The sequence below is a fragment of the Rhodovastum atsumiense genome, from assembly GCF_937425535.1.
Taxonomy (GTDB): Bacteria; Pseudomonadota; Alphaproteobacteria; order Acetobacterales; family Acetobacteraceae; genus Rhodovastum; species Rhodovastum atsumiense.
In genome coordinates this window covers 3,046,347-3,101,741 of record NZ_OW485601.1, presented here as the reverse complement: position 1 = coordinate 3,101,741, position 55,395 = coordinate 3,046,347, and the positions used below count along the sequence as shown (strand labels likewise).

Sequence of the window (55,395 nt, the reverse complement as noted above, 5' to 3'; positions counted from 1 at the left end):
CCTCGGGCGGGCCGATCTCCACCGCGGTGATCGCCCGCAACCGGCTCGCCAGGTCCGGCAGCCCCACCTCCCACCGCGCCGGCGGCGCGCGCCCGGCCAGCAACACCGGCAGCCGCGCCTCGGCAGCGGCGTTCAGCAGATGCAGCAGCGGCCGTTCCGGCGCGGTGTCGGCATCGTCCACCGCCACCGGCCGCCGCGGCGGGCCCTCGGCCGCAGCCCTGGACAGCAGCGAACCGGCCACCAGCGCCCCGTGATGGCGCGCCGCCCAGACGGTCAGCAGATGCGTCTTGCCACAGCCCTCCGGCCCCCACAGCGCCAGCCGCCCCTGCGGCCAGGCACCGATACTGCGCAACCATTCAAGGGCGGCGAGATTGGACCCCGCCGGCAGGAAGTCGGCCGCGCCATGATGCGGCGGATGCGGGAACGGCAAGGCCAACTGGCGCGGCATGCGGTTCATCGGGGCCTTGCCCCGTAAGCGTCAGGAAAGGCAAGGGCTCCGCCCTTGACCCGGCGTCGTGCGAAGGCGCGCTGCGCGCGACGGCCACAAGGCCCTTGGATCCCATTCGCGCTGCGCGGCACAGAATGGGTTCCAAGGGGGCAGCCATTGGTCGGGCCATCGCGTGACGGCACGCTGCGCACGACAAGGCTTGTCATGGCTCGTGTCCCGGGCGGGCGGGCGGCTCCAGGTACAGCGGACTGTTCAGGTAACGACGCAGCCAGAACCGTGCCAGCACCCCAATGGTCGCCGCGACCGGCACCGCGAGCAGCACGCCCAGGAAGCCGAAGGCAGCCCCGCCCGCGAACAGCGCGAAGATCACCCAGACCGCGTGCAGCTCCACCCTGTCCCCCAGGAAGCGAGGGTAGATGATGTAGCCTTCCAGCAACTGCCCGGCGATGAACACGCAAGTGACCACCGCCACCCCGGTCCAGGTCGGGAACTGGGCACAGGCCAGCCCGATCGAGGTCACCGCGCCGGTGATCGTGCCGACATAGGGAATGAACGACAGCATCCCCGCCGACAACCCGACGGTCAGCCCCAGCTCCAGCCCGGCCGCCGACAGCCCGGCCGCATAGAACACCGCCAGGATGATGCAGCAGAGCGCCTGGCCCCGCAGCCAGGCCGAGAGGATGCGGTCGACCTCGCGGGCCTGCGCCCGGATCACCCCGGCGTAGCGCCGCGGCAGCCAGCCATCGACCTGCGCCACCAGCCGCGGCCAGTCGCGCAACAGGTAGAAGGCCACCACCGGCGTCACCAGCATCAGCGACAACACGTTGAACAGGGCGAAGCTGCCCCCGATCAGGCGGCTCAGCGCACTCGCCACCACCGAGAGCATGGTCCCGGCCTGCCCGGCCACCAGGTCGCGCAGCTTCTCGTCGACATATTCCGGCCCCAGCCGTTCCTGCAGACGGGCCATCACGTCGGTCGCGAATTCCCGGATCGACCCGACATAGGCCGGCAGGCGGCCAATCAGCAGGCCGATCTGCGACAGGATCAACGGATAGAGCAGCAGGGCGAACAGCAACCCGAGGGCCACCAGGGCGGTGATCAGCAACAGCGCCGCGCCCCCGCGCGGCATGCCGCCGCGGGTCAGGCGGCTGGCCGGCGGATCGAGGAAATAGGCGATCCCGGCGGCCGCCACGAAAGGCAGCAGCACCGAGGCAAAGAGCTGCAGCATCAGCCACGCCGCCACCAGCAGGCCGATCAGCAGCCCCAGACGTTGCAGCCGGGTAGTGCCCGGGCCGCGCGGGGAGGGTGGCGGCGGCGGTCCAGGAACGGGTGGCTCGGCCAGGATCGGCGGGGAGGCCACCGGCAACGTCATTGCCCCCGCACACCCTTCCAGAGATAAGCGCCCCCCGAGGCCAGCGTACTCGCCGCCACCGCCCAGATCAGCGTCGTGCTCAGCCATGGCCAGGACCGGTCGAACGCCGACAGCAACAACACCACCGCGACCAGTGCCAGTTGCAGGAAGGTGTTCAGCTTGGAAATCAGCAAGGGCCGGATGGTCACGCTCTGGCCCATCACCCCCAGCACCAGCACGCCGCCCACGATCACCACGTCGCGGAACACCACCAGGATCGCCAGCCAGTCCGGCAGCACCCGCACCGCGGCCAGGGTCACGTACATCGACACCAGCAGCGCCTTGTCGGCGACCGGATCGAGCACCGTGCCCACCAGCGTCGGGCCGCTGCGGCGGGCGAGCCACCCGTCCAGCCCGTCCGAGATGCCGGCCGCCACGAACAGCCAGAACGCCATGGCGAAATCCTGCCGCAGCACCAGCCATACGGCCACCGGCACCGCGCAGAGCCGCGCGAAAGTAATGACATTCGGAACGGTCAGCATGTCGTTGCTGACCGGACGCTCAAATCCCGGCCCATCAGGCATGCGCCTGTCCCGTCCCTCTTGCCGGCCGTCGCGCATTGCACGCGGACGGTCGCTATGGTTGTTTGCGCCCGCGCTCCGCGGCGCCCCTTCTCCCGCCATGGTCGCTCGGATCATGGTCACATCATACCCGAGGTCCGGCATGGCTAGCATGACCTATCGCGGAGCCGGCGTGGACATCGACGCCGGTGACGCGCTGGTGGAACGCATCAAACCCCTCGCCCGCGCCACCGCGCGCGCCGGTGTCATGGGCGGGCTTGGCGGCTTCGGCGCCCTGTTCGACCCGAAGGCGGCCGGGTTGCGCGACCCCGTGCTGGTCGCCTCGACCGATGGCGTCGGCACCAAGCTGCGCATCGCCATCGACACCGGCCACCATGACACCGTCGGCATCGACCTTGTCGCCATGTGCGTCAACGATCTCGTCGTGCAAGGGGCCGAGCCGCTGTTCTTCCTGGATTATTTCGCCACCGGCAAGCTGGAGGTGGCGCAGGCCGCGCGCGTCATCGGCGGCATCGCCGAAGGCTGCCGCATCGCCGGCTGCGCCCTGATCGGCGGCGAAACCGCCGAGATGCCGGGCATGTACGCCGCCGACGACTACGACCTCGCCGGCTTCTCCGTGGGCGCGGCCGAGCGCGACGCGCTGCTGCCGCGCGACGTCGCCCCGGGCGATGCCGTGCTCGGCCTGGCCAGCAGCGGCGTGCATTCCAACGGCTTTTCCCTGGTGCGCCGCATCGTCACCGCTGCCGGCGCCGACTGGGCCGCCCCCGCGCCCTTCGCCGCGTCCGGCACGCTCGGCGACGCGCTGCTCGCGCCCACCCGCATCTACGTGAAGTCGCTGCTGGCGCTGCACCGCGCCGGGCTGCTCAAGGCGGCCGCCCACATCACCGGCGGCGGCCTGCCCGGCAACCTGCCGCGCGTCCTGCCCGAAGGCACGCGCGCGGCGCTGGATGGCGCCGCCTGGACCCTGCCGCCGGTCTTCGGCTGGCTCGCCCGCAACGGCGGGGTGGCAGCCGAGGAAATGCTGCGGGTGTTCAATTGCGGCATCGGCATGGCCGTGGTCACGGCCGATCCGGACGCCGCCCGCGCCCTGCTGGAAGCCGAGGGCGAGACCGTCTTCACGATCGGCCGCATCGAGGCCGCCGATCCCGGCGCCGAGCCCGAGGTGCGCATCGACCTGCCAACGGACTGGCTGGCGTGACCACGACGGCGAAGCGCCGCGTCGGCATCCTGATCTCCGGCCGCGGCTCCAACATGACGGCGCTGCTGCGCGCCGCCGCCGATCCCGCCTTTCCCGCCACCATCGCCCTGGTGCTGTCGAACAACCCCGATGCCCCCGGCCTTGCCACCGCGCGCGCGGCCGGCGTCGCGGCGGCGGCGATCGACCATCGCCCCTTCGGCCGCGACCGCGCCGCCCATGAAGCCGCGCTGGCGGCGGCGCTGGACGAGGCCGGCGTCGAGGTGGTCTGCCTCGCCGGCTACATGCGCCTGCTGACCCCGTTCCTGGTCGGCCGCTACGCCGGGCGCATGCTCAACATCCATCCGAGCCTGCTGCCCGGCTTCCCCGGCCTGCACACCCATGCCCGGGCACTGGCCGCCGGCGCCAAGCTGCATGGCTGCACCGTGCATCTGGTCACCGAGGTCATGGACGAAGGGCCGATCCTGGCCCAGGCGGCCGTGCCGGTGCTGCCCGGCGACGACGAGGACAGCCTCGCCGCCCGGGTCCTGGTGCAGGAACACGTGGTCTATCCGCTGGCCCTGCGCAGCTTCCTCGAAGGCCAGGCGCCCCACCCGCCGGCGGAGGCCGCGCTGGTCAATCCCCTGCCAGCAACCTTGTCAGCGGCGGCGGCGTCTTCCTAAGGTACGGGGCATGGTGGATAGCCCCAGCCAGCCCCAGGAAACAGCCCCGAGGACGCCCATGGCCCAGACATCGACGTCGTCGCCTCCGGTCACGGAGGAGGCTTTCCTCGCCGATCGCCAGCAGTTCTTCCAATCCTTCACAAGCTTCACCACCGGAACGATCATCACCGTGGCGGTGATCCTGCTGCTGCTGGCGTTCTTCCTGGTCTGGCTCTGACGCCTGGAAGCGGCGGGGCTTCGCCCCGCACCCGACCAGGAGGCTTCGCCTCCTGGACCTCCACCAAGGGCTTCGCCCTTGGAACCCATTCCTTTGCCGCGCAGCGAGAATGGGGTGCAGGGGCCTTGTGGCCCCTGCCGGGTCGAGGGCGGAGCCCTCGCCTTCCCTTAGCCGACGATCTCGATCCCGGAGAAGAAGAACGCGACCTCGATCGCCGCGTTCTCCGCGCTATCGGACCCATGCACGGAATTCGCCTCGATGCTCTCGGCGAATTCCTTGCGGATGGTGCCGGGGGCGGCGTTGGCCGGGTTGGTGGCGCCCATGATCTCGCGGTTGCGCGCGACCGCGTTCTCGCCTTCCAGCGCCTGCACCACGACCGGGCCGGACACCATGAAGGTCACCAGATCGCGGTAGAAGGGGCGGTCCTTGTGCACGGCGTAGAACGCCTCGGCCTGGGCCACCGAGAGTTGCAGGCGCTTCTGCGCCACGATGCGCAGGCCCGCTTCCTCGAACTTGGCGTTGATGCGGCCGGTCAGGTTGCGCCGCGTGGCATCCGGCTTGATGATGGAGAGCGTACGTTCGATCGCCATGGCGGCGTCTCCGACGGTTATGTTTGGACTGGGGCGGGGCTTTAGAGCACCCCCTGCCGCCCCGCAACTCCGCCTGCCCGCAACGCCGCTTCCAAGCATCGGCGCCCGCCGTTAGGGTCCCGCCCCATGAGCCTGCTGACCCTCAGCGACATCGTCATCCGCATCGCCGGCCGCACCTTGCTGGACCGCGCCGATCTCACCGTCGACCCGGGCCGCCGCATCGGGCTGGTCGGCCGCAACGGCGCCGGCAAGTCCACGCTGCTGAAGGCAATCGCGGGCGACCTCGCCATCGACGGTGGCGAGATCCGCATGGCTGCCCGCGCCCGCCTGGGCCAGGTGAAGCAGGAAGCCCCGGAGGGCGATTCGCCGCTGCTCGACATCGTGCTGCAGGGCGACCGCGAGCGCCTTGCCCTGCTTGCCGAGGCCGAAACCGCCGAGCCGCACCGCCTCGCCGAGATCCACGAGCGCCTGCGCGCCATCGGCGCCGACAGCGCCCCCGCCCGCGCCGCCGCGATCCTGGCCGGACTGGGCTTCGATGCCGCCGCCCAGGCCCGTCCGATCGCCGAGTTCTCCGGCGGCTGGCGGATGCGCGTGGCGCTGGCCACCGCGCTGTTCGCCCAACCGGACCTGCTGCTGCTGGACGAGCCGACCAACCATCTGGACCTGGAAGCCACGCTCTGGCTGGAAACCTGGCTGGCGAAGTTCCCGGGGGCGGCGATCATCGTCTCGCATGACCGTGGCCTGCTCGACCGCTGCGTGCATGCCATCGCCCATCTGGACCGGGGCAAAATCACCCTGACGCCCGGCGGCTTCGAGGAATTCGTCCGCATCCGCACCGAGCGGGCGGCGCAGCAGGCCGCCATGGCCGTCAAGGTCGCCGCCCAGCGCGCCCATATGCAGGCTTATGTCGATCGCTTCCGCTTCAAAGCCAGCAAGGCGCGGCAGGCCCAGGCGCGGCTGAAGGCGATCGCCAAATTGCCAGCGATCGAGGCGGTGGTCGAGGACACCCCCACCCGCTTCGAGTTCCCGCAGCCGCAGCAGATCGCGCCGCCGATCCTGGCGCTCGACCGTGCCGCCGCCGGCTATGACGGGCGGCCGGTGCTGCGCCACCTGTCGCTGCGGGTGGACATGGACGACCGCATCGCCTTGCTGGGTGCCAACGGCAACGGCAAGTCCACCCTGGCCAAGCTGATCGCCGGCCGGCTCGATCCGCTGACGGGCGAGGTTCGCCGCGGACCGAAGCTGAAGGTGGGGTATTTCGCCCAGCACCAGACCGAGGAGCTGGTGCCCGGCCAGACCCCGGTCGATCACATGGCGCGCGCCCTGCCCCGCGCCACCGAGACGCAGGTGCGGTCACAGCTCGCCCGCTTCGGCCTGGACGCAGACCGGGCCGGGACCGCCATTTCCTCGCTTTCGGGCGGCGAGAAGGCGCGGCTGCTGCTGGCGCTGGCCACCCGCGACGCGCCGCAACTGCTGATCCTCGACGAACCGACCAACCATCTCGACATCGACGCCCGCGAGGCGCTGGTGCGGGCGCTGGCCGATTTCGAGGGCGCGGTGCTGCTGATCACCCACGACCCGCACCTGGTTGAGCTGGTGGCCGACCGGCTCTGGCTGGTGGCCGACGGCACGGTCGCGCCGTTCGAGGGCGATCTCGACGATTACCGTGCCCTGCTGGCCGAGCGCGCCCGCCCGGCCAACAAGACGGAAGCCGCGCCGAGTCGGCGCGAGGACCGCCGCGAGCGCGCCGAGGCCCGCGCCGCCACCGCGCCGCTGCGCCGCCGTGCCAAGGACGCCGAGGCGCGCATGGCGAAGCTCGCCGCCGAACGGGCGAAGATCGAGGCGAAGCTGGCCGATCCGGCGCTGTATGTGCCCGGCCGCGCCGTCGAGGTCACCGCCGCGCAGACCCGGCTGGCCGCCATCGGCCGCGAGACCGAGGCGGCCGAGCTGGAATGGCTGGAAGCCGCGGAGGCGCTGGAGGCGGCCGGCAGCTAGGGGGCAGCAAGTGATGGACGAGGCGCCCCGGCCGCCTTGTGTCCCGCCGGATCAGGCGCCGAAGCCGCCGTCGATCGTGTGCATCGCCCCGGTCACGAAGCTTGCCTCCGGCCCCGCCAGCCAGGCCACCATCCCCGCCACATCCTCCGGCCGCCCGTGACGCTTGATGGCCATGACGGCGTGCTGGATGTCCTTCATCGGCCCGTCCGCCGGGTTCAGATCCGTGTCGATGGGCCCGGGCTGCACCACGTTCACCGTGATCCCGCGCGGCCCGAAGTCCCGCGCCAGCCCCCGCGCCATCCCCTGCAGCGCCGACTTGCTCATCGCGTAGGCCGACAGGCCCGGGAAGGGAATCCGGTCCCCGTTGACGGAACCGATCACGATGATGCGCCCGCCCTCCGGCATCCGCCGTGCCGCCTCCACCGCGGCGTGGTAGGGCGCGTTCACGTTGATGCGGATCAGCCGGTCCACCGCGTCCGGGTCCTGCTCCAGCGGATCACCGAAGGCGCCAACCCCCGCATTCACCACCAGCACGTCCAACGGCCCGCTCTCCCGCACCCGCGCGATCACCGCATCCCGGTCGGCGCTGTCCGTCACCACCGCCGTGGCGCCCGTCTCCGCCGCCAGCCGCTCCGCCACCTCCCTTGAACTGGCATAAGTGAAGGTCACCGCCGCGCCCTCCGCGGCGAAGCGCCGCACGATCGCCGCCCCGATCCCGCGGCTCCCGCCCAGCACGAGAACGGACTTGCCCTGAAAACCAGCCATTAGGCCCTCCTTGAGGTTTAACCTAGTGACCGCTACATAAATCGCGTGAGCGCCTCGTCAAGGCATTCTGTATCGATGACTACAAATTCACCGCGCCCCCGCGGCCGCCCCCGCCGCTTCGACCCGGAACAGGCCGTCGCCACCGCCCAGCGCCTCTTTCACGCCCGCGGCTACGACGCCGTCAGCGTCGCCGACCTCACGGAAGCGCTCGGCATCAACCCGCCCAGCTTCTACGCCGCCTTCGGCAGCAAGGCCGGCCTCTACGCCCGCACCCTCCGCCGCTACACCGGCACCAACGGCGTCCCCCTGGCCGAGATCCTCCGCCCCGGCCGCCCCGTTGCCGAAGCTCTCGCCGCCGTGCTGGAGGAGGCCGTCCGCCGCTACGCCGCCGACCCTGCCGCCGCCGGCTGCCTCGCCATCGAGGGCACGCGCTGCAACGACCCCGAGGCGCGGGAGGCCGCCCGCGCCCTTACCGCCGCCGCCGAGGACACCATCCGCCGCTTCGTCGCAGCCACCCATCCGAAAGCGGCCGGGCGCCTGGCCGACTATGTCGTGACCGTGATGGCCGGCCTCTCCGCCATGGCCCGCGAGGGCCACGGCCTGGATCGCCTGCTCGCCACAGCCCACCTTGCCAGCCAGGCCCTCGTGCAAGCGCTCCGCGCCTGAGCGCCTCACTGAGCGACGCTTCGGCCGTCGTGCACGAGATGATTATCGGCGCGCATGACCAGCCAGCTCCGTAAGGCTTTTAACGCCCGACAGGGCAACGGGCCGTGCCGCGTGCCTCACGCCCCCTGCCGATCGAGCACCATCCGCGTGAACGCGATGAAGGCGCTCGCCTGCGGCCGCACCAGTTGTCGGTGCGGCGTGACGGCATAGATGTTTCGCGGGCGCGGCAGGAATTCCGGCAGCACCGGCACGAGCCCCCCCGTCCGCAGGTCGGCATGGACGTGAAAGCGATAGAAATTGCCGATCCCCGCGCCGCGCAACGCGGCATGGCGCAGCACGTCGCCATTGTCGCACAGCAACTGGCTCTTCAGCCCGACGACATGCTCCTCCTCTCCCCGCCGCAAGGTCCAGGTCTCGGCCGCTTCCGAGAACCGCGCCGAGAGGCAGACATGGCCGGCGAGTTCCCCCGGCGCCCGCGGCACCCCGCGCCGGCCGAGATACTCGGGTGAAGCGCACAGGATGCGCGGCGCCGCGGCGAGCAACTGGTGGTGCAGCTTGGTGTCCGGCGCCTCCTCGATGCGGATGGCGACATCGACGCGATCGCGCACGAGATCCGGCGCCGCGCTGGTGACCAGCAGGTCCACCGTGATCCCCGGGTGCTCCTGCAGGAAGCCATGCAGGTTGGGCCCGAACACCGTCATGGCGAAGGACGGCGGCGCGGTCACCCGCAGATGCCCCGTCAGCTCGCGCTCGCGCAGAATGACGCCGGCGAGCGTGTCGATCTCCCCGAGGATGGCAAGGCATCGTTCGTAGAAGCGCTCGCCGGCCTCGGTGAGCCGCAGGCGCCGGGTGGAGCGGTGCAGCAGCGCCAGCTTCAGCCCGTCTTCCAGGGTCTGGACGTGCTTCGTCACCGAGGACGGTGCCAGCCGCAACTGCCGCGCGGCGGAGGAAAAGCTCTGGGTCTCCACGACGGCCACGAAGCTGCGCAGCGAGAGCACGCTGGCGTCGTTGAGCAGGTCGCTCTGCCGCGGCGCAGCCATGGCGCCCCCCGATTTACCCTCGTTTGGGAAAAAATATCTTCGTCTGTTCGCGGATTATCAAGGGCCAACCACCTTGCGATCCTGCCCCCTGACGCTGGCGGCGCAGCGGGAGGAAAACATCGAAATGAAGCGGGTGACGCTCACCTTCGACAACGGCCCGACGCCGGGCGTGACGGAAGCCGTTCTGTCGATCCTGGAACGGAACGGCCTGCGCGGCACCTTCTTCATGATCGGCGAGAAAGTGAGCGCGCCCGGCGGCGTCGCGCTGATGCACGAGGTGCATCGGGCCGGCCACTGGGTGGCCAACCATACCCTGACACACAGCGTGGCCCTGGGCGACCGGCCGGATGCCGGGTACGCCGTGCGGGAGATCGACGAAGCCCAATGGCGGATCGCCGCCTGCGCCACCCCCGCGAAGCTGTTCCGCCCGTACGGCAATGACGGACTGCTCGGCCCGCATCTGCTGAGCCGCGCCGCCACCGCGCATCTGCTGCGCGGGCGCTACACCACCATCCTCTGGAACAGCGTCCCGGGCGACTGGCGGGACCCGGATGGCTGGGTCGAACGCTGCGTCTCGCAGGTACGGGCGCAGGACTGGGCGGTGGTCGTCCTGCACGACATCGAAACCGGCTGCCTCGCGGGGCTGCCGGACTTGCTGCGGCGACTGGCCGACGAAGGTGTCACCTTCACGCAGGACTTCCCCGACAGCGTGGTGCTGACACGCGACGGCCACCCCGTCAGCCTCGACCCCGCCTTCATCGCCGATGCCCCCACCTCTCACGACATCACCCGGTAGGACCCGATGGCACGCATTCCCTACGCATCACGCGACGCTGCCCCCGCAGCCGATCAGGCCTTGTTCGATCGCCTGGAAGCGCTGCGCGGCAAGCCGGTCGAGAACATCTTCCTCGCGATCGCCAATGCGCCCGCCTTGTGCGAGGGCGTGCTGGCCATGGCCATGTCGCTGCGCCACAGCACCATTCTGGACCGGCAATTGCGGGAACTCGCCGTGCTCACCGTCGGCCTGGAAACCAGCGCGGAGTACGAGGTCGCGCATCACTGGAACAGCGCGGTCAAGGCCGGCGTCACGCGGGAGAAGCTGGAGCGACTGCACGACTTCGAAGACGCGCCCGTGTTCAGCGACCAGGAGCGCGTGGTGATGCGGGTCGCGCGCGCGGTCACGCGCGACGGGCGGCTCGATGATGACCTGTGGCAGCAACTCTGCGCCGTGCTTGACGAGCCGCAGCGCCTCGAACTCGTGCTGACCATCGCCTGGTACAACTGCGTGGTCCGCATCCTGCTGCCGCTCGAGATCGACATCGAGGACTGGTTCCGGCGGCTCTGATCCGCCCCCCCTACCATCGGACAGCTTCGGAGACACGGATGCAATTCGCCACACTCGGCATCGGCGACCGGCAGGCCATCGCCGTCCCCGGCAGCGACGGAAGGGTGCGCGGCCGTTTCATCGATGATCCGGCCTGCCCCGGCAGCCTGGAGAGCCTCGTCGCCGGCGGCGCGGAGGCGCTCGCCGCGGCGGGGCGCGCCCTGGCCGCCGCGCCGGAGATCAATGAGGCAGAGGCGGTCTTCCTGCCGCCGCTGCGCGCGCCGGGCAAGATCATCTGCGTCGGGCTGAACTATGCCGCGCATTCGGCGGAAAGCGGCTTCACGCCGCCGTCCTATCCGACGATCTTCGCACGCTTCGCCTCCAGCCTGGTCGGCCATGGCGCGCCGATCATCCGGCCGCGCCAGTCCGACCAACTCGACTTCGAAGGCGAGTTTGTCGCGGTGATCGGCCGCGCCGGACGGGACATCCCCCGGCACAGCGCGCTCGACCATGTCGTGGGCTATTCGCTGTTCAACGACGCGTCGATCCGGGACTACCAGTTCCGCACGCCGCAATGGACCGTCGGCAAGACCTTCGACGCCACCGGCGCCTTCGGCCCCTGGCTCGTCACCGCCGACACGCTGCCGCCGGGTTGCGCCGGGCTGCGCCTGCAGACCCGGCTGAACGGCGAGACGGTGCAGGATGCCTCGACCGACGATCTCATCTTCGATGTCGCCACCCTGGTCTCGCTGCTGAGCGAGGTCTGCACGCTGGAGTGCGGCGACATCATCGTCACCGGCACGCCCGCGGGCGTCGGCTTCGCCCGCAAGCCGCCGCTGTGGATGCAACCGGGCGATGTCTGCGAGGTGGCGATGGAGGGCCTCGGCACGCTGCGCAACGGCGTCACCGCCGCAACGGGCTGATCCCGCCGCCCCGCGGATCGGCGGGGCGGCGCGCGAGACTGCAACAAACATGGGGGAAAACGTTCACGATGCAGCGGCAGAACATTCTCACGCCCGGGGCGGCGGCAGCGGCCACAGGCGCGATCGCCGGCCCGGATGACCCGCATGCGGCGCTGTACCGGAAGGTCACATGGCGCCTGCTGCCGATCCTTTTTGCCTGCTACGTCATCGCCTATCTGGACCGGGTCAATATCGGCTACGCGCAGTTGCACATGCGCGGCGACCTCGGCTTCACCGACCAGGTCTACGGCCTCGCCGCCGGACTGTTCTTCGTCACCTACTTCCTGTGCGAGATCCCGAGCAACATCTACCTGCAGCGCGTCGGCGCGCGGAAGACGCTGGTCCGCATCCTGCTGCTGTGGGGGGCGGCCTCCTGCGCAACGATGTTCGTGGTCGGACCGCTCTCGTTCTACGCGGTGCGGCTGGTGCTCGGCGTGTTCGAGGCCGGGCTCGCGCCCGGCGTGATGTTCTATCTCACGCTCTGGTACCCCAACCGGCGACGGGCCCAGGTCACGGCGGTGTTCCTCAGCGGCAGCGCCGTGGCCGGCGTCATCGGCGCGCCGGTCTCCGGGCTCATCCTGGACGGTTTCCAGGGCGTGCTCGGCTTCAAGGGCTGGCAATGGATGTTCCTGCTGGAAGGATTGCCGGCGATCCTGTTGAGCCTGTGCGTGCTGTTGGTCCTGTCCGATCGTCCGCACGAGGCCAACTGGCTGAGCGCGGAGGAAAAGGCAGCCCTGTCGGCGGACATCGCCCGCGACGCCAGCCGCGCCGGAGGCGGGCATGGCTTCGGCGCGGCGCTGCGCGATCCGCGGATCTATTTCTGGTCAGCCGCCTGGTTCACCCTCGTCTGCGGCCTCTATGCCATCACCTTCTGGATGCCGGTGATGCTGCAGGCCGCGGGCGTGCGCAGCGCCACCGAGGTGGGGCTGTGGTCGATCATCCCCTACGGCATCGGCTCGGTCGGCATGGTCCTGATCTCCCGCCAGTCCGACCGCTGCGACGAGCGGCGCTGGCACTACGCGGTCAATGTCGTGCTCGGCGCCTCCTGCCTGCTGATGGCGTCGCTGGCGGGGACACAACTGGCACTGGTGCTGGCCCTGCTCGCGGTGGCCACCGCGACCCTGTTCGCCGCGATGCCGATCTTCTACGCGATCCCCATGGCCTACCTGCCGGAGCGCGCGGCCGCCGGGGGGCTGGCGCTGATCAACTGCCTCGGCCTCACCGGCGGGTTCTTCAGCCCCATGCTGCTGGGCTGGGTGCGCACGCAGACCGGCAGCCTGACCGCGGGGCTGTGGGTGATGGCCGGGATGATGCTGGCCGGCGTGGCCATCCTGCTGCTGACCACCCGGAAAATGGTCCCCTCCCCCGTACCGGTGCGGGCGTGAACGGGGGCATGAACCAAGGCGGCGGGCGATGCTTCGTGCATCGCTTCGCACCGGCCACGCGGCCCGCCTTGCCGCTGCTGCTGCTGCTGCACGGCACCGGCGGCGACGAGACCGAGTTGCTCGCGCTCGCCGCATCGGTGCTCCCCGGCGCCGCCATCCTGGCCCCGCGTGGCCAGGTCGAGGAAAACGGGGCACTTCGCTTCTTCCGCCGCTTCGCCGACGGCACGCTGGACGAAGTCGATGTGGCGCGGCGGGCGGACCATCTCGCCGGCTTCCTTGCCGCCGCCCGGACACGCCACCGCTTGCCGCCTCCGATCGTCCTTGGCTTCTCGAACGGGGCGAACACGGCGGCGGCGATGCTGCTGCGCCATCCCGGCATCTTCGCCGGTGCCGTGCTGCTGCGGGCGGTCCCGCCGCTGCGGCAGGCCGCGGCGGTGGCGCAGGCGGGCGTTCCCGTGCTGCTGGTCGCCGGTGCCGACGATCCCATCGCGCCGCCCGCGCAGGGACAGGCGCTCGCGGAGCTGCTGCGATCCGCTGAAGCCGTGGTCAGGATGCATGTCCTCGATTGCGGACATGCCCTCACCGCAGCGGATGGAACGGTCGCCCGGGAATGGTTGGAGCAACTTTTGCGCTAAAATTGCTCCAGTACGTCCGCCTGCCCTGAGCCCGACCAGACGCCCACGGCAAAGGCCAGGGCGCTGCCCTGGACCCGGCAGGGACCACAAGGCCCCTGCACCCCATTCGCGCTGCGCGGCACAGAAAAAATAGCGGGGTCCGAGGGCGAAGCCCTTGGCAGGTCAAACCCCGGTCGGGTCAGTGCGCTCCCGGGCGCCAGACTTCCGGCAGGAAGGCGTAGCCGGTCCCGGCCCGCACCACATGGCCGAAGGTCGGGAAGTCCAGGTGCATGCCGGCGATGCGCAGCCGGTCGGTCGCCACCATGTCCAGCACCTGCGCCCGCGTCGCCCGCCCCTGCTCGGGATCGATGTCGTACGCCAGGCCGGCCTCCGGCCGGGCGAACTGGATCGCCGGCAGGTGGATCACGTCACCCCAGACCAGCAGCGTGTCGCCATTGGAACTGAGCACCCAGCCGCAATGGCCGGGCGTGTGTCCCGGCAGGTGATGGGCGGTGATGCCGGGCAGCGCTTCCTGGCCGTGGCGGACCGTGCGCAGCTTCTTCTGCAGGTAGGGGGCCAGCGCCCGCCGCGCCGTGGCGAAGGATTGCCGCCGCACCTCCGGCGCCTGCGCGGCATTCGCCTCGTCCAGCCAGAACGCCGGCTCGGCCTCGTGCAGCACCAGCTCGGCATTGGGGAAGTAAGGGTTGCCGGCCTCGTCGATCAGCCCGCCGACGTGATCGAAATGGGCGTGCGTGATCAGCACCGTGTCGATCCCCGCCGGATGCACGTCCAGGGCCTTCAGCCGCGACCGCGCCAGCCCGAGCCCCGTCCCCGAGGCGTTGCCGCTGCCTGCGTCGATCAGCACCCGCCGCCCGGCGAATTCCAGCAGGAAGCAACTGACGGTGATGCGCGGCGGCACCGGCCGGAACGCCTCGCGCAACATCTCCTCCGCGACCGATCTCTCCAGGCCGGTCACCAGCTCGGTCGATGCCTGCAGCACGCCTTCATTCAAGGCGGTCACCGTGATCCCGCCGATGGCGAGATGGTGAACACCGGCATTCCCGTGCAACACAGTCGCCTCCTTCCTCGTTCCGCGTAACGTTCTCGCCTCTCACGCCGATCCGGACAAGCCCGCCTTGCCGGGCGCCCGTCCGAGCAACGCGCCGGAGAGGCGCGGCGGCAACAGCCCGGCCAGCCGTGCCGCCAGCCCCATCCACCAGGGAAACACCACCCGCCGCCGCCCCGCGGCGATGCCGCGCAGGATGATCCCCGCCGCCGGCTCCGCATCCATCAGGCCGGGCATCGGGAAACGGTTGCGCGCCGTCATCGCCGTGCGCACGAAACCCGGGCAGATGCTGGTCATCACCACGCCCTCGCGCCGCACCCCCGCCGCCGTCGCCACCGTCCAGGCATCCACCGCCGCCTTGCTCGCGCAATAGGCCGGGGCGCCGGGGGAGGCGATGAACCCGGCAATCGAGGCCACCACGGCGATGCGCCCGCGCACCCCCTGCCCATCCGGTGCCTGCGTCCGCATCACCGCGAGCGCGGGCAGCACCGTGTTCAGCACCCCGTCGAGATTGGCCGCGAAGATCGCCCTTGTCTGCGCCGGCGTCTCCGCCCGCCCGTCGCCGGTGCCGGCCGAGATCCCGGCATTGGCGACCACCAGATCCAGCCGCCCCGCCGCCGCGACCCAGGACGCCATCGCCGCGGCGTCGCGCACATCCAGCACCTGCTCCCGCACCGCCGCCCCGCGGGCGGCGCAGTCCCGCGCGGTCGCCCGCAGCCGGTCGCCGTCGCGCCCGGAGAGGTGCAGCACCACGCCCGGCGCCGCGAGGGCCAGCGCCAGCGCCCGCCCCAGACCCGAGGACGCACCGGTGATCAGCACGCAGCCATATGCAACCATGGTTCCGGGACCTGCCCCGCCCTGCTACAAGGGCGCGCTCTTGCCAGAAGGATCGGGCTTCTGGAAGGTCGCACTCCGGAAGGATGCCAGCATGACCGCGCCGCCCGCCTCTCCCCTCGCGTCGATGACCGGCTTCGCCCGCACCGAGGGGATCATCGAGGGAACCGCCTGGGCCTGGGAACTGCGCAGCGTGAACGGGCGCGGCCTGGAGCTGCGCTTCCGCCTGCCGCCCGGCTTCGACACGCTGGAACCCGCGCTGCGCGAGGCGGCGGCGAAGCTGCTGCGCCGCGGCAACGTCACCGCCGGCCTGACCATCCGCCGCGACGAGGCGCCGCGGCTGATGCCCGACCCCGCCGCGCTGGACCAGGCGCTGGCGCTGGTGACGGAATTGCAGCGCCGCATCCCCGGCGCCCCGCCGCCGCGACCGGAAGCACTGCTGGCGCTGCCGGGCGTGCTGCGCCCCGCCGCCGTGGTCGCCGAGGACGAACAGGTGACCCGCGCCCGCGAGGAAGCGGTCCGCCAGGGCTTCCTCGCCGCCCTCGACGGCCTCGTCGCTGCCCGCCGCGCCGAGGGCGCCCGGCTGGCGGCGACCCTGACCGGCCTGCTCGACGAGATCGCCGCCCTGTGCCGCCGCGCCACCGAGGAAGCCGCCGACCAGCCCGCGCTGCAGCGCACCCGCATGCTGGAATCGGTGCAGGCCCTGCTCGCCGAGGTGCCGACGCTGCCGGAAGAACGCATCGCCCAGGAAGTCGCCCTGCTCGCCGCCCGCTCCGACGTGCGCGAGGAACTGGACCGGCTGGATGCCCACCTGTACGCCGCCGCCACCCTGCTCGCCGAGGGCACCGCGATCGGCCGGCGCTTCGACTTCCTGGTGCAGGAATTCAACCGCGAGGCCAACACGCTGTGCAGCAAATCCGCCTCGGTGGCGCTGACCGCCACCGGGCTGAAGCTGAAGGCGACCATCGAGCAACTGCGCGAGCAGGTGCAGAACGTCGAATGAGCACGCTGCTGAGCACGCTGCCCCGCCGCGGCGTCTGCCTGGTCATCGCCGCCCCCTCCGGCGCCGGCAAGAGCTCGATCACCCGCGCCCTGCTGCAGGCCGAGCCCGACCTGATGCTGTCGGTCAGCGCCACCACCCGCGCCCCCCGCCCCGGCGAGGAGGAAGGGGTGCATTACTATTTCCGCTCCCCGGCCGAATTCGAGGCGATGGCCCGCAACGACGAACTGCTGGAATGGGCGACGGTGTTCGGCCGCAGCTACGGCACCCCGCGCGCCCCGGTCGAAGCGGCGCTGGCGGCAGGCCGCGACGTGGTGTTCGACATCGACTGGCAGGGCCACCGGCAACTGCGTGACGCCCTGCCGCGCGACGTCGTCGGGCTGTTCGTGCTGCCCCCTTCGCTCGCGGTGCTGGAAGAACGGCTGCGCGGCCGCGGCACCGACGACCCCGCCGAGATCGCCCGGCGCATGCGCGCCGCCCGCGCGGAAATCGCGCACGCGCCGGAATTCGACCACGTCCTGGTCAACGCCGACTTCGCCACCGCGGTCGCCGGGGCGCGGGCGGTGCTGCAGGCGGCGCGCCTGGCCACCGGGCGCCAGACCGGCCTGCCGGCTTTCATCACCGCCCTGGACGGATGACCGCCACCGACCCCGCCGCCCTGCGCCGCGACTATGCAGACCGCATGCTGCGCATCGCCGGGGTCACCGACAGCGCCGTCGCCGCGGCCTTCGCCACCGTCCCGCGTGAGGCCTTCCTGGGGCCGGATCCCTGGACCATCCTCGACCAGGAACTCGGCGCGGTCACGCTCGCCGAAAACGACCCGGCCCGCATCTACGAGGACGTGCTGGTGGTGCTGGACCGGCAGCGCGGGCTCAACAACGGCAGCCCCTCGCTGCATGCGCGGATGCTGCACCATCTGGCGGTGCGCCCCGGTGACCGGGTGCTGCACCTGGGCGCGGGCAGCGGCTACTACACGGCTCTGCTGGCCGAGCTCACCGGCCCGCAGGGAACGGTCACCGCCATCGAATATGACCGCCACCTCGCCGCCACCGCCACCGCCAACCTGGCACCGTGGCGCAACGTCACCGTCCGGCAGGGCGACGCCGCCCTCTGGCCGCGGGACACCACCGACCGGATCTACGTCAATTTCGCCGTGGCCGATCCCGCCGCCGCCTGGACCGGGCATCTGGCCCCCGGCGGCATGCTGGTCTTCCCGCTCGCGCCGGCCCAGGCCGGCGGCAAGGGGGGCGACCCGTCCGCCCGCGGCGCCGTGCTGGCCATTGGCCACGACGGTGCCGGCTTTCCCGTCCGGCATCTCTGCCCCTGCGCCTTCGTCACCGCCGCCGGCCGCCTGGCCGGCACGCCGGCGCTGCGGGAAAGCCTCGCCCGCGCCTTCGCCCGCCCCGGCGTCGAATTCGTGCGCAGCTATCTCCGTCCCGCGCCGCGCTCGCCGGAGCGCTGCTGGTTCTGGTGCCCCGACTGGGCGCTCGGCTACGACGCGCCACCGGAACAGCTCCCGTCGCACCACACGCCAGAGTAGCTAAAACACCAATAAAAACCACCATAAGGTGGAAATTATCGCGATATCGTTATTTTCTGGTTGCATATGACAGGAGCCAGCCGCAACGCAGGCACCCTGCCGGTGAACGTTGTTTCGTATCACGATAGCGTTATCACGCGATCGACGTCGGATGCCGGGACGAACCAGGGCTGACGATCGCCGGTATCCTGTTCGCCGCCCCATGAGCATCCTGTTCGGCATCGTCGCCCCGGTTTTCATCCTGATCGGCCTGGGGGCTGCCAGCCTGCGCCTGCGCATCGTCGATGCCGCCGCCATGCGCGGCATGACCGACTTCGTGTTCTACATCGCCTTCCCCGCCCTGCTGTTCGGATCGGTCGCGGAAGCACCGCCGCTGCGGCTGGCGGACGTGGCCGGATCCTTCCTGGTCGGCGCCGCGATCCTGTTCTTCCTTGCGCTGCTGCTCGGCCGCCTGGTGCTGAAGGTGTCGCTGGCACAGGCCTCGGTGTTCGGGATGAACAGCATCTTCGGCAACACCGTCATGGTCGGCATCCCCATCGTCAGCGCTGCCTATGGCCGCGACGGGCTGGTCACCCTGATGGCGATCATCGCCTTCCACTCGGTAGTGCTGATCCCGCTCGCCACCATCTTCATCGAGGCCGATCGCGGCGGGCGCGGCAGCATCCTGATCATGCTGCGCAGCACCTTCACCGGGATCATCCGCAACCCGATCGTGATGTCGCTGGTCTTCGCCTTCGCCTGGCGCCTCGTCGGAGTGCCGATGCCCGCGGCACTGCACCGCGTGCTCGATCTGCTCGCCGCCGCCGGCCCGCCGCTCGCGCTGTTCTGCCTCGGCGGCACCCTGCCGCGGCCATCCTGGTCCGACCTGCGCGAGGTCTCGCTGGCAGTGCTGCTGAAACTGGTGGCCATGCCGGCCATCGTCGCCGTGGTCGCCCACCTCGTCGGCGTGACCGGGCTTGCCTTCGCGGTGACGGTGCTTACCGCGGCGCTGCCGACCGGGGCCAACGCCTTCCTGCTGGCGCGCCGGTTCGAGACGATGATGGAAGCCTCCGCCAGCACCGTGGTGATCGCCACGGCCCTGTCCATGGTCACGCTGACCCTGCTGCTCGGCTGGCTGCCCCGCTGATCCGGGGCGCTGCCCCGGACCCTGCCAGAGGCTCCGCCTCTGGACTCCGGCAGGGGGCAGGGGCCCCCTGCACCCCGGTTGTTTGGTTCCTGGGAGGGGGGCGAACCGACACGGACCCATCACCAGCGAGGATGCCCCCTTCCCAGGAACCAAACATGGGATCCAAGGGCCTTGTGGCCCTTGGTGGAGGTCCAGGAGGCAAAGCCTCCTGGCGGGGCCGGGGCAGCGCCCCGGATCAGCGCGGCTCCGCCTGCAGGGCGCGCAGGCGGGCGACGTTGCGGTTGTGCTGCTCCAGCGTGCGCGCGAACGCATGCCCGCCATTGCCATCGGCGACGAAATACAGGTCGTCGACCGGCGCCGGGTGCGCGACCGCGCGCAGGGCCGCGAGCCCCGGCGCGGCGATCGGTCCCGGCGGCAGCCCGGTGACCCGGTAGGTGTTGTAAGGGTTGGGCCAATCCAGGTCGGCGCGCGAAAGCGGCCGTTCCAGCGCGCCCTGCCCTCCGGACACGGCATAGATCACAGTGGGATCGGATTGCAGCCGCATGCCTTGTTGCAGGCGATTGAGGAACACCGCCGCCACCATGGGCCGTTCCTCCGGCCGCGCGGTTTCGCGCTCGACGATGCTGGCCAGGGTCAGCATCTCGTGCGGGCTGGCCAGCGGCAATCCGTCGGCCCGTTCCGCCCAGGCCTGGGCCAGGGCCTGGCCCATCGCGGCACGGGCACGAGCGAGCAGGGCCTCGCGGGTGGTGCCCCGCTCGTAGAGATAGGTTTCGGCCATGAGCGTGCCTTCTTCCGGCACCGGGGTGGGGCCGGTCAGGGCCGGGGCGCGTTCGAGCAGCACCGCGATCTGGGCCGATGTCAGTCCTTCGGCGATGGTCAGGCGGTACTGCACCGGCCGGGCGGTACGCAGCACCTGCAGCACCTCCCGAAGGCTGGCATGGGCGGGGAAGGCCAGTTCGGCGGCGCGGATCGGGCCGTCCCGCCGGGTGACGAAGGAGGCGATGCGAAAGGCGAGCGGATCGTCGATCACCCCGGCGTCCCGCAGCGCCTCGGCGACCTGGGCCTCGCTGCCACGCGGCACCACGACCGCCCGTTGTTCGGGCAGCGGGCCCGGCTGCTGGTAGCGCGCCACCCCGTAATGCCAGCCGGCCACGCCGCCGGCGAGCTGGGCCAGCAGCGCCAGCAGGGTGACCGCCCAGGTGAGCACGCGCCGTCGGCGCCGAGGGGACGGCGGATCGGGGCTCGCGGCCGGATTGGACTGCTGGGGGAGGTTATCCATCGCGGGACCATCCTGGCGATGGTACCGCGGGTAACTCCCGCCCGGGGATGGCCCGGGCGGGATCGCGAGGGAGGATCGCTGCTGTCCGACGCGCGCTCAGGGCGCCTTGCGGAACAGGATGGAGGCGTTGGTGCCGCCGAAGCCGAAGCTGTTCGACAGCGCGATGTCGATGCGGCGTTCCTGCGCGGTATGGGCGACCCGGTCGATCACGCTCTCCCGGCTCGGGGCGTCGAGATTGAGCGTCGGCGGCGCCACGTTGTCGCGCACCGCCAGGATCGAGAACACCGCCTCGATCGCGCCGGCGGCGCCGAGCAGGTGCCCGGTCGCGGACTTGGTCGAGGACATCGCCAGGCCGCGCGCGGCATCGCCGAAGAAGCGTTCCACCGCGTCCAGTTCCAGGTCGTCGCCGAGCGGCGTGGAGGTGCCGTGGGCGTTCACGTACTGGATCTGGTCGGGGGTGATGCCGCCGTTCTTCAGCGCCGCCTTCATGGCGCGGAAGGCGCCGTCATGGCCCTCGGCCGGGGCGGTGATGTGGTAGGCGTCGCCCGAGAGGCCGTAGCCGCAGACCTCGGCGTAGATCTTCGCGCCGCGCTGCTTGGCGTGCTCGTATTCCTCGAGCACCAGGACGCCGGCGCCTTCGCCCATGACGAAGCCGTCGCGGTCCTTGTCCCAGGGGCGCGAGGCCTTGGTGGGGGTTTCGTTGAAGCCGGTGGACAGCGCGCGCGCGGCGCAGAACCCGGCGATGCCGAGCGTGTTCACCGCGGATTCGGCTCCGCCCGCCACCATCACGTCGGCGTCGCCGAGCATGATCAGCCGGGCCGCGTCACCGAGCGCGTGCACGCCGGTGGCGCAGGCCGTCACCACGCTGTGGTTCGGGCCCTTGAAGCCGTACTTGATCGAGACGTGGCCGGAGGCGAGGTTGATCAGCGCGGAGGGAATGAAGAAGGGCGACAGACGCCGCGTCTTGCCCTCGTGCACCAGCACCGAGGCGTCGTAGATCGTCTCAAGCCCGCCGATGCCGCTGCCGATCATCACGCCGGTGGCGCAACGGCTTTCCTCGTCCTGCGGCTGCCAGCCGGAATCCTCGACCGCCTCGGTGGCGGCGACCAGGGCGTACTGGATGAACTTGTCCATCTTCCGCTGGTCCTTGACCGGGACCCATTCGGAGATGTCCAGCTTGCCCTCGGCCTTGCTGCCCTTCGGAAGCTGGCCGGCGATCTTGGCCGGCAGGTCCTTCACGTCGAAGGACTGGATGGCGCTGATGCCTGACTCGCCCTCGATCAGGCGTTTCCAGACATGCCCGACCCCTAATCCCAGGGGGCAGGCGATGCCCATGCCCGTCACCACAACGCGCCGCATCGGTGCCATCCTTGCCGTTTCCCTTTTGCCGTGTTCCGGCTCAGGCCGCCTTCTGCTTCTCGATGTACTCGATCGCATCCTTCACGGTGCTGATCTTCTCGGCGGCGTCCTCGGGGATCTCGACGCCGAAGGCCTCTTCGAAGGCCATGACCAGCTCGACCGTGTCCAGGCTGTCCGCGCCCAGGTCGTCGATGAACGACGCCTCGGGGGTGACCTTGCTTTCCTCGACGCCGAGATGCTCGACGACGATCTTCTTCACCTTATCGGCGATTTCGCTCATCGGAATTTTGGCTCCTGCCTGCCCGTTCTTGGTCTAAACGTCACTCGCCCGGTCCGCCCGCCTTCCTGGTCCCGTTTGTGATGGACCAGCCCGGCCCACGGGACAGACCTGAACTGCGCCGCGTACACCGCCCCGGACGAGGGCGCGCGGCGCTTAGCATGGTTTAGTCGCAATCGCCAACCATCGGCACGGGTCCAACCTGCCCAAAGCCGGCGAATCAGACCATCGCCATGCCACCATTGACGTGCAGTGTGGTACCAGTGACCCACCCTGCCTCGTCGCTGGCGAGATACAGCACCGCCGCCGCAACGTCCGCCGGCTGGCCGAGCCGGCCCAGCGGAATCCTCTCAGCCAGCTTGACGCGCTGCGCGTCCGACAAGTCGTCGGTCATCGGCGTGGCGATGAAGCCCGGCGCCACCACGTTCACGGTGATGCCGCGCGAGGCCACTTCCTGGGCCAGCGCCTTGCTCATGCCGGCCAGCCCCGCCTTGGCGGCGGCGTAGTTGGCCTGGCCGGGATTGCCGGTGTGGCCGACGATGGACGAGATCGAGACGATCCGCCCGGCGCGCCGCTTCAGCATGCCCTTCATCGCCGCCCGCGCCAGCCGGAACGGCGCGCTCAGGTCGACGTCCAGCACCGCCTGCCAGTCCTCGTCCTTCATGCGCAGGGCGAGCATGTCGCGGGTGAAGCCGGCATTGTTCACCAGCGCCCAGAGCGGCCCGCCGGCCGCCTCGGCCGCCGCCACCAGCGCATCGGCCGCGGCCGGGTCGCGCAGATCGGCGGGGCAGACATGCGCCCGGCCCGGGGAGACCGCGTCCAGCTCCGCCGCCAGGGCGTCGAGCGCCTCGCGCCGCGTGCCCGACAGCGCCACCACCGCGCCCTGCGCGTGCAGCGTGCGGGCGATGGCGGCGCCGATGCCGCCGGAAGCACCGGTGACCAGGGCGGTCTTGCCGTCCAGCCGGAACATGGCTGTTTCCTTGTCTCAGAGAGTCTTCAGGATCTGCTCGATCTCGGCCGGCGTGCCGACCGAGGCGGTCGCCGCGTCCGGGGCGATCCGCCGCACCAGGCCGGACAGCACCTTGCCCGCGCCCAGTTCGACGAAGCTGGTAACGCCGAGTTCGATCATCGCGTTCACGCATTCGCGCCAGCGCACCGTCGCGGTCACCTGCTGCACCAGCAGCCGGGAAATCTCGGCCGGGTCGGTCACCTTGGCGGCGGTGACATTGGCCACCACCGGCACCAGGGGCGCGCCCGGCGGGGATTTCTCCAGCGCCTCGGCCATCGCATCCGCCGCCGGCGCCATCAACGCGCAGTGGAACGGGGCGGAGACCGGCAGCAGCATGGCCCGCTTCACGCCCTTCGCCTTGGCCACCTCGATGGCGCGGTCGACCGCGGCCTTGTGGCCGGAGATCACCACCTGCCCGCCGCCGTTGTCATTGGCGGGCGAGACCACCTGCGTGCCGTCCGGGCCTTCCGCCGCCTCGGCGCAGACCGCGCGGGCGAGTTCCATCTCGGCGCCGAGCAGCGCGGCCATGGCGCCCTCGCCGGGCGGCACCGCCTTCTGCATGGCCTGGCCGCGCAGCCGCAGCAGGGCGGCCGCCCGCGCGGGGGTGAAGGCCCCGGCGGCGGCCAGCGCGCTGTACTCGCCGAGCGAGTGGCCGGCGACCAGCACCGCCTTGTCGGCCAGCTTCAGCCCGCCCTCGCGCTCCAGCACGCGCAGCACCGCCAGCGAATGCGCCATCAGCGCCGGCTGGGTGTTCTCGGTGAGGGTAAGTTCCTCGGCCGGTCCCTCGAACATCAGCTTCGACAGCTTCTGCTTCAGGGTCTCGTCGACCTCTTCGAAGACCTCGCGGGCGGCGGCGAAGGCGGCGGCGAGGTCCCGCCCCATGCCCACGGCCTGGCTGCCCTGGCCCGGGAAGATGAAGGCGTGCACCGGCATGCGGAAAAATCCCGAAATGAGAAGCGGGGGGCAATTGGGCGCGCGGCGTAGCTTCGCCCCGTGCCCCTGTCAATTGCCGGCGACACCGGGGACCCGGCAGACGGCATGCGCCGGGCGCGCGGACCAGCCCTGCGCAACGATCGACGCCGCATCGACCGGCGCCTCTTAATATCGCGACTGACTCGCACTTGCAGACCCACTTGCAGCCCCGGGAGCCCCGTCGTGGTTGGTCCTGCCGCCGTCCTGGCCGAAACATGTCCCGCCCACGGCTCCCCCTGCGCCCCGCCCGGCGCCTCCCCGGGACGGATCGCCCGCCTCGCCGCGCTGCTGGAACGGTTCTTCGTCACGCATCGCCGGCAGCTCTCCTGGGTGCATGCCGGGATGTTCGTGGTGTTCCTGCTGGTGATCGGCGGGCCGCTGCTGCTGCCCGACCCGCCCGGCGACGCCACCCCCTGGAACAATCTGCGGGTCGGCGCCTCCTATGCCCTGTGGGGGCTGTGGTTCCCGCTGGTGTTCCTGTCCGTCATCTTCGCCGGGCGCGCCTGGTGCGGCGTGCTCTGCCCGATGGGCGCGGCGGCGGAATGGGCCAACGGCGTCGGCCTGCGCCGGCCGATCCCGGCCTGGCTGCGCTGGGAAGGCACCCCGCTGGTCAGCTTCATCGTCATCACCCTGCTCGGCCAGACCACCGGCGTGCGCGACCATCCCGAGGCAGCCGCCGAGATCTTCGGCGGCACCATGCTGATGGCGATCGTGATCGGGTTCCTCTATGGCCGGCGCAAGCGCGCCTGGTGCCGCCACATGTGCCCGATCGGCCGGGTGCTCGGTCTCTATGCCCGGCTCGGCGCCGTGGAGTTCGCCCCGAAGACCCGCCTGCCCGGGCCGGAGGCGTACACGGAAAAGGGCGTCTGCCCGACCATGATCGACCTGCCGCACAAGGCGGAATCGCGCCACTGCATCAGTTGCTTCCGCTGCGTCAACCCCGACGCGCGCGGCGGGGTGTCGCTGCGGCTGCGCCGGCCGGGCGAGGAAATCGAGGCGATCCGCGACCACCACCCCAACCCGACCGAGGTGTGGTTCCTGTTCCTCGACACCGGCGTGGCGCTCGGCGGCTTCCTGTGGCTGGTGCTGCCCGCCTACCAGGACGCGCGGCAGGCCTTCGGCGAATGGGCAATCGAGCATGGCTGGGCCTGGATCACCGCGATCGGCCCGTCCTGGCTGATGAGCGTCCACCCCGACCGCGGGGAGACGTTCATGTGGCTCGATTTCCTGATGATCAACGGCTTCATGATCGGCTGCATGATCGCGCTGACGGTGGTGCTGGCGGCGACCACGGCGGCCGCCGCGGTGCTGGCACGGCAGGTGGGCGCGCGCGGCAGCTTCGCCGCCCGTTTCGCCGAACTGGGCTACCAGTACGCCCCGATCGCGCTGATCTCGCTGGTGATCGGCCTCGGCGCCGAGCTGTTCGAGCCGCTGCGCCGCACCGCCTTCGGCATTGAGGGAGTGCATATCACCAAGGGCATCCTGTTCCTGCTGGGCTTCGCCTGGAGCGTCTGGCTGGCCGACCGCGTGCTGGTCCGCCAGGGCGTGGCGGCGGGCCGGCGCTGGCTGCCGCTGCTGCCCGGCATCCTCGGCAGCCTGGCCACCGGCCTCGCGTGGTGGCCGGCCATCTTCGGGCTGTAATGATGATCAGCGGAACGTTGGCACGGCGGATTGCGCTTCGCTGATCCGTTGCAATGGCGGATTGCGCTGCGCTTATCCGCCCTACGGCCTGCCGGCCCGTGATCGTCCTTGCATCCGGCGGGCACGCGTGTATAAGCCCGCGCCTTCCCTGCCGGGTAGAGACGGCCTCTCCCGGCTATGCCCGCGTGCCATGGTGGCGCGGGACCTCGATCCAGCGGTCCGGGGCAGAGACAAGCCAGAGGGAGAGCCCATGCCGCTTTACGAGACCGTGTTCATCGCACGGAACGATGTCACGCAGCAGCAGGTCGAGGCCATCGCCGACGCGATCGGCATTCAGCTCGACACCGACCGTGGCATTGCCCCGGCCGCCGAGGGCGAGGAACCCCGTCCCTCCGCTTCCGTCAAGAAGCGCGAGTACTGGGGCCTGCGCAGCCTGGCCTACCGGATCAAGAAGAACCGGAAGGGCCACTACATGCTGCTCGGCCTGGACGCGGCCCCCGCTTCGATCCTGGAGATGGAGCGCCAGCTCAGCCTCAACGAGGACGTGCTGCGCTACATGACCATCCGCGTCGATGCGATCGAGGAAGGCCAGAGCGCCATTCTCTCGCGCAAGTCCGACGACCGCGAGCGTGGCTTCCGCGGGCCCAAGCCGGCCGGCCGCTTCGATTCCGGCCGCAAGCGTGGCTATGACGACCGCGAGGAGTTCCGCGCCCGCGAGGAAGTCGCCCCGCGCGCCGAGCGCGAAGATTTCCGCGGCGCGGTCGAGGAGTAAGCCACGATGTCCGACAGCACCGAAATCAATCCCGCCGCCCGTCGCGCCGCCGTCGGCGCGCGCCGTCCGTTCTACCGCCGCCGCAAGTCCTGCCCGTTCTCCGGCCCGAACGCGCCGAAGATCGACTACAAGGACGTGCGCCTGCTCTCCCGCTTCCTCTCCGAGCGCGGCAAGATCGTGCCGAGCCGCATCACCGCGGTTTCGGCCAAGAAGCAGCGCGAGCTGGCCAACGCGATCAAGCGCGCCCGCTTCCTCGCCCTGCTGCCCTACGTCGTGAGCTGAGGAGGGTCGCGCCATGGCATCCGTGGAAGTCATCCTGCTCCAGCGCGTCGACAAGCTCGGGCAGATGGGCGAGGTGGTGAAGGTGAAGCCCGGCTTCGCCCGCAACTTCCTGCTGCCGCAGAAGAAGGCGATCCGCGCCAGCAAGGACAACCTCGCGCGCTTCGAACAGCAGCGCGCCCAGCTTGAGGCGCAGAACCTCAAGCGCCGCGAGGAAGCCGAGCGCGTGGCCGAGCGGGTCGGCGGCCTGTCCGTCGTCGTCATCCGCCAGGCCGGCGAATCCGGCGGCCTGTACGGCTCGGTCAGCTCGCGCGACATCGCCGAGGCAGCCACCGCCGCGGGGCTGTCGATCACCCGCTCGCAGGTGGTGCTCGAGCACCCGATCAAGTCGCTCGGGCTGGCGAAGGTGCGCGTGGTGCTGCACCCGGAAGTGGTGATCACCGTCACCGCGAACGTGGCCCGCAGCCCCGAGGAAGCCGAGAAGCAGGCCCGCGGCGAGAGCATCGCCACCGAGGAGCCCGAGGAGGAGCCCGTCTACGACGAGGCCGCCCTGCTCGAGCAACAGCCGGCCGCCGAAGCGTAATCGCCCCGCCCCTCTCCCGCCGCGCGGGAGAGGGGCGACGGCTATCCCACCGCTGTCCCGATTCGCTTCGTGAAGCGGTGCGTACTTGAAACCTGTCAAGTTGGATAACCATTTCCTCGCCCGACCGACATCCAGGCGGGAGGGGAAACCATGCGTGCCGCCCTCGACAGGATCTTCCGGCGATTTGTGGTCAGCGGCCGCCTGACCATCCACTGGCCCGACGGCCAGGTTTCATCCCATGGCACGGGCGAAGGCCCGACCGCCGGTCTCGCGCTGCGGGACACGCGCCTGCTCGCCGGATTGCTGCTGCAGCCCGACATCACAATTGGCGAAGCCTATATGGATGGGCGGATCGCGCCGGTGGACGGCACGATCTACGACGTCCTCGACGTGCTGATGTCCAACTATTCCGCGGGCGCGGCACCGCATCGGCTGCTTGCGCTGCAGGAATTCCTCGGCCGCGTCACCCGCTGGATCCGCCAGTTCAACCCGGCCGCACGGGCGCGACGCAACATCGCCCGCCACTATGACCTGAACGGACGGCTCTACAGCCTCTTCCTCGATCGCGACCGCCAATATTCCTGCGCCTATTTCCGCACCGGCACCGAGACGCTGGAGCAGGCGCAGATCGCCAAGAAGCACCACATCGCCGCCAAGCTGAAACTCGACCGCCCGGACCTGTCCGTGCTCGACATCGGGTCAGGCTGGGGCGGCATGGCGCTGACGCTCGCGCGCGACTACGGCGCCCGCGTGACCGGCATCACCCTTTCCTCCGAGCAACTCGCCGAGGCGCGGGCGCGCGCGAGCGCCGAGGGGCTGCAGGAGCGTGTCGGCTTCGAGCTGTGCGACTACCGGGCGATGACACGGCGCTTCGACCGTATCGTTTCGGTCGGCATGTTCGAGCATGTCGGCGTGGTGCATTACCGTCAGTATTTCGAGGCGATCCGCCGCTGCCTCGCCCCTGACGGGGTCGCGTTGCTGCATGCGATCGGCCGTCCGGACGGACCGGGGCGCACCAATCCCTGGATCGCCCGGTACATCTTCCCGGGCGGCTATATCCCCGCCCTGTCGGAGGTGCTGCCGGCGATCGAGAAGGCCGGGCTGGTCGTCACGGACATCGAGATCCTGCGGCTGCACTACGCCGAAACGCTGCGCCACTGGCGCCGCCGCTTCGCCGCCAACCGCGACACCATCGCCGCGCTGTACGACGAACGGTTCTGCCGCATGTTCGAATTCTATCTCGCCGGTGCCGAGCTGGCCTTCCGCCGGCATGGCCAGATGGTGTTCCAGATCCAGATCACCCGCGACCAGGGCGCCCTGCCGCTCACGCGCGATTACATGTTCGAGGCGGAACGGGTGATGGCGCCGCGCGTCTCGGCGTGAGGCCGCGAAGGGCTCGCGAAACGCTCCGATATTATTACGATCTTTCGATGCGTTGATATCGAAACGATTTTACCGACTCCGCCCGCGCCCGCTGCCAGCGTTGCGATGGCATGCAAGGGCCGGGCGGCCCCGCATTTCCCCTGAGGCGACTCTGCCACAGCCCGCCCTAACGACGATTCCATCCCCCTGATCCACCTTATCCACAGGCCTTGCGCCCCTGTCTGGACGCGGTCCCGGGCGTTATGCTGGGGGCTTCCCAGGCGCCCCCCGCATGAACACAGTTGATTCGCCGCCCCCGCTGTTTGGCCTCTCGCAGCGCCTTCCCCCGGCCAATATCCAGGCGGAGCAGGCACTGCTTGGCGCGCTGCTGGCCAACAACAAGGCGTATGAGCGGGTCAGCGAATTCCTGCAGGCCGATCATTTCGCCAATCCGGTGCATGGCCGCATCTATTCCGCCATCGCCCGCCGCATCGAGGCCAACCAGCTCGCCGACGCGGTGACGCTGAAGGCCGAGTTCGAGCATTCCGGCATTCTCGGCGAGGTCGGCGGCACCGCCTATCTCGCGCAGTTGCTCGGCGCGATGGTCGGCATCATCAACGCCGGCGAGTACGGCCGTGCGATTTACGACGCCTGGCTGCGCCGGCAGCTCATCGACATCGGCGAGGCCGTCGTCAACAACGCCTTCGGCGCCACGCCGGAACTCGACGGCTCCGGCCAGATCGAGGTGGCCGAGCAGGAGCTGTTCAACCTCGCCGAGCGCGGCACCTCCCAGGGCGGCTTCGTCACCTTCGAGCACGCGCTGACCGAGGCGATCCAGAACGCCGAGCGGGCCTTCCACCGTTCCGGCGGCGTCTCCGGCCTTTCCAGCGGGCTGCGCGATCTCGACAAGAAGACCGGCGGGCTGCATCCCTCCGACCTGATGATCCTCGCCGGGCGCCCGGGCATGGGCAAGACGGCGCTCGCCACCAAGATCGCCTTCGGCGCCGCCCGCGCCTTGCAGGCAGAGGCGCGGGCCGCCGGGCCAGAGACACCCACGAAAGGCTCGGTCGCCATTTTCTCCCTGGAAATGAGCGCCGAGCAGCTCGCCACCCGCCTGCTTTCGGAAGAGTCGCGGATTTCCGGCGAGCGCATCCGCCGCGGTGATATCGGCCAGAAGGATTTCGACCGCTTCGTCCAGGTCTCGCGCGAGATCGGTTCGTTGCCGCTGCACATCGACGACACGCCGGCGATCACGCTCTCGGCCATGCGCACGCGCTGCCGCCGGCTGGCCCGCACCAAGGGCCTGTCGCTGATCGTGGTCGACTACCTGCAGCTCATGCGTCCCGCCGCCGGATCGCGGCCGGAAAACCGCGTGCTGGAAATCAGCCAGATCACCATGGGGCTGAAGGCGATCGCCAAGGAGCTCGCCGTCCCGGTGATTGCGCTTTCGCAGTTGTCGCGCTCGGTGGAAAGCCGCGAGGACAAGCGTCCGCTGCTGTCGGACCTGCGCGAATCCGGCTCGATCGAGCAGGACGCCGACGTGGTAATGTTCGTCTATCGTGACGAATACTACCTGCAACAACGCGCGCCCAAGCAACTCGCGTTCGAGAACGAGGAAAAGTTCCATGGCGCCGTCGAGAAATGGCAGCGCGACATGGAGAACGTGCATAACCGCGCCGAGCTGCTGATCGAGAAGAACCGCCACGGCGCCACCGGCAAGATCGACCTTTATTTCGAAGGCGAATTCACCCGCTTCGCCGATCTCGACCTGCACCACGATGGCGAGTGACGGCACCGGGATCCGCGGGCGCCCGGCTTTCGCACCATCCGGCACGTTCTGATATGGTCATGTGCTCTGGCCTGGAACCGCGCAGGCGCGCCGCGTCCGGCATGGGGTCGGACACGACGCCGCCGCGCCAGCAAGGATGCCGGAATCCGTGACGGAGACGCCTCTGGTGGACCGGGACAGCTTCCCCGCCACCGCCCCCGACGCCGCGACCGCGGTGCTGGAACTCGACCTCGATGTCATCGCCGCCAACTGGCAGGAGCTGCGCCGCCGCCATCCGGGCGGTGATGTCGCTGGCGTGGTCAAGGCCGACGCCTATGGCCTCGGTGCCGCCGCCGTCGCCCCACGCCTGTATGCGGCTGGCTGCCGACATTTCTTCACCGCCCATCTGGCCGAGGCGATCGCCCTGCGCCCGCGCCTGCCCGGCGCCCTGATCGCCCCGCTCAACGGCCCGGTGCCCGGCACAGAGCACGCTTATCTCGCGCATGACATCGTGCCGGTGCTCGGCGGGCTCGGGGAGATCGAGCGCTGGACCGCGCTCGCCCGCGCCGAGGGGCGGAAACTGCCGGTGCTGCTGCACGTCGATACCGGCATGAACCGCCTTGGACTCGATGCCGCCGGGCTCGCCGCCCTGGCCGATGCGCCCGAACGGCTCGCGGGGCTTTCGATCCGCTACGTCATGACGCATCTGGTCGCCGCCGAGCTGCCCGACGACCCCGCCAACGCGGAACAGCGCCGGCGCTTCGCAGCCGCCTGCGCCGTCCTGCCCCCCGCCCCCCGCAGCTTCGCCAATTCCTCCGGCATCTTCCTTGGCGCCGGATTCGCCTCCGACCTCGCCCGTCCGGGGGCGGCGCTCTATGGCATCAACCCCACCCCGGGACGGCCGAACCCGATGCGGGTGCCGTTGCGCCTGCGGGCCCGTGTGCTGCAGGTCCGCGACATCGCGGCCGGCGAGAGCGTCGGCTACAATGCCACCTGGCGTGCGCCCCGCCCCAGCCGCATCGCCACGCTTGGCATCGGCTATGCGGATGGCTGGCCGCGCCCGGCCTCGGGCCGCACCCGCGCCCTGCTGACCGGGGGGGGCTTTGACGGCACCCCCGTACCGCTGGTAGGCCGTGTTTCCATGGACCTGACCACCTGCGATGTGACGGACGCCCCGCCCGTGGTGCCCGGCGACTGGCTGGAACTCATGGGCCCCACCATCACGCCGGACGACATTGCCGATGCCGCCGGCACCAACGCCTACGAGATCCTGACCGGACTCGGCCCGCGTATTGCCCGGATCGTGCCGGCGTGACCGCGTTGCTGGATGCGCTGGCCAGGCTCGGCCGCGCCGTGCTGACCACCTTCACGGTGACCGGCCGGATTTCCATGTTCGCGCTGGATGGCCTGTCGCACATCGTCCGCCCGCCGTTCTACGGGCGGCTGTTCCTGCGTTCCTTCCTCGACATCGGCTATTACAGCCTGCCGGTGGTGGCGCTGACGGCGATCTTCACCGGCATGGTGCTGGCGCTGCAATCCTCGACCGGGCTCTCTCGCTTCAATGCCGAGAGCGCCATCGCCAATCTGGTCGTGCTCTCGATCACGCGCGAGCTGGGGCCGGTGCTGGCCGGGCTGATGGTGGCCGGGCGGGTCGGCGCCGCCATGGCCGCCGAGCTCGGCACCATGCGCGTCACCGACCAGATCGATGCGCTCAGCACGCTGTCCACCAATCCCATGAAATACCTGGTGGCGCCGCGGCTGCTCGGCGGGCTGGTCGCGCTGCCGCTGCTGGTGCTGGTCGCCGACCTGCTGGGCGTGCTGGGCGGCTACATCATCGCCACCGTCAAGCTCGGCTTCAATCCGGACGTCTATCTCGCCAACACCGTCAATTTCGTGCGCACCGACGACGTGGTCTCCGGCCTGGTCAAGGCCGCGGTGTTCGGCTTCCTGGTGGCGTTGATGGGCTGCTACCACGGCTATACCAGTCGCGGCGGCGCGCAGGGCGTGGGCGCTGCCACCACCAACGCCGTGGTTTCCGCCTCCGTGCTGATCCTCGCCTTCGACTACGTGATCACCGAATTGTTCTTCGCCCGATGACGGGGAACCCGCGGGACACGACGATGCAGGACGTGCAGGGCAAGATGGCGCAGAACGCGCGGGACACGATGAAAGGCGACACAGCAGCGGTCCCCAAGATCCGCCTGCGCGGCGTACGCAAGGCGTTCGGCGACAAGGTGGTGCTGGACGGCATCGACCTCGACATCATGCCGCAGACCTCGATGGTGGTGATCGGCGGTTCCGGCACCGGCAAGTCGGTGCTGCTGAAATGCATCCTCGGCCTGATCACGCCCGATGCCGGGGTGATCGAGATCGACGGCCAGGACGTGCTGCGCCTGGACCGGCACGAGGCCGAAAAGCTGCGCGCCCGCATCGGCATGCTGTTCCAGAACGGCGCCCTGTTCGACAGCCTGCCGGTCTGGGAGAACGTCGCCTTCGGCCTGCTCGCGCAACGGCGGGTGTCGCGCCACGAGGCCCGCGCCCGCGCCGAGGAGGTGCTGGCCCAGGTCGGCCTCGCCGCCAGCGTGGGCGAGCTGTGGCCAGCCGAGCTGTCGGGCGGCATGCAGAAGCGGGTGGCGCTCGCCCGCGCCATCGCCGCCCGGCCCGACATCCTGTTCTTCGACGAGCCGACCACCGGGCTCGACCCGATCATGGGGGCGGTGATCGACGGGCTGATCGTCGACTGCGTGAAGCGGCTCGGCAGCACGGCGGTGGCGATCACCCACGACATGGCCAGCGCCCGCCGCATCGGCGACCGCGCCGCCATGCTGCACAAGGGGCGGCTGATCTGGCAGGGCGCGGCGACGGAGCTGATGGAAACCGGCAACGAGATCGTCGACCAGTTCACCCACGGTCGCCGCGAGGGTCCGATCCAGATGGAGCTGCGGCGGTAGCAACGGGACCGGGAGTGTCGGCGCAAGCAGCGGATGGCCCGCGCGCCGGCGGTCGCGTCAACTGACGCGATCGCACCAGCAGGAAGCCCCGATGCAGATGCCAGCGCCCCGGATGGGCACCACCGAATGGATCATGCTGCTCGCCCTGTCGGTGATCTGGGGCGGGTCGTTCTTCTTCGTCGGCGTCGCGGTGCGCGAGCTGCCCTCGCTCACCATCGTCGTCCTGCGCGTCGCCCTGGCGGCGCTGGCGCTCTGGGGGGTGCTGGCGGTGCGGCGGATCCGCCTGCCCGCCGTGCCGGGACTCTGGACCGCCTTCCTGACGATGGGGCTGCTGAACAATGCCATCCCCTTCGTCCTGCTGGTCTGGGGCCAACACCATATCGCCAGCGGCCTCGCCGCCATCCTGAACGCGACGACGCCGCTCTTCACCGTTATCGTCGCCCATCTGCTGACCACCGACGAGCGGCTCACGCCCGGCAAGATGGGGGGGGTGATGGCCGGCCTGCTGGGCGTGGCCGTGATGCTCGCCGCCGATCCGGGCGGAGACTTCAGGACCAATCTGCTCGCCCAGGCGGCCTGTCTCACAGCCGCCCTCTCCTATGCCTTCGGCGGAGTATACGGGCGGCGCTTTCGCCGCCTGGGCGTGCCGCCTTTGGCGACCGCGGCCGGACAGGTGACCGCCTCCACGCTGATCCTGCTGCCCTGTGCCCTGCTGCTGGATCGGCCATGGGAGTTGCCGCTGCCGGGGACGGCGACGCTCGCTGCCCTGACCGGCCTCGCCCTGGCCTGTACGGCGCTGGCCTATATCCTTTATTTCCGTATCCTTGCCGTGGCGGGCGCGACCAACGTGGTGCTGGTGACCCTGCTGGTCCCGGTCAGCGCCATCCTGCTCGGCGCCCTGATGCTGGGCGAACGGCTCGAACCGCGGCACTTCCTGGGTATGGCGCTGATCGGCGGCGGCCTCGCCACGATCGACGGCCGGCCGCTGCAAGTGCTGCGCCGGGCGTGGGCAGCGTAGGAATGGCGCGTGATCCCATCGATCCACGGGCCGGATGCCATTCTCCTCACACCAGGCGCGTCAGCGCCCCTGGGACCTCCCCGGCTTGAACCTGTCACGCGGCTGACGCATACCGTGCGCAGGGATCCGCTCGGGCGCCTGCCGCGCGACACCTCATCCTGGACCTGAGCCATGGCCAAGCCCGCAAGCCGTTTCGTCTGCACCAATTGCGGGGCCGTCACCCCCAAATGGAACGGCCGCTGCGAAACCTGCGGCGAGTGGAACACCATCGTCGAGGACACCCCGGACTCCGGCCCCGGCGGCCTGCAGAAGCCCCGCTCGGCCGCGCGCAAGATCGCCTTCGTCGACCTCGCCGGCACCGCCGCCCCACCGCCGCGCGCCCCCACCGGCATCGCCGAGCTCGACCGCGTGCTCGGCGGCGGGCTGGTGCCGGGCTCGGCGGTGCTGCTGGGCGGCGACCCCGGCATCGGCAAGTCCACCCTGCTGCTGCAGGCCGCCGCCGCCCTCACCGGCCTGGGGCGGCGGGTGCTGTACGTCTCCGGCGAGGAATCCGTCGAGCAGGTCCGGCTGCGCGCCCGCCGCCTGGGCCTCGCCGAGGCGAAGATGGAACTGGCCGCCGCCATCAACCTGCGCGACATCGCCGCCAGCCTGGAGGATGCGAAGGACGCCGCCCTGGTGGTGATCGACTCGATCCAGACCATGTGGCTCGACAGCATCGACAGCGCGCCCGGCACCGTCTCCCAGGTCCGCGCCGCCGCCTTCGAGCTGATCCGGCTGGCCAAGACCAACCGCTTCGCCGTCGCCCTGGTCGGCCACGTCACCAAGGAAGGCGCCATCGCCGGCCCGCGGGTGCTGGAGCACATGGTCGATGCCGTCCTTTATTTCGAGGGCGACCGCGGCCACCAGTTCCGCATCCTGCGCGGGGTGAAGAACCGCTTCGGCGCCACCGACGAGATCGGCGTGTTCGAGATGACCGAGACCGGGCTGGCCGAGGTGCCCAACCCCTCGGCGCTGTTCCTGGCCGAGCGCCGGGGCAACGTCTCCGGCAGCGCCGTCTTCGCCGGGCTGGAAGGCACGCGGCCGGTGCTGGTCGAGGTGCAGTGCCTGCTCGCCCCCAATGCCGGCGGCTCGCCGCGGCGCTCGGTGGTCGGCTGGGATTCCGGGCGGCTGGCCATGCTGCTGGCGGTGCTGGAAACCCGCTGCGGCCTGCGGCTGAATGCATCGGACGTCTATCTCAACATCGCCGGCGGGTTGCGCATCGCCGAGCCCGCCGCCGACCTGGCCGTCGCCGCCGCGGTGGTTTCCGCCGCCGCCGACCAGCCGACCGACCCGGCGATGGTCTTCTTCGGCGAGGTCGGCCTGTCCGGCGAGATCCGCCAGGTCGCCCAGGCCGAATCCCGGCTCAAGGAAGCGCAGAAACTGGGCTTCGGGTGCGCCTGCCTGCCCCGCCGGGTGGCCCGCGGCAACCGCCCGCTCGCCGCCCCGGAAGGGCTGGCGCTGCAGGAGATCGGCCACCTCGGCGACCTGGTGGGCAGGTTTGCAGGACGATCAGGCGACTCATCGCCATGATGGGCTGGCATCGGATGGGGCAGCGACGATATATCCCCACGCAAATGCCGGAACACGCGCGGTGAATTGGGTCGATATCGTGGTGCTCGCCGTCATCGCCGTCTCGGCGATGCTGGCGTTCCTGCGCGGTTTCGTGCGCGAGGTGCTGGGCATCGGCGCCTGGGTGGCCGCGGCCGCCGCCGCCCTGTGGGGCGCCCCGGACTTTGAGCCGCGGGTGCGCGCCTGGATGGGCAATGGCGACCTCTCCGCCCCGATCGCCTACGTGGCCGTGTTCGTGGTCTCGCTGATCCTGCTCTCGGTCGTGGCCGGGCTGATCGGCGGGGTGGTGCGCGGTTCCGCGCTGGGCGGGGTCGACCGCAGCCTCGGCGTGGTCTTCGGCATCGTCCGCGGCGCCGCCCTGGTCGTCGTCGCCTATATCGCCGCCGGCTTCCTGGTGGCGCCTGAGCGCTGGCCGGAGCCGGTGCTGCAGGCGCGCACCCTGCCCTATGCCTACGAAGGCGCCACCTGGCTCGCCGAGCAGCTGCCGCCCCGCTACCGCCCTGCCGTGCCCAAGCCCCCTCCCGGGCGCGAGACCCGGGCCGCCGACCTCTTGCATGTACCTGCCCAGGGCCGGGCCACCGCCCGCCCGTGACGGCAGAAGGAGACTCGCCGATGCACCAGCGACCTGCCCCGCGACCGGATGACCGGGGCGCGGACGACAAGCTGCACGAGGAATGCGGTGTCATCGGCGTCTGGAACCATCCCGACGCCGCCGCCGTCGCCGCCCTCGGCCTGCACGCGCTGCAGCATCGCGGCCAGGAAGCCACCGGCATCGTCAGCTATGACGGCCAGCGTTTCCACACCCATCGCGGCCTCGGCCTGGTCGGCGACAATTTCGGCGACGCCCGGGTGATCGGATCGCTCGCCGGCGCGCGCGCGGTCGGGCACAACCGCTACGCCACCACCGGCGACACCGTGCTGCGCAACGTCCAGCCGCTCTACGCCGATTTCGAGTTCGGCGGCTTCGCGGTCGCACATAATGGCAACCTGACCAATGCCGGGGCGCTGCGCCGCGCGCTGGTGCGGCGCGGCTGCCTGTTCCAGTCCACCACCGACAGCGAGGTGTTCATCCACCTCATCGCCATCAGCCTCTATTCCACCGTGGTGGACCGGCTGATCGACGCGCTGAAGCAGGTGGTCGGCGCCTATTCGCTGGTAGCGCTCTCCAACGAGGCGCTGATGGGGGTGCGCGACCCGCTGGGCGTGCGCCCGCTGATCCTCGGGCGCATCGAAAGCAACGGCTCCTGGGTGCTGGCGAGCGAGACCTGCGCGCTGGACATCGTCGGCGCCAGCTTCGTGCGCGACATCGAGCCGGGCGAGATCGTCGTCATCAACGACGCCGGGGTGCACAGCATCAAGCCGTTCGGCCGGCAGCCGGCGCGGTTCTGTGTGTTCGAGTACATCTACTTCGCCCGCCCCGATTCCATCGTCGAGGGCCTGCCGGTCTACGAGGTGCGCAAGCGCATCGGCATGGAACTGGCCCGCGAAAGCCATGTCCCCGCCGACGTGATCGTGCCGGTGCCGGATTCCGGCGTGCCGGCCGCCATGGGCTACGCCAAGGAAAGCGGCACGCCCTTCGAGTTGGGCATCATCCGCAACCACTATGTCGGCCGCACCTTCATCGAGCCGACCGATTCCATCCGCCACCTTGGTGTGAAGCTGAAGCATTCCGCCAACCGCGCGATGCTGGAAGGGCGGCGGGTGATCCTGGTCGACGATTCGATCGTCCGCGGCACCACCAGCCGCAAGATCGTCGAAATGGTCCGCCACGCCGGCGCGGCCGAGGTGCACATGCGCATCTCCTCGCCGCCGACCACGCATTCCTGCTTCTACGGCATCGACACGCCCGAGCGCGGCAAGCTGCTCGCCGCCCAGCACACGGTCGAGGAGATGGCCGAGCTGATCGGCGCCGACAGCCTCGCCTTCATCTCCCAGGACGGGCTGTACCGCGCCCTCGGCCATGCCGGCCGCGATCCCGCCCGCCCGCATTACTGCGACGCCTGCTTCAGCGGCAACTACCCGATCGCCCTGCACGACCAGATCGACAACGACACCCGCCAACTCTCCCTGCTGTCCGAAAGTCGCTGATCCCCGATGTCCGATGATCCCGCCACCGCCTCCCCGGAAGGAGGCAGACCCGACACGCGCCCGCTCGCCGGCCGCATCGCCCTCGTGACCGGCGCGAGCCGCGGCATCGGCGCCGCGGTCGCGATCGAACTCGCCCGCCGCGGCGCCCATGTGGTGATCACCGCGCGCACCGAAGGCGGGCTCGAGGAAACCGACGACACCATCCGCGCCGGGGGCGGCAGCGCCACGCTGCTGCCGCTCGACATCAAGGACGGCAGCTCGCTCGACGCCCTGGGGCCGAGCGTGTTCCAGCGCTTCCGGCGGCTGGACATCCTGGTGTCCAACGCCGGCAGCCTCGGCCAGCTCACGCCGGCGCCGCATATCCTGCCCAAGGATTGGGACGACGTGGTGGCGGTGAACGCCACTGCCACGTGGCGGCTGATCCGCAGCTGCGGGCCGCTGCTGCAGGCCGCCGATGCCGGGCGCGCCGTGTTCGTCTCCAGCGCGATCGTGCTGCACCCGACCGCCTACTGGGGCGCCTACGGGGCCACCAAGGCAGCACAGCACCATCTGGTGCGGAGCTGGGCCGAGGAAACCCGCACCACCCGCCTGCGCGTCAACCTCGTCGATCCCGGCCCGGTCGCCACCAAGATGCGCCGGAGCGCCTTCCCCGGCGAGGACGCGTCGAAGCTGCCGAAGCCGGCCGATATCGCGCCGCGCATCGCCGACCTCTGCGGGCCGGGGGAAACCCGGCACGGGGAAATGATCCGGGTCAGCCCGGTCCCGGCGTAAGCCGTCGGGGCGCTGCCCCATAGGCGTTAGGATATTCTTGCGCTGAGGGGTTTGGCTTATTTTATGAGGGAGATGCAGACATTTGCATCTCCCCATGCGGATGACTGGGCCTTGGTTCGGTCGCGGTTGCCGCGCGATCTGGATCTGTCGCGATTGGCGCGTGAGACGAAGGCGCTTCTCCGGCCGCGCGGTGTGCGGGATGCGGGATGCGGAGAGCTTGCTGCGGTTGGCGCTGGCGCGCGGTCCGGGGGGGCTGTCGATCCAGGAGACGGCGGCCTGGGCTGAGTTGGTGGGGGTGGCCCAGCTGAGCGGCCCATCGCTGCACGATCGGTTGCATCAGTCCGTCGATTTTCTGCGGGCGATCGTGAGGTCTCAGCTGGAACACGGCCGGTCGGCGCACTCACCGCTGTGGGCCGGGCGACACCTGCGCATTGTCGACAGCACCAGCCTCAGCCAACCTGGCAGCAAGGGGACCGATTGGCGGGTGCACGCGGTCTACGACCTTGCCGCGGGCGGGTTTACGCATCTGGAACTGACCGATGCCAAGGAAGGCGAACGGTTCAGCCGAGGCGCTCCGGTGCCGGGTGAACTCCGTCTGGGCGATCGTGGCTTCTGCAATGGTCCCGAACTGGCGCGCTACCTGCAGCAGGCTGGCGAGGGGGGCGCCGATTTCATCGTCCGCATGCGCTGGAACACCTTGCCCCTGCGCGATGACACAGGGGATCCCTTCGACCTGATCCGCTTGCTGCAGCAGATTTCCCAGCCGGGCGAGGTAGGCAGCGTTCTCGTCAACGCTGTGACGGGCCGCGATCGCCCCCTGCTGCCGTTGCGGGTGGTGGCGCTGCGCCTGCCCGCAGAAAAGGCCGCGGCCAATCGCAAGCGCTTGTTACAGAAAGCCAGCCGCCAGCAGACCACGCCCGACCCCCGCAGTCTCATCGCAGCGGAGTTCCTCATCCTGGGCACCACCCTCCCCAGCGAGATCCCGGCCACGGAAGTGCTAACCACCTACCCGCTGCGCTGGCAAATCGAACTCGCCTTCAAGCGGCTCAAATCGCTGCTGCACATCGACCGCCTTCCAACCCACACCCAGACCGGCGGACAGGTTTGGCTCCATGCCCATCTCATCCTGGCGCTGCTCTGCGACACGGTGAACCGGGATTTCCTGGCCTTTTTCCCCTCAGGACCTCAGTGAAGCCAACGCCGCCCCATCCTTGTGGCGCAGCTCCAAAATGGTCCTGCGCACGTTGCTCCAGGCCGTGCTCGGTGCCATCGGGCTGCTCAAGCTCCTCGCCAACGCCGCCAGCGTCCATCGCAAACTCGCCGATCCCCCACGACGCCGACAAAGGCAGGTCAATTATGCCCCACAGGCGCTATCCTAACGCCTATGGGGCGCTGCCCCGAACCCGGCCAGGAGGCTTCGCCTCCTGGACCTCCACCAAGGGCCATCGGCCCTTGGAACCCGATTTTCTGTGCCGCGCAGCGAGAATGGGATCCAAGGGCCTTGTGGCCCTTGGCAGGTCCAGGGCGGAGCCCTGGCCTTTCTTCGCTTACTCTGCCGGCGCCGGCACCGCCCTGACGGGCGCCTGGGCCCGTGCGGTCCCGCCGCACAGGATACTCAGCATCAGCAGCACGGAGACCAGCACCAGCACGCCCATCGGGTAGCCCTGGTCGATCAGGAACCCGAACGGCGCCGGCGTCACCGCCGCGCCGAGCGGCAGCCCGGCCGAGACGAAGCCGAACACCTTGCCGATCTGCCCTGGCGGCGCCGCGTCCTTGACCATGATGTCACGCGGCGTGCGGCTGGCGCCGAGGGCAATGCCGGAGACGAACAGCAGCGCCAGGATCACCGCGTCGGGCAGGCGCAGGACGGCGATCGCCAGCACCAGCACGGCCGAGACGGTGGTGAGCACGGCGGCGAAGGTCAAATGGCGCTTGATCCGGTCGGCCGCGTAGCCGCCGATCAGGGTGCCGCCGGTCGCCCCGATCATGTAGCCGGTGAGCGCAGTCGATGCGAGGGCGAGGTCCATGCCGCGGGTCTGGTGCAGGATGGTGATGATCCAGGCCTGGATCCCTGCCCCGGCCATCGAGCCGAGCATGAAGAAGCCGAAGAACAGCAGCATGGTGCGCGAGAGCAGCAGCTCCCGCCCGGACATGGCGGGCGCGTCGTCGTGCGGACGCACCTGGTCGACCAGGAAGCGGCTCTGCAGCAGGATGGTGACGACCAGCGGGATGCCGAGCAGGCCCACCACCATCAGGGCGCCGCGCCAGCCGATCGCCTCGGCGAGCGCGATGATCACCGGCGGGCCGAGGGCGAAGCCGAGGTTGCCGTTGAAGGTGTGCAGCCCGAAGGCGCTGCCCATGCGGTCCTTGGACACCGAGCCGGTCAGGATGGCGTAGTCGGCGGGATGGATGACCGAGTTGCCGACCCCCGACAGCGCGGCGAGCACCAGGATCTGCCAGTAGGCGGTGGCGAAGCCCATGGCGGCGATGGTCAGCGTCATCAGCAGGGTGCCGCCGACCAGGAAGCGGCGGGCGCCGTAGCGATCGACCAGGAAGCCGACCGGGGTCTGCAGCACCGCGGTGATGCCCGACATCAGCGTGACCGCGAGGCCGAGCTGGGCGTAGCCGACATCGAAGGCGGGCCGCCAGTAGATGAACATCGGCGGCAGGCAGAGCACGTAGAAATGCGACAGGAAGTGCCCGGTGCCGATCAGGGTGTTGACGCGGGTGTCGCGGCTGAGCATGCGCGGGCCTTCCGACTGTTGCACCCACGATGGCGGGGAGAGGACCGGGAGGTCAACCCGCCATGGGCTGCAGGCGTCGCGCCGGCGCGGAGGATGCGGCCGGGGAAACCGGCCGCATCCGTCCTGAAGTGTGGCTTACGCGGTGCGGTCTCCGCCGCCGTGCAGCGCCGCCTGTGCCGCCGCCAGCCGCGCCACCGGCACGCGGTACGGGCTGCAGGAGACGTAGTCGAGCCCGACTTCCTCGCAGAAGAAGATCGAGGCCGGATCGCCGCCGTGCTCGCCGCAGATACCCAGCTTGAGGCCCTTCTTCGTGCCGCGGCCCTTCTCGGCGGCGATGCGCACCAGCGCGCCCACGCCGTCGATGTCGAGCGAGACGAACGGATCCTTCGGCAGGATGCCCTGCTCGACATAGGTCGGCAGGAACTTGCCGGCGTCGTCGCGCGACAGGCCGAAGGTGGTCTGGGTCAGGTCGTTGGTGCCGAAGCTGAAGAAGTCGGCGACCTCGGCGATGCGGTCGGCGATCAGGGCGGCGCGCGGCAGCTCGATCATGGTGCCGACCGTGTACTCCAGCGTCACCCCGGTCTCGGCGAACACCGCCTTGGCGACGCGCTCGACCTGGGCACGGGTGATGTCGAGCTCAGGCTTGGTGCCGACCAGCGGGATCATCACCTCGGGCACCGGGGCGTGGCCGGTTTCCTTGGCGACCGCGATCGCGCCCTCGAAGATGGCGCGGGCCTGGGTCTCGTAGATCTCGGGGAAGGTCACGCCGAGGCGGCAGCCGCGATGGCCGAGCATCGGGTTGGCTTCCGCGAGCTCGATGGCGCGGCGGCGCATCGCTTCCGTGTCCGTCCCCAGCGCCTGGGCAACCTCGGCCAGTTCGGCGTCACCGTGCGGCAGGAATTCATGCAGCGGCGGGTCGAGCAGGCGGATGGTCACCGGCAGGCCGGCCATGATGCGGAACAGGTCGACGAAGTCCTGGCGCTGGAACGGCAGCAGCTTCGCCAGCGCGGCGCGACGGCCGGACTCGTCGGCGGCCATGATCATCTGCCGGACCGCGCCGATGCGCTCCGGATCGAAGAACATGTGCTCGGTACGACAGAGGCCGATGCCCTCGGCGCCGAACTTGCGCGCGGTCTCGGCATCGAGCGGGGTCTCGGCGTTGGCGCGCACCTTCAGGCGGCGGAACCCGTCGGCCCACTGCATCAGCGTGGCGAAATCGCCCGAAAGCTTCGGCTCGATCATCGGCACGGTGCCGAGGAACACCTCGCCGGTGGCGCCATCGAGGGTGATGACCTCGCCCGCGTTCACGGTACGCCCGCCCGCCGTCAGCGTCTGGGTGCCGTAGTCCACCGAGATGCCGCCGGCGCCGGCCACGCAGGGACGGCCCATGCCGCGTGCCACCACGGCGGCGTGGCTGGTCATGCCGCCGCGGGTGGTGAGGATGCCACGGGCGGCATGCATGCCGTGGATGTCCTCGGGGCTGGTTTCCACGCGCACCAGGATGACCGCCTCGCCCTTCTGGGCGCGGCTTTCAGCCTCGTCGGCGCTGAACACAACGATGCCGCAGGCGGCGCCGGGGCTCGCCGGCAGGCCCTTGGAGAGCAGGGTGCGGTGCGCCTTCGGGTCGAGGGTCGGGTGCAGGAGCTGGTCGAGCGAGGCGGGGTTGACGCGCAGCACCGCTTCGCGCCGGTCGATCAGGCCCTCATTGGCCATCTCGACGGCGATGCGCAGCGACGCCGCCGCGGTGCGCTTGCCGTTGCGCGTCTGCAGCATGTACAGCTTGTTGCGCTGCACCGTGAACTCGATGTCCTGCATGTCCTTGTAGTGGCGCTCAAGCGTGGCGCGGACATCCAGCAATTCACGGTAGGCCTGCGGCATGGCCTCTTCCATCGGCACTTCGCCCGGCTTGGCGCGCAGCTGCGACATCGGCTGCGGCGTGCGGATGCCGGCGACCACGTCCTCGCCCTGCGCGTTCACCAGGTACTCGCCGTAGAACACGTTCTCGCCGGTCGAGGGGTCGCGGGTGAAGCAGACGCCGGTGGCGCAGTCATTGCCCATGTTGCCGAACACCATGGCCTGGACGTTCACCGCGGTGCCCCAGTTGGCCGGGATGTCGTGCAGGCGGCGATAGGTGTTGGCGCGCGGGTTCATCCAGGACCCGAACACGGCACCGATCGCGCCCCAGAGCTGCTCGGCCGGGTCCATCGGGAACGGCTTGCCGGTCTCGGCGGCGACCATGTCCTTGTAGCCGGCGACCACGCGGTGCCAGTCCTGGGCGGTCAGCGCGGTGTCCTCCACCACGCCGCGATCATGCTTCGCCGCCTCGATGATCTCCTCGAAGCGGTGATGATCGACGCCGAGCACGACGCTGCCGTACATCTGGATGAAGCGGCGATAGGAATCCCAGGCGAAGCGGGGATCGCCGGACATCTCCGACAGCCCTTCGACGGTGGCGTCGTTCAGGCCGAGATTGAGCACGGTATCCATCATGCCCGGCATGGAGACGCGCGCGCCGGAGCGCACGGACACCAGCAGCGGCCGGTGGCGGTCGCCGAAGGTCAGGCCGACCGCCTGCTCGATATGGGTCAGGCCGGCCTTGACCTGGTCGGTGAGCTCGGCGGGGTAGTTGCGGTTGTTGTCGTAGAACGCTGTGCAGACTTCGGTGGTGATGGTGAAGCCGGGCGGCACCGGCAGGCCGATGCTGGCCATCTCGGCGAGGTTCGCCCCCTTTCCACCGAGCAGGTTGCGCATGTCCGCGCGGCCCTCGTTGCGGCCTGCGCCGAAGCTGTACACCCACTTGGTCATGGCTGGTTCGGCCTCCTGTTCAACCTTCAATCTTTGAAAAATCGGCCGCCCGATTCATGGCGGCGCGCATGCGGGAGAGCAGTCGGAGACGATTGCGGCGTAATTCCGGCAGCGGATCGTTGACGGTAACCTTATCGAAGAAGGCGTCGACGGAGATGCGCAGTCCGGCAAGCGATTCCATTGCCCGCGTGAAATCTTCGCGGGCGAGGGCTGCAGTCACGTCGGGGTCGGCACGATCGAGGGCGGACGCGAGCGCCTGCTCCTCGGGGGCAGTCAGCAACGCCGTGTCCACCGCGCCGTCATGCGGGCCATCCTTGCGCTCTTCGATGCGCAGGATGTTGGCGGCACGGCGACAGGCGGCGAGCAGGCTGCCACCGGTCTCGGTGCCGACCAGGGCGGTGACGGCATCGGTGCGGGCAAGCAGCCGCACCAGGTCGTCATCCAGCCCGGTGCCGAGCACCGCCGAAAGCACGTCGTGACGCGCGCCCTCGGCCCGCAATTGTACGCGCAGGCGCTCGGCGAGGAAACCGAGCAGGTCGTCAACATCGACCGGAGCCGGCTGGCCTTCGCCGGCGGCGGCGATCAACTCGCCAAGCCGCAGCCGCAGCCCCTGCTCGCGGACAATACGAATGACGCCCAGCGCCGCCCGGCGCAAGGCGTAAGGATCGCCCGAGCCGGTCGGCTTCTCGCCGATCGCGAAGAATCCGGCAAGGGTGTCGAGCTTGTCGGCCAGCGCCACGGCGATGCCGACCGGCGCCGCGGGGACGGCATCCTTCGGTCCCTTGGGCGCGTAGTGGTCGCGGATGGCATCCGCGACCGCCGGATCTTCATTGTCGTGCAGGGCGTAGTAGCGGCCCATCACGCCCTGCAGCTCGGGGAACTCGCCGACCATGCCGGTGGTCAGGTCGGCCTTGCACAGCAGCGCCGCCCGCTGCGCCAGGGCGGGGTCGGCGCCGACCAGCGGGGCGATCACCCCGGCCAGCCGCACCAGCCGTTGCACCCGCGCCCCCTGGGTGCCGAGCTTGGCGTGGAAGGTGATGCCGTCGAGCGCTGCCACCCGCGCGTCCAGCCGGGTGGTGCGGTCGAGGTCCCAGAAATGCCGCGCATCGGCGAAGCGGGCGCGCAGCACCCGCTCGTTGCCGGCGACGATGGTGCGTCCGCCGTCGCTGGCGATGACGTTGGCGGCGAAGGCGAAGCAGGGCGCCGCCGCCCCCTGCCCGTCACGCAGCGCGAAATAGCGCTGGTTGACGCGCATGGAGACCTGCATCACCTCGGGCGGCAGGTCCATGTAGGCGGCATCGATGGCGCCGAGCAGCGGCACCGGCCATTCCAGCAGGTTGGCCACCTCGTCGAGCAGGCCGGCATCCTCGACCACGCCCAGGTCGCGCGCGGCGGCCAGGCGGGTGATGCCCTCCCACACCGTCCGGCGACGCTCCTCGGCCGCAACGATGACGTGATGATCCCGCAGCGCGTCGCGCCATTCGGCGCAGGACGCCACCGGGAAGGCGCCGGGGGAAAGGAAGCGGTGGCCTTCCGTCAGGTTGCCGCTGACCAGGCCATGGCCGTCATCCTCGCCCTCGCGCAGGTCGAAGGGCACCACCTCGCCGTCGAGGATGCACAGGATGCGCCGCAGCGGGCGCACCCAGGTGAAGCTGCTGGTGCCGCCCCAGCGCATGGATTTCGGCCAGGGGAAGCGGCGCAGCAGCCCGGGCAGCTCGCGCGCGATCAGGTCGGCGGCGACGATGCCGGGCACCACCCGGTCGAGCACCCAGAAATCGCCTTCCTCGCGCAATTGCTCGCGCGTGGCGCCGTGCTTGCGCAGGAAGCCGGCAAGCGCCTGTTCGGGGGCGTTGCGGCGCGGGCCGCGCTCGCTGCTGCGGCTTTCGGCGACGCCGCGCGCCACCGAGGCGGCGATGGCCAGGCGACGCGGGCCGTGGAAGGTGGCGATGTCGGCGGGCGAGAGGGGCGCGAGCGCCTCGGCCACGAGCCGGGCGAGATCCTCGGCCGCCCGGGCCTGCATGCGGGCGGGGATTTCCTCGCTCAGCAGCTCGAGGAAGAATTCGGGCATTACTGATCCTTGCGTGCCGGCTCGACGGTTATCTGGGCGGGATGCCTGGGCGCGGTCACGCCGTCTCTCCGGCAAGCCAGGTCTCGCAGCAGCCCTTGGCGAGGGCGCGCACCCGGCCGATGTAGCTGGCGCGTTCGGCCACGCTGATCACGCCACGGGCATCGAGCAGGTTGAACAGGTGGCTCGCCTTGATGCACTGGTCATAGGCGGGCAGCGCCACCTTCCGGGCCAGCAGGGCGGCGCATTCGCGCTCGGCATCCTCGAAATGCCGGGCCAGCATCGCCGTATCCGCATACTCGAAGTTATGGGCGCTGTATTCGCGCTCGGCCCGCAGGAACACGTCGCCGTATTTGACGCCGCGGCCGTTGAAGTCGAGGTCATAGACGTTCTCGACGTCCTGCACGTACATGGCCAGGCGTTCGAGCCCGTAGGTCATCTCGAAGCTCGGCAGGTCGGTCGGGATGCCGCCAACCTGCTGGAAATAAGTGAACTGGCCGACCTCCATGCCGTCGCACCAGACTTCCCATCCCAGGCCCCACGCCCCGAGCGTCGGGCTTTCCCAGTCATCCTCCACAAAGCGGAAGTCGTGGCGCAGCGGATCGAGCCCGATTTCCCGGTAGCTATCCAGCAGCAATTGCTGGGCATCTGCCGGGCTTGGCTTGATGATCACCTGATATTGATAGTAGTGCTGCAGGCGATTCGGGTTTTCACCGTAACGACCATCCGAAGGGCGACGGCTGGGCTGCACATAGGCGGCCGCCCAGGGGCGCTTGCCCAGTGCGCGCAACGTGGTCGCCGGGTGAAAGGTGCCGGCCCCCATTTCAACGTCGTAGGGCTGCAGGATGACGCAACCCTGTCGCGCCCAGTAGGCGTGCAGTCGCAGAATCAGATCCTGGAAGCTCGGCGGGGCCGAACCTGGCTGGGCGTGTGTGTTGGTTTCCATCCGTATGCCGGCTGACGCGGTCGTGTGAGGGGGGGCACCATAGGGGCCGGGATCGATCGTAACAAGAATACCCGAACGCATCGGCCATGCCACGGACGGGACGGGACGAACCCGGCCCGGGCCGGCGACGTTGACCCACGATGCCCCGGCGCCGGCACGGACCGCCGCGGGACGTCGTCCGACCAGTATGCGAGACGGGCGTCGGTTACGGCAAGTTGCGACCAGTGACAACGAGTTACAGGGCAGATATTTTCCCGGCAATCAACGAAATCCCGCCCTCGTCTGTCGCGGGTTTAACTTGAACGCGCAATGGCCACGCCCCACATCGGACCGGACGAAAACAGCTTCATCCCGAAGCCGGACACAGCCAGGAGTCTCGGAGAGACCCAATGACGAACGAGGAACGCGACCTCATCACCCGCTTCATCCAGCGGGTCGGCGGCGCCCAGCCCGGCGGCGGGTTCGCGGCCGGGGCCGGCGGACAGCAGGCGACCCCGCCGCTGCCCCCCGTCGACCGCGAGGCCGACGCCCTGATCGCCGATCTGTTCCAGCGCAGCCCCGAAGCCCGCTATCGCATCACCCAGATGGCCTTCGTGCAGGAACACGCCCTGGTCGAGGCCTCGAACCGCATCCAGCGCCTGGAATGGGAACTGCAACAGGCGCGCCAGCAGGCGCAGCAGGCCCAGCAGCAGCAGCAGCCGGCCGCCTCGCCCTGGGGCCAGCCCCAGCAGCCGCAGGAATCCCGTGGCTTCTTCTCGGGCCTGTTCGGCGGGGGCCGCTCGGCGCCGCCGCAGGGGCCTCAGGGACCGCAGCAGCCCTATCAGCAGCAGTACGCGCCCCCGCCCCCGCAGCCGCAGTACCCGCCGGGCTATAATCCCGGCATGTTCCAGCAGCGCGGCTCGGGCTTCCTCGGCAGCGCCCTGACCACCGCGGCGGGCGTGGCCGGCGGCATGGTCGCGGGCCATGCGCTGATGAACCTGTTCTCGGGCGGCAGCGGTGCCGCGACCCATGCCGCGTCCTCGGCCGCCAGCGGCTTCCTGCCGGCGGAAGGCGCGAGCCCCTGGAGCACCCCCACCGCCGCCACCCCGGCGACCGACCCGTATGACGCGGGCGGGGCGGAAAAGAGCGTGGCCGACAACTCCGGCTGGTCGAGCGGCGGCCAGCAGGCCGGCTGGGACCAGCCGGTCGCCGACCAGAGCTGGGACCAGGCCAGCGCCGATGACTCCGGCTGGTCGGACGGCGCCGGCAGCGACGACGAGTGGACCTGATCCCCGTCATCCTGACGAACTGACACGCCGGCCCGGGGCCCTCCCCGGGCCGGTGGCGTTTCAGGCGGCCGGCAGGGTCATCCAGGCAGGCGGGCGCGGCGTCAGCCGGGCCGGGCCACAGGTCAGGGAGCCAGCGCCGAGCGCCTCCAGCCGCAGCAGCGCCAGCCCGGCCATTCCCTGGCCACTGCGCATGACGCCGACCTCCGCCCCGTCCCGCAGCACCGGCGTGCCGGGCTCGGGCAGCGCGCCCTCCACCGCCACCGGCACCAGCCGGCGCTTGACCAGGCCGCGGTATTTCGTGCGCGCGGTCAGCTCCTGGCCCATGTAGCAGCCCTTGCTCCAGGACACGCCCTGCAGTTCGTCGAAGCCGGCCTCCAGCAATACCGTCTTCTCCGCTTCCAGGTCGTCGGCCTCGGGCAGTCCCAGGGCAAGCCGGTGCGCATCCCACGCCGCCGCGCCGGCATCGCCCGGCAGCGGGGCGGGGGCCAGCACGCGCCAGCCCGCCTCCGGCAGACGGGGATCCGGGGCGATCAGCGCATCGGACGGCAGCGACGGCCTGCCCTCCCAGGCCACGTGCACCGCCAGGTCCTCCGAGGCATCGCGCAGGCCGACCCGCGCGCGCAGCCGAAAGCGCGCCAGTCGCGCCAGCAGCATCGGCACCTGGGCGCGCACGCAGTCGAGCAGCAGCCGCGTGCCGTCGTCGAGGATGAAGAAATCCGCAAGCCACTTACCTTGCGGCGTCAGCAGGGCGGCCCACACCGCCCGGCCGGGCGCGGCCTGGGCCACGTCGTTGGAAACCAGGCCCTGGAGGAAGGTCACGCGGTCCTCGCCGCCGACTTCCACCACGCCGCGAGAGGACAGATGCGCGAGACGGGTCATGGCAGGGACATGGGAAGCGGCGGGAGCGTGGCAAGACAGAATGGTTTGCGGGTGCTATCCAGCTCGGGCCATGGCCCCTGTCACTGCCCGGATTCGCCCCTGATGTGCGGCATCGCCGGCATCCTCGCCCTTCCTGACGCGGCGGCACCGCAGACCGGTGTGCTGGAAACGCTGGCCCGCGCGCTCGCGCATCGTGGCCCCGACGGATCGGGGCATGCCGTGGTCGGGCGGGTCGCGCTGGTGCACACGCGGCTGGCCATCATCGACCTCGCCGGCGGCGACCAGCCGCTGTTCGCCGGCTCGGCGGCGCTGGTCGGCAACGGCGAGGTCTATAATTACCGGGAATTGCGGGCGGAGCTGCCGGACACGCGCTTCGCCACCCACAGCGACAACGAACCGCCGCTGCACCTGTTCCTGCGCGAAGGCGCCGACTTCGCCCGGCACCTGCGCGGCATGTACGCGATCGCCATCCACGACCGCGCCGCGCGCACGGTCTGCCTGTCGCGCGACCCGTTCGGCATCAAGTCGCTCTATACCGCCGAGACACCGGCCGGACTGGCCTTCGCCTCCGAACCGCGGGCCCTGCTGGAGGCGGGGCTGGTGGCGCGGCGGCTGCGCCCGGCGGCACGCGACGAGCTGCTGCAGATGCAGTTCACCACCGGATCCGAAACGATCTTCGAGGGCATCCGCCGCTTGCTGCCCGGCGAAACCCTGGTCTGCGCCGATGGCCACGTGCTGGAGCGCCGGCGCATCGCGGCCTTGCCCGAAGGCGGGCCGGAGGAGATCGACGAGGACACCGCGCTGCGGCGACTCGACCGGGCGCTGGAGGAAAGCGTCGACCTGCACCAGCGCAGCGACGTGCCGTACGGCATGTTCCTCTCCGGCGGCATCGACAGCACTGCCATCCTGACCATGATGGCGCGGCTGAACGACCAGCCGGTGCTGGCCTACACCGCCGGCTTCGACGTGCCCGGCGCCGCCGACGAGCGCGCGCCGGCGGCCGAGGTGGCGAAGGCGCTCGGCGCCCGCCACGAGAGCATCGAGGTGAGCGAGGCCGAAGTCTGGCGCCACCTGCCGGAGATCGTTGCCTGCATGGACGATCCGGCGGCCGACTACGCCATCATTCCTACCTGGTTCCTGGCGCGGCGGGCCCGGCAGGACGTCAAGGTGGTGCTCTCCGGCGAGGGCGGCGACGAGATCTTCGCCGGCTATGGCCGCTATCGCAGCGTCGCCCGGCCGTGGTGGCGCGGCGGGCGGGTGATGCGCGCGCGCGGCACCTTCGACCGGCTGGACGTGCTGCGCACCCGCCCCGCCGCCTGGCGCGACGGCATCGCCGCGGCGGAAGCCGGGGCCGCGGCGGGCGGGCGCACCCGCATCGCGGCGGCGCAGGCGACCGACATCGCCGACTGGCTGCCGCACGACCTGCTGCTCAAGCTCGACCGCTGCCTGATGGCGCATGCGGTGGAGGGGCGCACCCCCTTCCTCGATCCCGGCGTGGCGGCGGCGGCGTTCCGCCTGCCCGACGAGTTGAAAGTCCGGCAGGGCCTGGGCAAGTGGTTGCTGCGGCAATGGCTGGCCCGGCACTGCCCGGCGGCCCGGCCCTTCGCGCGCAAGCAGGGCTTCACCGTGCCGATCGGCGCCTGGATGGCGGCGCGCGGCGACCGGCTCGGGCCGCTGGTGGCGGCGCAGCCGGGCGTGGCGGAGATCGCCGAGCCGTCGCGGGTCTGCGCCCTGTTCCGCAGCGCCGCCGGCAAGCGCGAATCGGTCGGGGCCTGGCACCTGCTGTTCTACGCGCTGTGGCACCACACCCACATCATGGGGCTGTCGCCCGGCGGCGACGTGTTCGAGACGCTGGCCGCCTCCCGCTGAGTGAAGCTGGTTGACATGGCCCGACCTCACGTACAGATTTCTGTACGTGAGGAGACACGCAGATGCCCCATGTGCCCTATACCGAGCTGAGGCAGAACCTGTCCCGCTACATGGACGAGGCAATCGAAAGCCGCGTGCCCATCACGATCACCCGGCAGGGCGGCAAGGGCAACGTGGTGCTGCTGTCGGAAGAAGAGTTCGAGGGGTGGATGGAGACGGTCCACCTGCTCCGCAGCCCCGCCAATGCCCAGCGGCTGCTGCGGTCCATCGCTTCCGTCGAGGCCGGGGGCGCCCGGGAGCGGGACATCATCCCCGCCACCGGACCACGGGATTGAAGGTCCATTTCAGTGAGGAAGGCTGGGAGGATTACCAGCACTGGTGCCAGCACGACCGGACCGTGCTCGACAAGATCAACGCCCTTATCGAGGACACAAGGCGGCGGCCTTTCACCGGCCTCGGCAAACCGGAACCGCTGAAAGCCGCGCTATCGGGGTGGTGGTCCCGCCGCATCACCGGCGAGCATCGGCTCGTCTACCGCGTTGCCGGGGCCGGCGCCGAACAGCGCATCGAAATCGTCCAGTGCCGGTACCACTATTAACCGAACCGTCAGCAGGAGCCCCCGCCCCCATGTCCGCGCATTACGACCTGATCATCCGCGGCGGCACCTGCGTGCTGCCCTGGGGCATGGAACAGACCGATGTCGGCGTCCGCGACGGGCGCATCGCCGGCCTGGGCATCGGCACGGACGCCACCGCCGCCGAGACCATCGACGCCACCGGGCTGCACGTGCTGCCGGGGCTGATCGACCCGCATGTGCATCTGCGCGACGCCGGCGACGCGGCCAACGCCGCCGTCGAGAGCATGCCCACCGGCACGAAGGCCGCGGTGCTTGGCGGGGTGGTGGCGGTGTTCGACATGCCGAACACCAGGCCGGCGCTGGTCGACGCCACCACGCTCGCGGTCAAGCAGGATTACGCCGAGCGCGTCGCCTGGTGCGACATCGGCTTCTATGTCGGCGCCACCAAGACGAACGTCCCCGCCCTGGCCGAGCTGGAAACCGGTCGCGGCGTCTGCGCGGTGAAGGTGTTCGCCGGATCCTCCACCGGCGACCTGCTGGTCGACGACGACGCCGGCATCGAGCGGGTCATGCGCAGCGGCCGCCGCCGCATCGCCTATCACAGCGAGGACGAGGCCCGGCTGCAGACCCGCAAGCCGCAGTTCAAATCCGGCGATCCCTATGCCTTTCACATGGAATGGCGCGACGAGGAATGCGCCTTCCTGGGCACGCGGCGGCTGATGGCACTGGCCCGGCGCACCGGGCGGGCGGCGCATATCCTGCACGTCTCCACCGCGCAGGAACTGGAATACCTCAAGGATTTCCGTGACGTCGCCACCTGCGAGGTGCTGGTGAACCACCTGACGCAGGTGGCCCCGGATTGCTACGAGCGGCTCGGCGGCTATGGCGTGATGAACCCGCCGATCCGCGGCGAGCGCCACCGCGCCGCCGCCTGGGCGGCCTTGCGCGACGGCACGGTGGATTGCATCGGCTCCGACCACGCCCCGCACCCGCGCGCGGCGAAGGAACGGCCCTGGCCGGAATGCCATTCCGGCCTGACCGGGGTGCAGACCCTGGTGCCGGTGATGCTGGACCACGTCAATGCCGGGCGGCTGTCGCTGCCGCGGCTGGTGGACCTGATGTGCGCGGGGCCGGCACGCGTGTACGGCATCGTCGGCAAGGGGCGTCTGGCCGCCGGCTACGACGCCGATTTCACCCTGGTGGACATGCGCCGGACCCGGCGGATCGAGGAAAGCTGGATCGCCAGCCCCTGCGGCTGGACACCCTTCGCGGGCATGCAGGTGACGGGCTGGCCGGTCGCCACCATCATCCGCGGCATGCCGGTGATGCGCGAGGACGAGGTGCTCGGCGCCCCGCGCGGCCGGCTGGTGAGATTCGCCGGATAATCAGATCCCCGGCCAGCGCCGTGTGCGGTGGGCTTCTTGCTCCGGCGTGAGCCGGGTCGGACCGTCGGCGACCCCACGCAGCGGCGGGCCGCCGAACGCCTCCGGGTTCCGCCAGCAATCCACCACGCCGAGGCTGCGGGTGCAGAAGGTCGGGACATCCGGCGGCGGCTCGGGCGGGCGGCAATAGCTCAACCCCTGGTCCAGCCGCACCACCGAGCAGTCCCGGCCACTGACGCCGGACACCACGGTGTCGCCGATCGACCGCCCCAGCACCGGGATAGTCGCCGCATCGGCGGCGACGAAGGCCCCGGCGGGCTCGGTCCAGGGAACGCCGCAACCGACCAGGACCAGCGGGGCCAGGGCCAGCAGGGGCAGGGCGGAAAGCGGCAAGGGCGGCAACACGCGCATGGCGTGATCCTGCACGACAGAGATGAACGTTTCCTTGTTCGCCCCGTTTGCCCCGGCGAGGTCGCGCCGCTATGGTCCGCCGCCCCGGATGCTTGAGGAACGGCCGTGCCCGATATCTTCGACGAAGTGAACGAGGACCTCCGCGCCGAGCGCGCCCGCAGGTTGCTGCAGCGCTATGGCGGGTTGCTGGTGGTGGCCGTCGTCCTGGTCGTGGCGGGCGCGGGCGGCTGGCAGGCCTGGAAATGGTATCAGGCCAGGGAAACCGATCGCATCGCCACCATCTTCCTCAGGGGCATCGACGCCGCCGGTGGCCCGCCGGGCGAGGCCCGCAAGCAGGCCCTGGTCGATTTCGCCGAGGTGGTGCGCGATGGCGGCACCGGCTACCGCACCCTCGCCCGGCTGCGCGAGGCGGCGCTGAAGGCCGATACCGGCGACCTCGCCGGCGCCGAGGATCTGTGGCGCCAGGTCGCCGACGATTCGGGGGCCGAGAAGCTGCTGCGCGACCTCGCCGTGCTGCAATCGGTGCTGCACCAGATCGACGCCGGCGATCCGGCCGCGCTGGCCGCCCGGCTGAAGCCCCTCGCTTCCCCCGACAATCCCTGGCACGCGCTCGCGGAAGAAGTCCAGGCGCTGCTCGACATCCGGCAGGGCAACAAGGACGCGGCCCGCGACACGCTCAAGCGGCTTGCCCAGGACGTGACGGCGCCGGACGGCGTGCGCGGCCGGGCCAACGGGTTGCTGGCGCGGCTGGGTGAATGAGGCGAACCATGGCTGACCGACCCACCGGCGCTGCGCGCCTCCCGCGCCGCGCCGCCCTGCTGATGTCCGTCGGATTGCTGGGCGGATGCAGCATGTTCGACGACCTCTTCAGCGATACCAAGCCGAAGCTGCCCGGCGAGCGCATCTCGGTGATGAACCCGCGCCGCGGCCTGGAGATCGATCCCCGCGCCGGCCAGGTGACGCTGCCGCCCCCGCTCGCCAATGCCGACTGGCCACAGGCCGGCGGCACCCCCGCCCATGCCATGGGCCACCTGCAGGCCGGCGAGCGGCTGGCCACCGCCTGGCGCGCCGGCATCGGCGAGGGCGGCGGCTACCGCCGCAAGATCACCGCCCAGCCGGTCATCGCAGCCGGCCGGGTGTTCACCATGGACAGCGACGCCGTGGTGACGGCCTACGACGCCGGCTCCGGCCGCCAGCTCTGGCGGCTGGAAACCCAGCCCGCGGAGGACCGCAGCACCAATATCGGCGGCGGCATCGGCGTGGATGGGGATACGCTGTACGCCGGCACGGGCCGCGCCGAGGTCCTCGCCATCGAGGCCGCCACCGGCAAGATCCGCTGGCGCAAGCCCAC

Annotated in this window: 55 protein-coding genes (2 of these 55 running past the window's edge); 36 read left to right on the top strand and 19 right to left on the bottom strand. The window is 70.4% G+C overall.

The features are described 5' to 3' along the window. The 3 genes from NBY65_RS14045 to NBY65_RS14035 all read right to left on the bottom strand — a co-directional run. Positions 1 to 457 carry the 5' portion of a P-loop NTPase family protein gene (locus NBY65_RS14045; protein ID WP_203330464.1) on the bottom strand. 293 nt of this gene lie to the left of the window's left edge, so the window shows 457 of its 750 coding nt (coding positions 1–457); it begins with the start codon at positions 455 to 457; its stop codon lies beyond the left edge, outside the window. A gap of 193 nt (positions 458 to 650) precedes the next feature. Further along, the gene (locus NBY65_RS14040; protein WP_203330463.1) at positions 651 to 1,820 is read right to left on the bottom strand and encodes an AI-2E family transporter; all 1,170 of its coding nucleotides are present in this window, start codon (positions 1,818 to 1,820) and stop codon (positions 651 to 653) included. Then, positions 1,817 to 2,383, bottom strand: a complete 567-nt coding sequence (locus NBY65_RS14035; RefSeq protein ID WP_239002776.1) for a CDP-alcohol phosphatidyltransferase family protein — start codon at positions 2,381 to 2,383, stop codon at positions 1,817 to 1,819. The genes NBY65_RS14040 and NBY65_RS14035 overlap by 4 nt, the downstream gene beginning before the upstream one ends. Before the next feature lie 139 nt (positions 2,384 to 2,522). Here NBY65_RS14035 and purM point away from each other — a divergent pair, with 139 nt between their 5' ends. The 3 genes from purM to NBY65_RS14020 are packed head-to-tail and all read left to right on the top strand — an operon-like array spanning position 2,523 to position 4,454. Further along, on the top strand, positions 2,523 to 3,578 hold the full coding sequence (purM, locus tag NBY65_RS14030; RefSeq protein ID WP_150040637.1) for a phosphoribosylformylglycinamidine cyclo-ligase: 1,056 nt from the start codon (positions 2,523 to 2,525) through the stop codon (positions 3,576 to 3,578). Further along, positions 3,575 to 4,237 carry a phosphoribosylglycinamide formyltransferase gene (gene purN / locus NBY65_RS14025; RefSeq protein WP_150040636.1) on the top strand — a complete coding sequence of 221 codons (663 nt, stop codon included), beginning with the start codon at positions 3,575 to 3,577 and terminating at the stop codon, positions 4,235 to 4,237. The genes purM and purN overlap by 4 nt, the downstream gene beginning before the upstream one ends. A 58-nt stretch (positions 4,238 to 4,295) precedes the next feature. Further along, positions 4,296 to 4,454 carry a hypothetical protein gene (locus NBY65_RS14020; RefSeq protein WP_162530524.1) on the top strand — a complete coding sequence of 53 codons (159 nt, stop codon included), beginning with the start codon at positions 4,296 to 4,298 and terminating at the stop codon, positions 4,452 to 4,454. A gap of 167 nt (positions 4,455 to 4,621) precedes the next feature. On the opposite strand, the gene ndk is transcribed toward NBY65_RS14020, so the two are convergent. Beyond that, on the bottom strand, positions 4,622 to 5,044 hold the full coding sequence (gene ndk, locus NBY65_RS14015) for a nucleoside-diphosphate kinase (protein WP_150040635.1): 423 nt from the start codon (positions 5,042 to 5,044) through the stop codon (positions 4,622 to 4,624). A gap of 126 nt (positions 5,045 to 5,170) precedes the next feature. Between ndk and NBY65_RS14010 the strand changes: the two genes are divergently transcribed. Next, positions 5,171 to 7,039, top strand: a complete 1,869-nt coding sequence (locus tag NBY65_RS14010; protein WP_150040634.1) for an ABC-F family ATP-binding cassette domain-containing protein — start codon at positions 5,171 to 5,173, stop codon at positions 7,037 to 7,039. A gap of 51 nt (positions 7,040 to 7,090) precedes the next feature. On the opposite strand, the gene bdcA is transcribed toward NBY65_RS14010, so the two are convergent. Continuing rightward, positions 7,091 to 7,804 (bottom strand): SDR family oxidoreductase, encoded by a 714-nt coding sequence (gene bdcA / locus NBY65_RS14005; protein ID WP_150040633.1) that lies wholly within the window; start codon positions 7,802 to 7,804, stop codon positions 7,091 to 7,093. Positions 7,805 to 7,879: 75 nt separating this feature from the next. Here bdcA and NBY65_RS14000 point away from each other — a divergent pair, with 75 nt between their 5' ends. Next, positions 7,880 to 8,470, top strand: coding sequence for a TetR/AcrR family transcriptional regulator (locus NBY65_RS14000; protein WP_150040632.1), 591 nt, complete (start codon positions 7,880 to 7,882; stop codon positions 8,468 to 8,470). 116 nt (positions 8,471 to 8,586) lie between these two features. Here NBY65_RS14000 and NBY65_RS13995 read toward each other — a convergent pair whose 3' ends face one another. After that, on the bottom strand, positions 8,587 to 9,510 hold the full coding sequence (locus tag NBY65_RS13995) for a LysR family transcriptional regulator (RefSeq protein WP_150040631.1): 924 nt from the start codon (positions 9,508 to 9,510) through the stop codon (positions 8,587 to 8,589). A 124-nt stretch (positions 9,511 to 9,634) separates the two neighbouring features. Between NBY65_RS13995 and NBY65_RS13990 the strand changes: the two genes are divergently transcribed. From NBY65_RS13990 to NBY65_RS13970, 5 genes are all read left to right on the top strand, one after another. Beyond that, on the top strand, positions 9,635 to 10,306 hold the full coding sequence (locus NBY65_RS13990; RefSeq protein ID WP_162530523.1) for a polysaccharide deacetylase family protein: 672 nt from the start codon (positions 9,635 to 9,637) through the stop codon (positions 10,304 to 10,306). 6 nt (positions 10,307 to 10,312) lie between these two features. Beyond that, positions 10,313 to 10,855 carry a carboxymuconolactone decarboxylase family protein gene (locus tag NBY65_RS13985; protein WP_150040629.1) on the top strand — a complete coding sequence of 181 codons (543 nt, stop codon included), beginning with the start codon at positions 10,313 to 10,315 and terminating at the stop codon, positions 10,853 to 10,855. A 38-nt stretch (positions 10,856 to 10,893) separates the two neighbouring features. After that, a complete protein-coding gene (locus NBY65_RS13980; protein ID WP_150040628.1) occupies positions 10,894 to 11,757 on the top strand; it encodes a fumarylacetoacetate hydrolase family protein in 864 nt (287 codons plus the stop codon). Positions 11,758 to 11,825: 68 nt separating this feature from the next. After that, complete coding sequence (locus NBY65_RS13975; protein ID WP_150040627.1) at positions 11,826 to 13,181, top strand: MFS transporter; 1,356 nt, start codon at positions 11,826 to 11,828, stop codon at positions 13,179 to 13,181. An 8-nt stretch (positions 13,182 to 13,189) separates the two neighbouring features. Continuing rightward, positions 13,190 to 13,816 carry an alpha/beta hydrolase gene (locus NBY65_RS13970; protein WP_150040626.1) on the top strand — a complete coding sequence of 209 codons (627 nt, stop codon included), beginning with the start codon at positions 13,190 to 13,192 and terminating at the stop codon, positions 13,814 to 13,816. Positions 13,817 to 13,994: 178 nt separating this feature from the next. Here NBY65_RS13970 and NBY65_RS13965 read toward each other — a convergent pair whose 3' ends face one another. Together NBY65_RS13965 and NBY65_RS13960 are read right to left on the bottom strand one after the other, a co-directional pair. After that, on the bottom strand, positions 13,995 to 14,864 hold the full coding sequence (locus tag NBY65_RS13965; RefSeq protein WP_203330462.1) for an MBL fold metallo-hydrolase: 870 nt from the start codon (positions 14,862 to 14,864) through the stop codon (positions 13,995 to 13,997). A 42-nt stretch (positions 14,865 to 14,906) separates the two neighbouring features. Continuing rightward, the gene (locus tag NBY65_RS13960) at positions 14,907 to 15,698 is read right to left on the bottom strand and encodes an SDR family NAD(P)-dependent oxidoreductase (protein ID WP_150040624.1); all 792 of its coding nucleotides are present in this window, start codon (positions 15,696 to 15,698) and stop codon (positions 14,907 to 14,909) included. Between the two features lie 91 nt (positions 15,699 to 15,789). Between NBY65_RS13960 and NBY65_RS13955 the strand changes: the two genes are divergently transcribed. The 4 genes from NBY65_RS13955 (at position 15,790) to NBY65_RS13940 (ending at position 19,361) form a co-directional block, all read left to right on the top strand. Continuing rightward, positions 15,790 to 16,698 (top strand): YicC/YloC family endoribonuclease, encoded by a 909-nt coding sequence (locus NBY65_RS13955; RefSeq protein ID WP_239002775.1) that lies wholly within the window; start codon positions 15,790 to 15,792, stop codon positions 16,696 to 16,698. Beyond that, entirely contained in the window at positions 16,695 to 17,333 is a 639-nt protein-coding gene (gmk, locus tag NBY65_RS13950; protein WP_150040623.1) for a guanylate kinase, read from the top strand. The genes NBY65_RS13955 and gmk overlap by 4 nt, the downstream gene beginning before the upstream one ends. Next, positions 17,330 to 18,235, top strand: a complete 906-nt coding sequence (locus NBY65_RS13945; RefSeq protein ID WP_150040622.1) for a protein-L-isoaspartate O-methyltransferase family protein — start codon at positions 17,330 to 17,332, stop codon at positions 18,233 to 18,235. Before gmk ends, NBY65_RS13945 begins: the two co-directional genes overlap by 4 nt. A 202-nt stretch (positions 18,236 to 18,437) precedes the next feature. Next, positions 18,438 to 19,361, top strand: a complete 924-nt coding sequence (locus tag NBY65_RS13940) for an AEC family transporter (protein ID WP_162530522.1) — start codon at positions 18,438 to 18,440, stop codon at positions 19,359 to 19,361. Between the two features lie 235 nt (positions 19,362 to 19,596). Here NBY65_RS13940 and mltG read toward each other — a convergent pair whose 3' ends face one another. From mltG to fabD, 5 genes are all read right to left on the bottom strand, one after another. Further along, complete coding sequence (gene mltG, locus NBY65_RS13935) at positions 19,597 to 20,640, bottom strand: endolytic transglycosylase MltG (protein ID WP_150040620.1); 1,044 nt, start codon at positions 20,638 to 20,640, stop codon at positions 19,597 to 19,599. Between the two features lie 96 nt (positions 20,641 to 20,736). Continuing rightward, positions 20,737 to 21,999 carry a beta-ketoacyl-ACP synthase II gene (fabF, locus tag NBY65_RS13930; RefSeq protein WP_150040619.1) on the bottom strand — a complete coding sequence of 421 codons (1,263 nt, stop codon included), beginning with the start codon at positions 21,997 to 21,999 and terminating at the stop codon, positions 20,737 to 20,739. A 40-nt stretch (positions 22,000 to 22,039) separates the two neighbouring features. Further along, positions 22,040 to 22,279: an acyl carrier protein gene (locus NBY65_RS13925; RefSeq protein WP_150040618.1), complete on the bottom strand. Its 240-nt coding sequence runs from the start codon at positions 22,277 to 22,279 to the stop codon at positions 22,040 to 22,042. Positions 22,280 to 22,496: 217 nt separating this feature from the next. Beyond that, positions 22,497 to 23,246, bottom strand: coding sequence for a 3-oxoacyl-[acyl-carrier-protein] reductase (gene fabG / locus NBY65_RS13920; RefSeq protein WP_150040617.1), 750 nt, complete (start codon positions 23,244 to 23,246; stop codon positions 22,497 to 22,499). Positions 23,247 to 23,261: 15 nt separating this feature from the next. Then, positions 23,262 to 24,218 carry an ACP S-malonyltransferase gene (fabD, locus tag NBY65_RS13915; protein WP_150040616.1) on the bottom strand — a complete coding sequence of 319 codons (957 nt, stop codon included), beginning with the start codon at positions 24,216 to 24,218 and terminating at the stop codon, positions 23,262 to 23,264. Between the two features lie 222 nt (positions 24,219 to 24,440). Here fabD and NBY65_RS13910 point away from each other — a divergent pair, with 222 nt between their 5' ends. From NBY65_RS13910 to NBY65_RS13840, 15 genes are all read left to right on the top strand, one after another. Beyond that, positions 24,441 to 25,898 (top strand): 4Fe-4S binding protein, encoded by a 1,458-nt coding sequence (locus NBY65_RS13910; RefSeq protein WP_239002774.1) that lies wholly within the window; start codon positions 24,441 to 24,443, stop codon positions 25,896 to 25,898. 250 nt (positions 25,899 to 26,148) lie between these two features. Continuing rightward, positions 26,149 to 26,670, top strand: a complete 522-nt coding sequence (gene rpsF / locus NBY65_RS13905) for a 30S ribosomal protein S6 (RefSeq protein ID WP_150040614.1) — start codon at positions 26,149 to 26,151, stop codon at positions 26,668 to 26,670. Between the two features lie 6 nt (positions 26,671 to 26,676). Next, complete coding sequence (gene rpsR / locus NBY65_RS13900) at positions 26,677 to 26,952, top strand: 30S ribosomal protein S18 (RefSeq protein ID WP_150040613.1); 276 nt, start codon at positions 26,677 to 26,679, stop codon at positions 26,950 to 26,952. A gap of 13 nt (positions 26,953 to 26,965) precedes the next feature. Next, on the top strand, positions 26,966 to 27,532 hold the full coding sequence (rplI, locus tag NBY65_RS13895; protein ID WP_150040612.1) for a 50S ribosomal protein L9: 567 nt from the start codon (positions 26,966 to 26,968) through the stop codon (positions 27,530 to 27,532). Between the two features lie 150 nt (positions 27,533 to 27,682). After that, entirely contained in the window at positions 27,683 to 28,915 is a 1,233-nt protein-coding gene (locus NBY65_RS13890) for an SAM-dependent methyltransferase (protein ID WP_150040611.1), read from the top strand. A 271-nt stretch (positions 28,916 to 29,186) separates the two neighbouring features. Beyond that, positions 29,187 to 30,683: a replicative DNA helicase gene (locus NBY65_RS13885; RefSeq protein WP_150040610.1), complete on the top strand. Its 1,497-nt coding sequence runs from the start codon at positions 29,187 to 29,189 to the stop codon at positions 30,681 to 30,683. A gap of 148 nt (positions 30,684 to 30,831) precedes the next feature. Further along, on the top strand, positions 30,832 to 31,977 hold the full coding sequence (gene alr / locus NBY65_RS13880) for an alanine racemase (RefSeq protein WP_239002773.1): 1,146 nt from the start codon (positions 30,832 to 30,834) through the stop codon (positions 31,975 to 31,977). Continuing rightward, on the top strand, positions 31,974 to 32,759 hold the full coding sequence (locus tag NBY65_RS13875; protein ID WP_150040608.1) for an MlaE family ABC transporter permease: 786 nt from the start codon (positions 31,974 to 31,976) through the stop codon (positions 32,757 to 32,759). The genes alr and NBY65_RS13875 overlap by 4 nt, the downstream gene beginning before the upstream one ends. Positions 32,760 to 32,827: 68 nt before the next feature. Further along, on the top strand, positions 32,828 to 33,613 hold the full coding sequence (locus NBY65_RS13870) for an ABC transporter ATP-binding protein (protein WP_150040724.1): 786 nt from the start codon (positions 32,828 to 32,830) through the stop codon (positions 33,611 to 33,613). 91 nt (positions 33,614 to 33,704) lie between these two features. Next, the gene (locus NBY65_RS13865) at positions 33,705 to 34,631 is read left to right on the top strand and encodes a DMT family transporter (RefSeq protein WP_150040607.1); all 927 of its coding nucleotides are present in this window, start codon (positions 33,705 to 33,707) and stop codon (positions 34,629 to 34,631) included. A gap of 171 nt (positions 34,632 to 34,802) precedes the next feature. Then, complete coding sequence (radA, locus tag NBY65_RS13860) at positions 34,803 to 36,200, top strand: DNA repair protein RadA (protein ID WP_150040606.1); 1,398 nt, start codon at positions 34,803 to 34,805, stop codon at positions 36,198 to 36,200. Between the two features lie 61 nt (positions 36,201 to 36,261). Then, entirely contained in the window at positions 36,262 to 36,831 is a 570-nt protein-coding gene (locus NBY65_RS13855) for a CvpA family protein (RefSeq protein ID WP_150040605.1), read from the top strand. Positions 36,832 to 36,851: 20 nt separating this feature from the next. After that, entirely contained in the window at positions 36,852 to 38,327 is a 1,476-nt protein-coding gene (gene purF, locus NBY65_RS13850) for an amidophosphoribosyltransferase (protein ID WP_150040604.1), read from the top strand. A 6-nt stretch (positions 38,328 to 38,333) separates the two neighbouring features. Continuing rightward, positions 38,334 to 39,098, top strand: coding sequence for an SDR family NAD(P)-dependent oxidoreductase (locus NBY65_RS13845; protein WP_150040603.1), 765 nt, complete (start codon positions 38,334 to 38,336; stop codon positions 39,096 to 39,098). A gap of 199 nt (positions 39,099 to 39,297) precedes the next feature. Further along, on the top strand, positions 39,298 to 40,290 hold the full coding sequence (locus tag NBY65_RS13840; protein ID WP_250265676.1) for an IS4 family transposase: 993 nt from the start codon (positions 39,298 to 39,300) through the stop codon (positions 40,288 to 40,290). Positions 40,291 to 40,645: 355 nt separating this feature from the next. Here NBY65_RS13840 and NBY65_RS13835 read toward each other — a convergent pair whose 3' ends face one another. From NBY65_RS13835 to NBY65_RS13820, 4 genes are all read right to left on the bottom strand, one after another. Beyond that, the gene (locus tag NBY65_RS13835) at positions 40,646 to 41,842 is read right to left on the bottom strand and encodes an MFS transporter (protein ID WP_150041983.1); all 1,197 of its coding nucleotides are present in this window, start codon (positions 41,840 to 41,842) and stop codon (positions 40,646 to 40,648) included. 135 nt (positions 41,843 to 41,977) lie between these two features. After that, a complete protein-coding gene (ppdK, locus tag NBY65_RS13830; RefSeq protein WP_150041984.1) occupies positions 41,978 to 44,647 on the bottom strand; it encodes a pyruvate, phosphate dikinase in 2,670 nt (889 codons plus the stop codon). A gap of 19 nt (positions 44,648 to 44,666) precedes the next feature. Further along, on the bottom strand, positions 44,667 to 46,715 hold the full coding sequence (gene glyS, locus NBY65_RS13825) for a glycine--tRNA ligase subunit beta (RefSeq protein WP_150041985.1): 2,049 nt from the start codon (positions 46,713 to 46,715) through the stop codon (positions 44,667 to 44,669). Between the two features lie 55 nt (positions 46,716 to 46,770). Next, positions 46,771 to 47,658 carry a glycine--tRNA ligase subunit alpha gene (locus tag NBY65_RS13820; RefSeq protein ID WP_150041986.1) on the bottom strand — a complete coding sequence of 296 codons (888 nt, stop codon included), beginning with the start codon at positions 47,656 to 47,658 and terminating at the stop codon, positions 46,771 to 46,773. A 389-nt stretch (positions 47,659 to 48,047) separates the two neighbouring features. Here NBY65_RS13820 and NBY65_RS13815 point away from each other — a divergent pair, with 389 nt between their 5' ends. Then, on the top strand, positions 48,048 to 48,926 hold the full coding sequence (locus tag NBY65_RS13815) for a DUF2076 domain-containing protein (RefSeq protein WP_150041987.1): 879 nt from the start codon (positions 48,048 to 48,050) through the stop codon (positions 48,924 to 48,926). Between the two features lie 60 nt (positions 48,927 to 48,986). On the opposite strand, the gene ygfZ is transcribed toward NBY65_RS13815, so the two are convergent. Then, the gene (gene ygfZ, locus NBY65_RS13810; RefSeq protein ID WP_150041988.1) at positions 48,987 to 49,805 is read right to left on the bottom strand and encodes a CAF17-like 4Fe-4S cluster assembly/insertion protein YgfZ; all 819 of its coding nucleotides are present in this window, start codon (positions 49,803 to 49,805) and stop codon (positions 48,987 to 48,989) included. A 102-nt stretch (positions 49,806 to 49,907) separates the two neighbouring features. On the opposite strand from ygfZ, the gene asnB reads away from it, so the two are divergent. The 4 genes from asnB (at position 49,908) to NBY65_RS13790 (ending at position 53,636) form a co-directional block, all read left to right on the top strand. Then, positions 49,908 to 51,674, top strand: a complete 1,767-nt coding sequence (gene asnB, locus NBY65_RS13805; RefSeq protein WP_150041989.1) for an asparagine synthase (glutamine-hydrolyzing) — start codon at positions 49,908 to 49,910, stop codon at positions 51,672 to 51,674. Positions 51,675 to 51,736: 62 nt separating this feature from the next. Then, positions 51,737 to 52,009 (top strand): type II toxin-antitoxin system Phd/YefM family antitoxin, encoded by a 273-nt coding sequence (locus NBY65_RS13800; RefSeq protein ID WP_150041990.1) that lies wholly within the window; start codon positions 51,737 to 51,739, stop codon positions 52,007 to 52,009. Next, positions 52,006 to 52,272: a Txe/YoeB family addiction module toxin gene (locus NBY65_RS13795; RefSeq protein WP_150041991.1), complete on the top strand. Its 267-nt coding sequence runs from the start codon at positions 52,006 to 52,008 to the stop codon at positions 52,270 to 52,272. The genes NBY65_RS13800 and NBY65_RS13795 overlap by 4 nt, the downstream gene beginning before the upstream one ends. A 29-nt stretch (positions 52,273 to 52,301) precedes the next feature. Continuing rightward, entirely contained in the window at positions 52,302 to 53,636 is a 1,335-nt protein-coding gene (locus NBY65_RS13790; RefSeq protein WP_150041992.1) for a dihydroorotase, read from the top strand. On the opposite strand, the gene NBY65_RS13785 is transcribed toward NBY65_RS13790, so the two are convergent. Continuing rightward, the gene (locus NBY65_RS13785; protein ID WP_150041993.1) at positions 53,637 to 54,044 is read right to left on the bottom strand and encodes a hypothetical protein; all 408 of its coding nucleotides are present in this window, start codon (positions 54,042 to 54,044) and stop codon (positions 53,637 to 53,639) included. A gap of 105 nt (positions 54,045 to 54,149) precedes the next feature. On the opposite strand from NBY65_RS13785, the gene NBY65_RS13780 reads away from it, so the two are divergent. Together NBY65_RS13780 and NBY65_RS13775 are read left to right on the top strand one after the other, a co-directional pair. Continuing rightward, positions 54,150 to 54,803, top strand: coding sequence for a DUF2659 family protein (locus tag NBY65_RS13780; RefSeq protein WP_150041994.1), 654 nt, complete (start codon positions 54,150 to 54,152; stop codon positions 54,801 to 54,803). Positions 54,804 to 54,811: 8 nt separating this feature from the next. Beyond that, a protein-coding gene (locus NBY65_RS13775; RefSeq protein WP_162530639.1) for a PQQ-binding-like beta-propeller repeat protein crosses the window boundary here: on the top strand, positions 54,812 to 55,395 show its beginning. The gene runs 760 nt beyond the window's last position; only the first 584 of its 1,344 coding nucleotides appear in the window; it begins with the start codon at positions 54,812 to 54,814; its stop codon lies off the right edge, out of view.

Excerpts from the sequence above, each read along its gene's own strand:
- purF (WP_150040604.1), top strand. The coding sequence starts at position 36,852 with ATGCACCAGCGACCTGCCCCGCGACCGGATGACCGGGGCGCGGACGAC.
- NBY65_RS13800 (WP_150041990.1), top strand. The coding sequence starts at position 51,737 with ATGCCCCATGTGCCCTATACCGAGCTGAGGCAGAACCTGTCCCGCTAC.
- purM (WP_150040637.1), top strand. The coding sequence starts at position 2,523 with ATGGCTAGCATGACCTATCGCGGAGCCGGCGTGGACATCGACGCCGGT.
- asnB (WP_150041989.1), top strand. The coding sequence starts at position 49,908 with ATGTGCGGCATCGCCGGCATCCTCGCCCTTCCTGACGCGGCGGCACCG.
- NBY65_RS13955 (WP_239002775.1), top strand. The coding sequence starts at position 15,790 with ATGACCGCGCCGCCCGCCTCTCCCCTCGCGTCGATGACCGGCTTCGCC.
- rpsR (WP_150040613.1), top strand. The coding sequence starts at position 26,677 with ATGTCCGACAGCACCGAAATCAATCCCGCCGCCCGTCGCGCCGCCGTC.
- NBY65_RS13970 (WP_150040626.1), top strand. The coding sequence starts at position 13,190 with ATGAACCAAGGCGGCGGGCGATGCTTCGTGCATCGCTTCGCACCGGCC.
- NBY65_RS13820 (WP_150041986.1), bottom strand. The coding sequence starts at position 47,658 with ATGGAAACCAACACACACGCCCAGCCAGGTTCGGCCCCGCCGAGCTTC.
- NBY65_RS13790 (WP_150041992.1), top strand. The coding sequence starts at position 52,302 with ATGTCCGCGCATTACGACCTGATCATCCGCGGCGGCACCTGCGTGCTG.
- NBY65_RS13890 (WP_150040611.1), top strand. The coding sequence starts at position 27,683 with ATGCGTGCCGCCCTCGACAGGATCTTCCGGCGATTTGTGGTCAGCGGC.
- NBY65_RS13845 (WP_150040603.1), top strand. The coding sequence starts at position 38,334 with ATGTCCGATGATCCCGCCACCGCCTCCCCGGAAGGAGGCAGACCCGAC.
- fabF (WP_150040619.1), bottom strand. The coding sequence starts at position 21,999 with ATGCGGCGCGTTGTGGTGACGGGCATGGGCATCGCCTGCCCCCTGGGA.
- NBY65_RS14035 (WP_239002776.1), bottom strand. The coding sequence starts at position 2,383 with ATGCCTGATGGGCCGGGATTTGAGCGTCCGGTCAGCAACGACATGCTG.
- NBY65_RS14040 (WP_203330463.1), bottom strand. The coding sequence starts at position 1,820 with ATGACGTTGCCGGTGGCCTCCCCGCCGATCCTGGCCGAGCCACCCGTT.
- NBY65_RS13995 (WP_150040631.1), bottom strand. The coding sequence starts at position 9,510 with ATGGCTGCGCCGCGGCAGAGCGACCTGCTCAACGACGCCAGCGTGCTC.
- NBY65_RS13835 (WP_150041983.1), bottom strand. The coding sequence starts at position 41,842 with ATGCTCAGCCGCGACACCCGCGTCAACACCCTGATCGGCACCGGGCAC.
- ppdK (WP_150041984.1), bottom strand. The coding sequence starts at position 44,647 with ATGACCAAGTGGGTGTACAGCTTCGGCGCAGGCCGCAACGAGGGCCGC.
- NBY65_RS14010 (WP_150040634.1), top strand. The coding sequence starts at position 5,171 with ATGAGCCTGCTGACCCTCAGCGACATCGTCATCCGCATCGCCGGCCGC.
- NBY65_RS13985 (WP_150040629.1), top strand. The coding sequence starts at position 10,313 with ATGGCACGCATTCCCTACGCATCACGCGACGCTGCCCCCGCAGCCGAT.
- fabD (WP_150040616.1), bottom strand. The coding sequence starts at position 24,218 with ATGCCGGTGCACGCCTTCATCTTCCCGGGCCAGGGCAGCCAGGCCGTG.
- bdcA (WP_150040633.1), bottom strand. The coding sequence starts at position 7,804 with ATGGCTGGTTTTCAGGGCAAGTCCGTTCTCGTGCTGGGCGGGAGCCGC.
- ndk (WP_150040635.1), bottom strand. The coding sequence starts at position 5,044 with ATGGCGATCGAACGTACGCTCTCCATCATCAAGCCGGATGCCACGCGG.
- NBY65_RS13870 (WP_150040724.1), top strand. The coding sequence starts at position 32,828 with ATGAAAGGCGACACAGCAGCGGTCCCCAAGATCCGCCTGCGCGGCGTA.
- NBY65_RS14000 (WP_150040632.1), top strand. The coding sequence starts at position 7,880 with ATGACTACAAATTCACCGCGCCCCCGCGGCCGCCCCCGCCGCTTCGAC.
- fabG (WP_150040617.1), bottom strand. The coding sequence starts at position 23,246 with ATGTTCCGGCTGGACGGCAAGACCGCCCTGGTCACCGGTGCTTCCGGC.
- NBY65_RS13815 (WP_150041987.1), top strand. The coding sequence starts at position 48,048 with ATGACGAACGAGGAACGCGACCTCATCACCCGCTTCATCCAGCGGGTC.
- NBY65_RS13960 (WP_150040624.1), bottom strand. The coding sequence starts at position 15,698 with ATGGTTGCATATGGCTGCGTGCTGATCACCGGTGCGTCCTCGGGTCTG.
- NBY65_RS13940 (WP_162530522.1), top strand. The coding sequence starts at position 18,438 with ATGAGCATCCTGTTCGGCATCGTCGCCCCGGTTTTCATCCTGATCGGC.
- ygfZ (WP_150041988.1), bottom strand. The coding sequence starts at position 49,805 with ATGACCCGTCTCGCGCATCTGTCCTCTCGCGGCGTGGTGGAAGTCGGC.
- NBY65_RS13885 (WP_150040610.1), top strand. The coding sequence starts at position 29,187 with ATGAACACAGTTGATTCGCCGCCCCCGCTGTTTGGCCTCTCGCAGCGC.
- NBY65_RS13785 (WP_150041993.1), bottom strand. The coding sequence starts at position 54,044 with ATGCGCGTGTTGCCGCCCTTGCCGCTTTCCGCCCTGCCCCTGCTGGCC.
- NBY65_RS13990 (WP_162530523.1), top strand. The coding sequence starts at position 9,635 with ATGAAGCGGGTGACGCTCACCTTCGACAACGGCCCGACGCCGGGCGTG.
- NBY65_RS13975 (WP_150040627.1), top strand. The coding sequence starts at position 11,826 with ATGCAGCGGCAGAACATTCTCACGCCCGGGGCGGCGGCAGCGGCCACA.
- NBY65_RS13865 (WP_150040607.1), top strand. The coding sequence starts at position 33,705 with ATGCAGATGCCAGCGCCCCGGATGGGCACCACCGAATGGATCATGCTG.
- rpsF (WP_150040614.1), top strand. The coding sequence starts at position 26,149 with ATGCCGCTTTACGAGACCGTGTTCATCGCACGGAACGATGTCACGCAG.
- gmk (WP_150040623.1), top strand. The coding sequence starts at position 16,695 with ATGAGCACGCTGCTGAGCACGCTGCCCCGCCGCGGCGTCTGCCTGGTC.
- glyS (WP_150041985.1), bottom strand. The coding sequence starts at position 46,715 with ATGCCCGAATTCTTCCTCGAGCTGCTGAGCGAGGAAATCCCCGCCCGC.
- NBY65_RS13980 (WP_150040628.1), top strand. The coding sequence starts at position 10,894 with ATGCAATTCGCCACACTCGGCATCGGCGACCGGCAGGCCATCGCCGTC.
- radA (WP_150040606.1), top strand. The coding sequence starts at position 34,803 with ATGGCCAAGCCCGCAAGCCGTTTCGTCTGCACCAATTGCGGGGCCGTC.
- NBY65_RS13840 (WP_250265676.1), top strand. The coding sequence starts at position 39,298 with ATGCGGGATGCGGAGAGCTTGCTGCGGTTGGCGCTGGCGCGCGGTCCG.
- mltG (WP_150040620.1), bottom strand. The coding sequence starts at position 20,640 with ATGGATAACCTCCCCCAGCAGTCCAATCCGGCCGCGAGCCCCGATCCG.
- NBY65_RS14020 (WP_162530524.1), top strand. The coding sequence starts at position 4,296 with ATGGCCCAGACATCGACGTCGTCGCCTCCGGTCACGGAGGAGGCTTTC.
- NBY65_RS13945 (WP_150040622.1), top strand. The coding sequence starts at position 17,330 with ATGACCGCCACCGACCCCGCCGCCCTGCGCCGCGACTATGCAGACCGC.
- NBY65_RS13925 (WP_150040618.1), bottom strand. The coding sequence starts at position 22,279 with ATGAGCGAAATCGCCGATAAGGTGAAGAAGATCGTCGTCGAGCATCTC.
- rplI (WP_150040612.1), top strand. The coding sequence starts at position 26,966 with ATGGCATCCGTGGAAGTCATCCTGCTCCAGCGCGTCGACAAGCTCGGG.